Raw genomic sequence first — 49800 nt, 5'->3', positions numbered from 1 at the left:
GCTGAAGCCGGCGCGTGACCCTCGTGCATCGGCGCGCCGGCTTCAGCGCGGCCGATTCGAGCGTCGAGCTGATGCGGCGCGCGGTCGAGGCGGGTGAGATGGACTTCGTCATCGGCGCGATCGCGGCGCTCGAGGTGGAAGACGGCGCGCTGCGTTCCCTGACGCTGAAGCAGATCCATGGCGAGACCCAGCTCGAAGCCGAACACCTGATCGCCTTGTATGGACTCGTCGCGGATCTCGGCCCGATCGCGCAGTGGGGACTGAAGATTCACGGCGGGCGTATCGATGTCGATACCTCGAACTACGAAAGCTCGCGGCCGGGCATCTTCGCCGTCGGCGACATCGCGAACTATCCGAACAAGCAGAAGCTGATCCTGTCAGGCTTTCACGAGGCGTCGCTCGCGCTGCGCAAGGCGTACGCTTACGCGTATCCCGACAAGAAACGCGTGCATGTCCATTCGAGCTACGACACGAAGCTCGCGGAAAAGATCGGCGCGGCCGGCTGACGGCGTGCGCGCAAGCGCTGCAACGTCGAGCCGGACCGGCCATTGGCATCATTTTCCAGTGGGTTGACTCGCGGCGGCCGCGGCGCTCGCGGCCTTGTCTTTCTTCTTCGCCTCATGGTGGCCGATCGCGCAGCCCGCGGCCGCACCCGCCGTCCCATGATGTCCGGCAACGTGGCCGGTCACCCCGCCCACGACCGCGCCTTTGGCGCAGCCTTCCGCCTGCGCGACGGTGGATACGAAGCTCAATGCCGCGGCGAGGGCGCACGGGGCCGCGAAGTTCATGGCGATAGTCGTGAATACCTTTTTCAATTGACACTCCTGTTTTTGCTGTCGAAGGGTAAAACCCGAAAGCCGAAACCGCCGCGCGGCGACGCTTTCAGTGATGACCGGCTAGCAAGCGCGGGGCCCGCCGTTATAAGCTGTGCGCCTTATGAGCCGGCGCGCGGGCGCCCTTCGCGAGGTATCCCGGCCCATGCGTGGGCCGCGCAAGCGTTTGCGCGAAGGCTTCGGCGCCGGCCAGGCGCGAGATTTGCTAAACACAACAATTCCAACTACGTGTCCGCCATGACCCAGCTTGATGCTTCTACTCTCCGCGTCCACGGCGAGCCCGCTCGAGTGCAGGCCGAGGCCGCGCCGTCGGCGCCCGTTAGCGTCGATTACTGGTCGCTCGTGCAGGCGATCTCGGACTACGCGATCTTTCTGCTCGACGCGAAAGGCCACGTCGTGAGTTGGAACGCCGGCGCGCAGAAGCTGAAGGGCTACACGGAAAACGAGATCGTCGGCCAGCATTTCTCGCGCTTCTATACCGAGGAAGCCGTCGCCCGCGGCTGCCCAGGCTACGAGCTGGAACAGGCGGCGCATACCGGCCGCTTCGAGAACGAGGACTGGCGCGTGCGCAAGGACGGCACGACGTTCTGGTCGAACGTCGTGATCACCGCGATACGCAACGAGCAGGGCGAGGTCACCGGCTTCGCGAAGATCACGCGCGACCTGACCGCGCAGCGCGAATATCTCGAAGCGCTGCGCCAGAGCGAGGAGCGCTTCCGTCTGCTCGTCGATAGCGTGAAGGACTACGCAATTTTCATGCTCGATCCGCAAGGCTTCGTCGTCAGCTGGAATTCGGGCGCCGCGCGCATCAAGGGCTATACGCATGACGAAATCGTCGGCCGGCACTTCTCGCAGTTCTATGTGCCCGAGGAGGCCGCGGCCGGCAAGCCCGCGCGCGAGCTCGCGATCGCGCGGCAGATCGGCACCGTCGAAGACGAAGGCTGGCGCGTGCGCAAGGACGGCTCGACGTTCTGGGCCAACGTGATCATCACGGCCGTCTATGACGAATCGCGACGCTTGCGCGGCTTCGCCAAGGTCACGCGCGATCTCACCGAGCGGCGCCGGCGCGAGGAGCTCGAGCGCTCCGGTGAGCGCATGCGCGAATTTCTCGCGACGCTCGCGCACGAACTGCGCAATCCGCTCGCGCCGGTGCGCAACGCGGTCGGCACGATGCAGATGGAAGCCAATCTGAGCCCGGTGGTCGCGCGCGCGCGCGATCTGATCGATCGCCAGGTCACGCACCTGACGCGACTCGTCGACGATCTGCTCGATATCGGCCGCATCATGTCCGACAAGGTCGAACTGCGGATTGCGCGCGTCGATCTCACCGAGCTCGTCACGCGCGCGATCGAAGCGGCGCGGCCGTTTACCGACTCGCGCGAGCAGCGCGTGGTCGCCCAGGTCACCGACGCCCCCGTGAGCATTCGCGGCGACATGACGCGGCTCGTGCAGGTGCTGCAAAACCTGCTGCACAACGCGTCGAAATTTTCGCCGCACGGCAGCGTGATCGAGATGCGTGGACGGGTCGACTTCCGCATGGCGGTGCTCGAAGTGCGCGACGTCGGCTGCGGTATTCCGGTGCGCTCGCTCGACAAGATCTTCGAGTTGTTCGCGCAGGAGAAGGAAGGGCAAAGCTTCGGCGAAGGCGGTCTTGGGATCGGCCTGACGCTGTGCAAGTCGCTCGTCGAGATGCATGGTGGCAGCATCGTCGCGAGCAGCGAAGGACCGGGCCTTGGCAGCACGTTCACGCTGAGTCTGCCGCTCTCGGCGCAGTCCGACACCGCGGAGAGCGGCGCGATCAGCGCCGCGCCCCACGTGCAGCCGCTGCGGGTTCTGCTGATCGACGACAATCGCGATTCGGCCGACAGCCTCGCGATGCTGCTCGAACTGAAGGGCCATGAGGTGCGTATCGCCTACGAGGGCGAGCAGGCGCTGCAGATCGCGCCGCGCTTCTCGCCGCATCTCGCGTTGATCGATCTCGCGATGCCGAAGATGGATGGCTATGCGACGCTCGCGGCGTTGCGCGCGCTGCCCGAGATGGCTCGCACGATGTACGCGGCGATGACGGGCTTCGGTCATGCAAGCGATCTCGATCGCACGCGCAAAGCGGGTTTCCATGCGCACCTGGTGAAGCCGGTCGAGATGGCGGTCCTCGACGCATTGCTCACGAAGGCGGATGGACGACTGAGCGGAAGCGGGGGGACGTAGGCGCTTTTTTGCTGCGCGGCTGCGTCGTCAGCTGGGGCACGATGTTTGCTGCGACTCTGCATACGTTCCGGTCCGCCGCCGCGCGGCGGGCTGCGGATCGAAACGGTGCAGGGGAGGCACGATGCTCGATACGCGCGACCACGCGGCCAGCTTTAAGGCCCAGTCACGGCAGATTTCTAATCAACACGGCGGCCGCGCACCGCCGCTCGACGATTTCCTGCGCGACGCGCGTTTCGATGCGAACGATCCCGCTGCTCTCGGAGTACTGCTCGCTGATCTGATCGAGCGCGGCTACGATCGCGCGCCGACCTTGCCGTTGCCCGGGCATGGCGAGACGCTGGTGCGCTGGCGCGCGCTCGCCGCCGTTGCCGCGCGCGACCTCGGTCTCGTCAAACTGTTCGAAGGCCATACCGATGCGCTCGCGATTCTCGCCGAGCTGAACGGTCCGCTGCCGCCGCCGGCAAGCCGCTGGGGCGTGTGGGCCGCCGAAGCGCCGGATGCACGAGTGCGCGCGGTCAATCAAGGAATCCAGAACGTTTCCGGCGAGGGCGCTCAGGTGCGCCTGTCCGGCACCAAAGCCTGGTGCTCGGGCGCGCAGGCGCTCACCCATGCGCTCGTGACCGCTTGGCGCAATGATGAGCCGGTGCTCGCGGCCGTCGCGCTGGACCAGAGCTCGATCTCGATCGACACATCGAAGTGGCAGGCCGTCGGCATGTGGGCGACCGCGAGCGCCGATGTGACGTTCAACGACACCGTGGCGACGCTCGTCGGCGCGCCGCATGAATATCTGCGGCGCGCGGGCTTCTGGCATGGCGGCGCCGGTATCGCCGGGTGCTGGTACGGTGCGGCCGCGCAGATCGGCCGCACGCTGCGCGACGCGTGCGCCCGGCGCGCGGATGCACATCGGCTGGCTCATCTCGGTGCGACCGATGTCGCATTGCAGTCGGCCGCCGCGGTACTGCGCGAAACCGCCGCGTGGATCGACGCGCGCCCTTCGGATGATGCGCAGACGCGCGTGCTGCGCGCGCGTCTTGCCGTCGAGCAGGCCGCGAGCGCCGTCATCGATCAGGCGACGCGCGCGCTCGGCGCGGGCCCGTTGTGCCGCGACGCGCGCTTCGCGCGAGCGCTCGCCGACCTGCCGGTGTTTCTGCGCCAAAGCCACGCGCAACGCGATCTCGCCGCGCTTGGCGAGCGGCTCGTCGCGTCCGCCGACACGAGCGCCGCGCCGGCATCGGATCACGCGTCGTCGCAAACACTCACGTCGTGGACGCTATGACCTTTGTTCCCCAGCCTTCGGAGGATCGCTGAGATGAGCTCGCCGATGCGGTACTTCGATGAACTTTACCGACGCAGCGATGATCCGTGGCGCTTGCGCGAAGGCTGGTACGAACGCCGCAAGCGTTCGCTGACACTCGCGCTGCTGCCGCGGCCGCGCTATCGCAACGGCTTCGAACCGGGCTGCGCGAACGGCGAGTTGACGGCCGGGCTCGCGACGCGCTGCGACGCGCTGCTCGCCGCCGATTTGCACCCGCGCGCGGTCGCGCTCGCGCGCGAACGCGTGGCGGGCGCATCGAACGTGCGGATCGAACAGCGCAGCGTGCCGTGCGAATGGCCCACCGAGCACGGGCCGTTCGATCTGATCGTGATCAGCGAGTTTGCGTACTATCTCGACGCGGCCGAACTCGAAACGCTGGCCGCGCGCATCGCCGGCTCGCTGACGACCGATGGCACGCTGCTCGCCTGCCACTGGCGCCGGCCGTTCGCCGAAGCGCGCGAATCGGCCGACCGCGCGCACGCGCTATTCGATGCGCGCTGCGGCCTCGCGCGTCTCGCGCATCACGACGAAGCCGACTTGCTGATCGACGTGTGGTCGCGCGACGCACGTTCGGTCGCGCAGCGAGAGGGGCTTCTATGATCGGCGTGATCGTCCCGGCGCATAACGAAGAGGCGTTGATCGCGGGGTGCCTTGCGGCCTTGCTCGAAGCGTCGCGACACCAGGCGCTCGCCGGCGAAGAGGTGCGGATCGTCGTCGCGCTCGACGCGTGCAGCGATTTCAGCGGGGCGATCGCGCGCGCCTACGGCGTGCAGACGCTGACGCTGAAGGCGCGCAACGTCGGGATCGCGCGGGCGCTGGGCGCGTCGCTGCTGCTCGCGCTCGGCGCGCGCTGGCTCGCGTTTACCGATGCCGACAGCCGCGTGTCGCCGTATTGGCTCGCCGCGCAATTAGCGCTCGGCGCCGATGCGGTGTGCGGCTCCATCGCCGTCGACGACTGGAGCGCGCATCCGCACAGCGTGCGCGAATATTTTCGCAAGACCTATGTCGACGCCGACGGACATCGTCACGTGCACGGCGCGAACCTCGGCGTTTCCGCGCAAGCCTATCGGCGCGCGGGCGGCTTTCCGCCGCTCAGGTGCAGCGAGGATGTCGCGCTCGTCGATCGCCTGATCGCGACGGGCGCGCGCATCGCGTGGAGCGCCGCGCCGCGCGTGACCACGAGCGCGCGCACCGCGGCCCGCGCGCGCGGCGGTTTCGGCGATACGCTCATCGGATGGGCGACGGATCGCGCGCTGGCCTGAGCGACGGCGCTGCGTCGCGAGCGGGTCTCGCTCGCAACGATCCGGATACCGGAACATCGGCACGGCAATAAGCCGCGGGGAGGACGAACATGATGGACGCGTTTTTCGTTCTATTCGGCCAGGGCAGGGAGCTCGACCCGTTGCAGATGGGGCTGCGCTCGATCGTCGTGTTCGTGATCGCGATCGTGCTGATTCGCGTATCGGGGCGGCGCTCGTTCGGTCAGCGCACGCCGTTCGATCTGGTCGTCGTGATTCTGCTCGGCGCGATGCTGAGCCGCGCGATTGTCGGGGCGTCGCCGTTCATCGCGACCGTGGTCGCGTCGCTGGTGATCGTCGTATGTCACCGGGTGCTCGCGTGGGCGTTTATACGTTCGCGCCGCTTCGAGCTGTTGGTGTGTGGCGTCGAGCGCGAGGTGTTCAGCGACGGCAAGTTCCACGCGAACGAAATGCACGCGGCGCTCATCACGCGCACCGACATCGAGGAAAGCGTGCGGCAGAAAATCGGCTCGCGCTCGATGGACAACGTGGCCGCCGCGATCCTCGAACGCAATGGCGAGGTGAGCGTGATACGCAAGCGCGAGTGAGCGCCCGAACGCGTGCAGCGCGGGGCGCTTGTTCGGGCGGGCTGTAAGGACTCAACGCGCAGCTCAGCCGCGCCCGCCTCGCGAAATCTCCGAGCCCGCGCCGCGCGGCAAGCGCAGCGTGACCGGAATCGACGCGAACGAGCACAGCCCGACCACCAGAAACGCGGGCCAGAAATCCGACCACGTGATGCTCGGATGCCCATTCAGTGCGCGCGAAATCTGCAGCACGATCCCGCCGACCGTCACGCCGAGACCGAGCGACATCTGCTGCACGACGCTGCCGAGGCTCGTCGCGCGGCCGACGTCGCGGCTCGCAATCTCCGCGTAGGTCAGCGAATTGAGGCTGGTGAACTGCAACGCGGGGAAGAAGCCGCCGAGCAGCACGACGACCCAGATGATCCATGTCGGCGTGTGCGGGAAAAAGAGTCCGCACGCGGCGATCGAAATGCCCGATAGCGCCGCGTTGAACACGAGCACCTGGCGAAAGCCGAAGCGGCGCAGCACGGTGGAGGCGATCGTGCGCATGAACATGCCGCCGAACGCCGACGCGCAGGTGATCAGCCCCGATTGGAACGCGCTCATACCGTGGCCTTCCTGCAGCAGCAGCGGCAGCAGGAACGGCAGCGCGCCGAGGCCGATGCGAAACAGCGAGCCGCCGAGCACGCTCGCCTGGAAAGTCGGCACCTTGAAAAAGCGCAAGTCGAGCAGCGGCAGCGCGACGCGCTGCGCGTACGCGACGTAGATCGCGAGCAGTACCGCGCCGAGCGCGCACATGCCGAACGCGTCGGTATTCGAAATCAGTTCGCCGCCGACCAGCGACAAACCGAGCAGCAGCAGCACCGCGCCCGCCGCCGACAACAGGAAGCCGATCCAGTCGAGCGGGCCGGGGTCCGGTTCGCGCGTATTGGCGATATAGCGATTGGTCAGATAGATGCCGAGAATGCCGATCGGCACGTTGATGAAGAAGATCAGACGCCAGTGCAGATACGTGGTGATGAAGCCGCCGAGCAGCGGACCGGCGGCAGGGCCGAGCATCGCGGGCACGCTCAGATAGTTCATCGCGCGGATGAAGTCGGCTTTTTCCACCACGCGAAAGATGATGATCCGCCCGACCGGCACCATCATCGCGCCGCCGACGCCCTGAATGAAACGCGCAACCGTGAAAGTGGCAAGCGAGTTCGACGCCGCGCACAACAGCGAGCCCGTGACGAAGATGCCGATCGCCGTGCGGAACACCGTGCGGGCGCCGAACTTGTCGGCGAGCCAGCCGCATACCGGGATGAACACACCGAGCCCGAGCACGTAGCTCGTGACCGCGATTTTCAGCGTGACCGGATCGCGGGCGAAATCGCGCGCCATGGCCGGCAACGCGGTGACGATCACATTGGCGTCGACGCTTTCCATGAACATCGCGCACGCGACGATAAGGGGCGCAATCAGAGCTTTCTGAGTCTGGGCGACGGTCATGACGGCGAGGCTGCGGCGAAGCGTCGCAGGCAAAGGGGGCATTATTGCACCTGTACGGTGCGGATTGTTAATACCTGCGCGGCCGATGCTGCCCCTTTACCCTTTCTGTATCCAACACGCGACGGCGGCGTTGCGATGCCGCCAATAATATTGATTTTTGTTGCGCTGCGGCACGAGATGGTTATAATCGGGTTATTGCTTAGGTAGAAACCCTAATAAGGAGCCGCCATGAATACCGCATCGACTGCTGTCCGTTCCACCCCCGCCGCCACTACGTTCTTCGGCAAGCTGCGTGCGCTGGCGCTGCATGCGCTCAACCTGCATCTGCAAAACTGCGCGGTGATCGCCGAAGCGTATCGTCGCCCGCAATAAGCGCGTATTGCGCACGGGCCGCACAGGCCCTGCCAACCGTGTCGATGCCCGCTCAAGTCGCGGGCATTGTGCTTTCTGACCCCACCAGGGGGGTAGCGTTCGGCTCGTCATTCCGCCATCAGTCCCTCCAGAAACCCCCGCTTGGGGCCAGTTCCGGCCCACCATCGCCGTTTCCCTTCCAGATATCGCTCGCGCGCTTTTGCCGCGCGCCGCGCAGGTCAACCGACAGCAAAATTGCTATTGCTGTCAACCTTTTGCACGTTTTGCCGTTATCACTTTGTAATCGTCGCCACAGGCGATACCGCGCGTGACGCACCCGTCGCCGCGACTGCTCTCGCAAGGCCCGCATTGACCATGTTCCACCGACTTCAACACAGCTTCGAGCGCCTGCGCGCGCTGCTCGGCCGTGCAGCGAAAGTGCTTGGCAGCCGGGGACTTCTGTCGCCCGTGCTCGCGCTCGTTATTTGCGGGCTGCTGCTGGTCGTGCTGCAGCATCTGTCGGAGGCGGTGAATTACCGTTCGGTGATACGCGAATTGCGCGAGCTGTCGCCGCGCGAGTGGATCGGCGCGCTCGGCGCGACCGCGCTTAGCTACGTCGCGCTGGTCGGGCGCGACGCGGTCGGCCTGCGCTATCTCGGCGCGAGCGTGCCGCGCGCGGCGCTGTGGGTCGGCGCGACGGCCGGCTCGGCGCTCGGCAATGCGACCGGTTTCGGCGCGCTGACGGGCGGAGCGGTGCGCGCGCGCGTGTACGGCGTCGCGAACATCACGCCCGCGCAGATCGGCCGCATGACGGTGTTCACGAGCGTGTCGCTCGCACTCGCCCTGGTATTGATGACCGCACTGGGCATGGTCGGTATGGCCGGACAGCTCGCGCCGATGCTGCATCTGTCGCCAGTCGCGCTGCGCTGGAGCGGCGCTGCGCTACTGATCGCGCTGGCGCTCGCCGCCGCCGCGTGCCGCCGCGAAACCCGGCCGATCCGCACGCGCTGGCAGTGGCTCTCGTTCGATATTCCCGCGCGCCGTGATCTGCTCGCGCAGGTCGCGCTGGCGGTGCTCGACGTGGTCGCCGCGGGTCTCGCGCTGTGGGCCTTGCTGCCGCATGCGAACGTGAGCTTCATCGGCTTCATCACCGTCTACGCGGCCGCGATGCTGCTCGGCCTGATCGGCCATACGCCTGGCGGGGTCGGCGTGTTCGAGGCCGCAATGGTGTTCACGCTGAGCGGCAGCGTGCCGATGCATCAGATGGTCGCCGCGCTGCTCGCGTATCGCGCGATCTATTTCGGCGTGCCGCTGATCGTCTCCGCGGCGCTGCTCGCGGGCTTCGAGAGGCGCGCGCTGAAGAACCGTCTGTCGATGCTGCAGGCGGAGCGCGTGTCGGAACTCGCGCCGCTGTTTCTGAGCCTCGTCACGTTCGTGGTCGGCGGCATGCTGGTCATCTCGAGTGCGACGCCGGCGTTCTGGCAGCGCATTCATATGCTGCGCAACGTGGTGCCGCTGTGGGTGCTCGAAAGCTCGGCGATGCTGTGCAGCGTGGTCGGCGTGCTGCTGCTGTTCGTTGCGCGTGGGCTGCTGCGGCGGCTCGATGCGGCATGGTGGATGACGCTCGCGCTCGCGTTGCTGAGCCTTGCGCTGTCGCTGACCAAGGGTCTCGCATTCGTCGAAGCCGGTGTGCTCGGCATGCTGATCGTGCTGCTGCTCGCGACGCGCAAGCGCTTCAACCGTCATTCGTCGCTGTTCGCCGAGCGTTTCACGGCCGGCTGGCTCGTGTCGATCGCGATGGTGCTGATGTTCGCGACGTGGGTCATGCTGTTCGCTTTCCGTGACGTGCCGTACACGCGCGACCTGTGGTGGCAATTCGCGTTCGACGAGCGCGCGCCGCGCGCGCTGCGCGCGACGCTCGCCGCGAGCGTGTTCGCCGCGACCTTCTCGTTCTGGCAATTGCTGCGTCCGGCGCCGGGCCGCTTCGTGAAGCCGGCGCCCGAAGATCTGCTCGACGCCGCGCGCATCGTGCGCGCGCAGGAACGCAGCGATGCCGGTCTCGCGTTGATGGGCGACAAGAGCTTCCTGTTTTCGGAATCGCGAGAGGCGTTCCTGATGTACGCGAAATACGGCCGCACGTGGGCCGCGTTGCATGATCCGGTGGGGCCGCGCGAAGAGTGGGCGGGCCTCATCAAGAAGTTCGTCGCCCTCGCGCATGCGCACGGCGGTCGCGCCGCGTTCTACCAGGTGCGTGCGAATGCACTGCCGCTGTATCTCGACGCCGGCCTCACGTTGATGAAGCTCGGCGAGGAAGCGCACGTCGTGCTCGACGACTTCGATCTAAAGGGCTCGCACCGCGCGCATCTGCGCTATGCGCTCAAGCGCGGCGAGCGCGACGGCTTTAGCGTCGAAGTGATCGATCAGGCGCGTGTGCCGGCGTCGCTCGAAACGCTGCGCGGCATTTCCGACGGCTGGCTCGGCAGCCACGATGCGCGCGAGAAGAGTTTCTCGGTCGCCGCTTTCCACGACGAATACCTCGCCGCGCAGTCGGTGATGCTGGTGCGCCAGAACGGGGAACCGGTCGCGTTCGTGACCTTCATGACGACCGATATGAATACCGAGGCGACAGTCGGCGTGATGCGTCACGTCGAAAGCGCGTCGCCGTACGCGATGGAATATCTGTTCACGCAGCTTGCGCTGCATCTGAAGCAGGCGGGCTTCCGCTCGCTCAGTCTCGGCATTGCACCGCTCTCCGGCGTGCAGCCGACTCCGCTCGCGTCGCGCTGGCATCGGCTGGCCGGCATCGTGTGGCGCTTCGGCGGCCGCTTCTATAACTTCCGCGGACTGCGTGCTTTCAAGAGCAAGTTCCAGCCGCACTGGGAGCCGCGCTATCTCGCGGCATCCGGTTCGGGCGTGTTCTTCACGCTCGCGGACCTGTCGCTGCTGGCAGGAGGCCGGCGTTCATGACATTGCATCCGTTGTTCCGGCTCGCCGTCGCGGCGAGCGTTCTGAGCTGCGGCGCGCTCGCGCACGCGGCCACCACCACCGTGCCGGGCGGCCGCTATGGCGACGTGCGCGTCACGCAGCCCGAGGGCCCGCTGCGCGGCTTCGTCGTCCTGTATTCGCAGGCGAGCGGCTGGAGCGCGGCCGATCAGCAGAGCGCCGATGCGCTCGCGAAAGCGGGCGCGATGACGGTTGGCGTCGATATCGCGCGCTACGAGGCCAACCTTGCCGCGAAAAAGGAAACCTGCCATCAACTGGTGGGCGATGCCGAGGCGCTCAGCCATCAACTCGAACGGCAATCGCAGTCGAGCCGCTACTTCGCGCCGATCGTCGCGGGTACGGGGCAGGGCGCAACGCTGGCGATGCACGTGCTCGAGCAGGCGCCGTCCAATACGATCGCGGGCGCGGTGTCGGTCGACGCCGACCGCACGCTCGACGCGCGCTTTCAACCGTGTCCGCCCGACCCGACCGTGATCCGCGATAAGGTGCCGGGCTTCGTCGAAAAGGCGAGCACGGGCAACGCCGATCGCGCGCGTCTCGTCGCTTTGCTGACCCCGCATCTGCAGCCGGTCTCGACGAGTGCCGACGACGTGTCCGACCTGCCGCTGATCGAGTTGCCGGCCGCGCATCCGAACGGCCTGATGGCGATCGTAATTTCCGGCGATGGCGGCTGGCGCGATCTCGACAAGACGATCGCGCAGGCGCTGCAGAAAGATGGCGTGTCGGTGGTCGGCTGGGACAGCCTGCGTTATTTCTGGAGCGAGAAGCCGCCCGCGCAAACGAGCCGCGATCTCGCGCGCGTGATGCAAACCTATGGCGAGCGCTGGCACGCGCAGCACATTGCGCTGATCGGCTATTCGTTTGGCGCCGACGTGATGCCGTTCGCGTATAACCGTCTGCCGCAGGCGCAGCGCGATAAGGTGTCGCTGATGTCGCTGCTCGGCTTCGCGCCCGACGCCGACTTCCAGATCCGCGTCGGCGGCTGGCTCGGCATGCCCGCGAGCGACAAGGCGCTGAACGTGCGACCCGAGTTGACGCATGTGCCGCCGTCGATCGTTCAATGCTTCTATGGCGAGAGCGAGACCGACACGCTGTGTCCGGCGCTCGACAAGAGCGGTGTCGAAGTCATCCGCACCTCCGGCGATCATCACTTCGGCGGCGATTACAACGTGCTGGAGCGACGCATTCTCGTGGCATTCAAGAAGCAGAGCGGCGTGCGCGATTGATTGCTGCGGTGGGCGTATCAGCGGGGCGCGCTTGACGGCGCGCCCTTTTTTTGGGTCCGTTCTGGCCGGAACCGTGGTCCGCGGAGATTGACAAAGCCTGCCAAGTCGACGAAGATCGCCCGCATGAACTGCCTCGACATCCGTATTGCGCTGATTATTAGCATCATTCATCGAATGGTGGGTTAGCGCGCGTCGACTTGCAGTGACACATAACCCGCCAAACGAGGCGGGTTTTTTTATGTCCGCTTTCAGGTTCATTTTCTACCTGCCTCCTGGTGAACATGCTGCGGTCGCCATCGTTTGATGTCGATCTCGGTCGATTCGTTGTTGCATCGATATTGCCACCCAGGAGCTTGCCGTGCTGTTAACCGAACTAGAACAGGCCGCCGCAGCAGCCGCGCGCGTCGCGCCGTCTCACGACTACCTGAAAAAGACCCTGACCGCGCGCGTCTACGACGTGGCGCGCGAGACCGAACTCGAACGCGCGCCGATCCTGTCGGCGCGGCTGCGCAATCCGGTCTATCTGAAGCGCGAGGACAACCAGCCGGTGTTCTCGTTCAAGCTGCGCGGCGCGTACAACAAGATGGCGCACATTCCGGCCGAAGCGCTCAGTCGCGGCGTGATCACCGCGTCGGCGGGCAATCATGCGCAGGGCGTCGCGTTGTCGGCCGCACGCATGGGCGTGAAGGCGATCATCGTCGTGCCGGTGACGACGCCGCAGGTCAAGGTCGACGCCATCCGCACGCATGGCGGGCCGACCGTCGAGGTCGTGCAGTTCGGCGAATCGTATAGCGATGCCTATGGTCACGCGGTCAAGCTGCAGGAAGATCGCGGCCTGACCTTCGTGCATCCGTTCGATGATCCATACGTGATCGCCGGCCAGGGCACCGTCGCGATGGAAATTTTGAGCCAGCACCAGGGGCCGATTCACGCGATCTTCGTGCCGATCGGCGGCGGCGGTCTCGCGGCCGGTGTCGCGGCATACGTGAAATCGGTGCGTCCGGAGATCAAGGTGATCGGCGTGCAGACCGATGATTCGTGCGCGATGGCCGCGTCGCTGAAGGCGGGCGAGCGCGTGACGCTGAACGAAGTGGGACTGTTCTCCGACGGCACCGCGGTGAAGCTCGTCGGCGAGGAAACCTTCCGTCTGTGCAGCGAATATCTCGACGAAGTGCTGCTCGTGAACACCGATGCGCTGTGCGCGGCGATCAAGGACGTGTTCCAGGACACGCGCAGCGTGCTCGAACCGGCGGGTTCATTGGCGGTGGCGGGCGCGAAGCAGTACGCCGAACGGGAAGGCATCGAGAACCAGACGCTGATCGCGATCACGTCGGGCGCGAACATGAACTTCGACCGCATGCGCTTCGTCGCCGAACGCGCGGAAGTGGGCGAAGCACGTGAAGCCGTTTTCGCGGTGACGATCCCCGAAGAGCGCGGCAGCTTCAAGCGCTTCTGCGAGCTGGTCGGCACGCGCAGCGTCACCGAATTCAACTACCGGATCGCCGACGCGAACTCGGCGCATATCTTCGTCGGCGTGCAGATCCGCAATCGCAGCGAACCGGCGCAGATCGCCGGCGCATTCGAAGCGCACGGCTTCGCGACCGTCGATCTGACCTTCGACGAACTGTCGAAGCAGCACATCCGCTATATGGTTGGCGGCCGTTCGCCGCTCGCGCGCGACGAACGTCTGTTCCGCTTCGAGTTTCCCGAGCGTCCGGGTGCGCTGATGAAATTCCTGTCGTCGATGGCGCCGAACTGGAACATCAGCCTGTTCCACTATCGCAACCAGGGCGCGGACTACAGCTCGATTCTGGTCGGCATTCAGGTACCCGAGAGCGACCATGCAGCGTTCGAGCGCTTCATCGAAACGCTCGGCTATCCGTGCTGGGAAGAAACGAAAAATCCTGTCTACCGACTGTTTCTCGGCTAGTCGAAGCTCATTTAGCGGATCGGGGTTTACCTGAGTGGACGCCACGCCGGCAAAACGAGCCGGGTGTGGTCCAAATCGCCGGAAAGCCCCACCAGTCTTGCGTTTTCGGCCGATACAGCGACGCTGCACCGGCTCCTCTCTCACACCTTCTATCGCCTGACGCGATACGGCCTATCCGCCATATCGCATTGCGGGATAGGCGTCACGATCGTCACACTGGGCGCAAATTTCATCCCCGCATTCAGGAGACATCTATGCGCACCCAAGTTGGCATCATCGGTGCTGGCCCTGCTGGTCTGTTTCTTTCCCATCTGCTTCATCTGCGCGGTATCGACTCGGTCGTGCTCGAAACGCGCACCCGCGATCAGATCGAATCGACGATTCGCGCCGGCGTGCTCGAGCAGGGCACGATGGACCTGCTGACGCAGACCGGTGTCGGCGAACGCATGAAAGCCGAAGGCGCGCTGCATCACGGTTTCGAACTCGCGTTCGACGGCAAGCGCCGCCGCATCGATCTGACCGACCTCACCGGTCAGGCGATCACGGTTTATGCCCAGCACGAAGTGATCAAGGATCTCGTCGCGGCGCGCGTCGCCGCGGGCGCCGAACTGCGTTTCGGCGTGTCGGATACGTCGGTGCACGGCATCGATACCGATAAGCCGTCGATCCGCTATCGCCACGAAAGCGCGGAGCACGAACTGCAATGCGACTTCGTGATCGGCTGCGACGGCTCGCAAGGCGTGTCGCGTCAGGCGATTCCGCAGGCGCTGCGCAAGGATTTCGAGCGCGTCTATCCGTTTGGCTGGTTCGGTATTCTGTGCGAAGGCCCGCCGTCGTCGGACGAACTGATCTACGCGCGCCACGAGCGCGGCTTTGCGCTGATCAGCACGCGCTCGCCGAACGTGCAGCGCATGTATTTCCAGTGCGATCCGAAGGACTCGGTCGACAATTGGTCCGACGATCGCATCTGGGCGGAACTGCATGCACGCGCCGATTCGGATGAAGGCCACAAGATCATCGACGGCAAGATCTTCCAGAAGAATATCGTCGGTATGCGCAGCTTCGTATCGACGACGATGCAGTACGGCCGCCTGTTCCTCGCTGGCGACGCCGCGCATATCGTGCCGCCGACCGGCGCGAAGGGCCTGAACCTCGCGGTCGCCGACGTGAACGTGCTCAGCAAGGCGCTCGACGCGTTCTACAAGGAAAACCGCACGGATTTGCTCGACCGTTATAGCGAAACCGCGCTTAAGCGCATCTGGCGCGCCGAGCACTTCTCGTACTGGATGACCAGCATGCTGCATCGTATCGAAGGCGCTTCGGCGTTCGAGCAGCAGTTGCAGATTGCCGAGTTGGAGTACGTGACGACGTCGCGCACGGCCGCGACGGTACTGGCGGAGAACTACGTCGGCGCCGCCGGCGCGCAGATGCAGGCGCATCTGTAAATGCCACTGCAAGCACCGCGCGGTCATCGGGATCGCTAATTGATCGACAGATCCCGATGCGCGGCCGCCTGAAACTCCTTGGGCGTGACACCGGTCTGCTTGCGGAAATAGCGGCTGAAATAGGCCGCATCTTCGAAACCGAGCGCATGCGCGATCTGTTTGATACTCGAACCCGAGTACACCAGATCGCGTTGCGCCTCGCGTATCAACTGGTCGTTGACGAGCGACAGCGGCGAATGGCCAAGTTCCTCACGACAGATACGGCCCAGCTGCGCCGCGGTCACCCCCAATTTTCCCGCGTAAAAATCGATTGGCAGATGCTCGCGCACATGGGCGGCGATCAGTTCGCGTAGCCGTTTGATCTGCGCGGCGCGCCGGTCATTGACGCTCGCACCCGCGCTTAACGCGGCATCGGTCAAACGTGCGACCTGCACAAAAAGTGCAATCATCAGCGACATGCCCGCGGCGATATGGCCGCGCGCGCTGCCGCGAAATTCCTGCTCCAGCAAACCGAACAACGGCATCAACGTGCGCTCGCCGATGGCGGGCCGCACGGGAATCAGCGCGGGCCGTTGCAGCACCGGCATGAGGCCCGGCGACACCGCTTTCGAAATCGACTCCAACGCGCGCTGCGCGGCGGTGATCACGAGCCCGTCGATCTCCGGCGAAAACACGAAACCATGCACCGTTTGTGCTGGAAGCAGGATCAGGCATGGCGCTTCGATCGTGAGCTTTTCGCTTTCGATCAGCACGTAGCCCGAACCGCTGCGGATATAGAGAATCTGTAGCAACGCATCGTGCCGGTGCGCGGAGATATGCCAGTCGTTGGGACGGCTGCGCTCGACGATCCATTCGAAATTGAACGCGTCGTACCACGGCGGCCGCGCGGACTCTCCATACAGATCGTAGTTAGGGATATGTCTCATGCAGTGTCGTCTCCTATGTTCGAATTGTCCTGCGATGCGCTGCCTTTGTCCAATTTCGTCCCGAAGGGCGTGGCTATACTTTTTTCCATCGAAGACGCGGCCGAATGCCGTCCGCGCGGCATGGCCGAGTTCATCGACGTCTTGGACCGGCTCGCGATGCCGATCCCGAGAAGCGCACGCCGATGACGCGCCTTGCGCATTCCGAAGTAATCGCCAACGCGATCGCCTTTCTCGCGTCGGACGCAGCCAGCCATGTCACGGGCACGGTGCTGAGCGTCGATGGCGATCAGGCAATTCGAACAACAAGAAAAAACCTCTTCATCTCAAGGAGACATAGCAATGACCAGGCAGAAAGGAGTCCGCACATGAGCCGCTCCGAACGCAGTGTAGATGTGCAGTCCTTTATCGACGGACAGCGCTTTTCGCCGTTCCAGTGGACGATTCTGGTGCTGTGCTTTCTGGTCGTCGCAGCCGATGGTTTCGACACCGCGGCGATCGGCTTTATCGCGCCGTCGCTCGTGCAGCAGTGGGGCATCGCGCGCAGCGCGCTCGGCCCGGTGATGAGCGCGGCGCTGGTGGGCCTCGGCATCGGCGCGCTCGCAGCCGGCCCGTTCGCGGACCGGATCGGACGCAAGACGGTGCTGGTGCTGTCGGTGTTCTTCTTCGGGCTGTGGAGTCTCGCGGCGGCCCGCGCCACGTCGATCGAATCGTTGACCGTGCTGCGCTTTTTCACCGGCCTCGGACTCGGCGCGGCGATGCCCAACGCAGTCACGCTGATGTCCGAGTACGCACCCGCGAGGATCCGAGCGGTCGCGGTCAATGCGATGTTCTGCGGTTTTTCGGGCGGGCTCGCGCTCGGTGGCTTCGCATCCGCCTGGCTGATTCCGCATTTCGGCTGGCCGAGCGTGCTGGTCGCGGGCGGCATCGGCCCGATCGTGCTGAGCGTGCTGCTGATCCTGCTCTTGCCGGAATCGGCGCAATTCCTCGCGGTGCGCAAGCGGGCCGATCAACGGATCGCGCGAATCCTGCAACGCATCGCGCCGCACGACCGCTTCGACGGATGCCGCTTCTTCGCGGTCGACGTGCGCCGCAATAGCGGCGAGTCGCGCTCGCAGTGGGCGCTCGCGATCATCCTGTCGGCGCGCTACCGTTTCGGCACGCTGATGCTGTGGCTCGCCTATTTCATGGGGCTGCTGATTTACTACCTGCTGACCAACTGGCTGCCGACGCTGTTCAAGGACACGGGCTTCTCCGGTGAAAAGGCGGCGTTGATGACGTCGCTGTTTCCGCTTGGCGGCATCCTCGGCAATCTGTGCGTCGGCTGGGTGATGGATCGCTTCGCCGGGCATCGGGTGATCGCGTTCACGTATGTGCTCGTTGGCGCGCTCGTGCTGCTGGTCGGGCGGGGCGTCGGCCATCAGGTCTGGCTCGGCACGCTGATCTTCCTAACCGGCACGGTCGCGACCAGCGCGGTCACGTCGATGTCGGCGCTCGCGGCGAGCTTCTACCCGACCCGGGCGCGTGCGACGGGCGTGGCGTGGATGCTGGGAATCGGCCGGGTCGGCGGCGTGGCGGGCGCGCTCGTCGGCGCGGCGTTGATGGGGCTCGGCTGGCAGTTCGGCGCTGTGTTCAGCCTGCTCGCGGTGCCGGCCGTGATCGCGGCGGGCGGGGTGGTGCTGATGATGCGGCGCGAGCCGCTCGATCGCGCATCGGTCGATGACAACGTCGGCGCCATAGCGATCGAGTGAAGTGCGGCGGCGGGCGTGCCGCTATGCTCGAACAACCCGCAGACCTTAGGTCGCGCGCAGCAACGCCATTTCGTTGTGCAGTAGCGCGAGCAATTCGTCGTCGGTCGGCCGCGTGCCCCAGTGGCGCGCGCCGGCCACCGACGCGATCGCTATCCACGAATGCGGTGGAAACCATTCGCGCACCAGCGTGCCGTCCTGGCGCAGGCACAGCTGGCCGGTCAGCTCGCTGTATTCGGCGCAGATGTGCGCACCGTCGACCTGTGCGCTTACTCGTCTCGGATCATTGCGTAGCACGTCGTCGCTCCTGTCAAAGGGGTGGCGCGAATGCAAGCGCGGCATGGTGGCGCGATTAACGCCACCTGGCTTCCATCAATGGTCATGCCCGTGACCGTGCCAGCCGTTGTCGTGCCAGTCGCGATGCGGGCCGCGTGCATCGCGCCATTCGTCGTGGTGACGTTCCCACTCGCGACGCTCCCAATAGCGACGACCATCGTAGTAACGATCACCGTACCAGCCCGGCGCGATCACGACCGCAGGCGGCGGAGGCGCATACACGGGCGCGGGCTGCACATAGACCGGCGGGGGCGGCGGAGCCTCAACGACGGCGGGCGCGACTGCGATGCCCGGCACCCCGATATTCACGCCGACATCGACGTGCGCGAAAGCGGCCGTCGATGCGCCGATCGCGAGACCCGCGACGACGCTCAACGATACCCAGCGGTTGCGTGAAAGACTCATGATTGTTCTCTGTTGTGTGGATGTCTGTGATGGAGTGGCGAGCCGGACGCGCACCTACTGCGCGTGATGGCCCGATCAATAGCGTTCGTAGTAGTGGTCGTGATGCGGATGATCGCCGCCAGGGACGACGATGCAGCCGCTCAACGCGCCGCCGAGCGTGGCGGCAAGAATGACCAGTGCGAGGATTTTTTTCATGATGTTGCTCCCTGAAATCTGTGCTGCGAGTGCCTGTCGTGCGAAGCGTTCTATCTGAATCGCTTTCGTTTGAACCGAACTCTACTGAGCGGCGCGATTACCGATGTGTTTGTGTGTAACAGGACGTGTCGATTGGAGGTCGCATTGACATGGGCATGCGAGTGCGATGAACGGGGAGGGGAAGCGCCTGCGGTTAGATGTCGAAATGCCACGCGATGGTCAGGCGTGCGGGCAAACCCTTGAAGAGGCTATGAAAAAAACCGCATTCAATGGCAGGCGATGCATGGATGCGAAGCGAAGGTTCGGCGCATCGATTGCTGAAAAAAGAAGCGAATGGAATTTCGCCTTATCTATGCCGCGCAGATACATTCGGTTGCAGACTGATCATCGGGCTCGCCATGCGTTCGTGCGAGCACGATGAAATGACGCTACACCGGTAGCGTCATCAGCCTGTCTTATGCTGCGGTGGAGTGGATAAAAAGCATCGCGCACGCAGCGCGCGCGTGCGCAACTTATTGCGCGGCCGCGGGCTCCTGGGCGGTCGCTTCGCGATAGCCGAGCCGCGTCGAAATCGCGAGGCCGGCTTCCTTGAGCAGCGCGACGTAATGCTGCTTCGTATCGGCGCCGCAACGCATCGTCGGAAAGGAAATCGACAGACCGGCGATCACGCGGCCGAAGCGGTCGAAGACCGGCACCGCGATGCATTGCAGGCCTTCTTCCTGCTCCTCGTTGTCCTCGCCGTAGCCCTGCTCGCGTACGTGCGGCAGGATGCTCAGCACCGCTTCGGCACAGGTCAAGGTTTTTTGCGTCGACTTGCGAAATTCGATGTGCGAGAGCACCTCACGCGCATCGGCCGGGTCCATCCATGCGAGCAGCACCTTGCCGATCGCCGTGCTATGCAACGGATTGCGCCGGCCGATTCGCGACTGCATGCGCAGCCCGTAGTCGGCATCGATCTTGTGGATGTAGATGATCGCGTCGTCGTCGAATGCGCCGAGGTGTACCGCTTCGCGCGTCATCTGGCCGATACGGCGCATTTCGACGTCGGCCTCGCGTACCAGATCGACGCTTTCGAGCGCTTTCGCGCCGAGCTCGAACAGGCGGATCGTCAGCCGATAGCGCTCGGTTTCGACTTCCTGGGTCACGTAGCCGAGCGCCTTCAGCGTTTGAATCACGCGATGCACGGTCGTCTTCGACATGCCGAGCCGTTGCGACAGCTCGCTGATGCCGATCTGCCCGGTGTCGCCGATCGCGCCGAGAATCGCGAACACGCGCCCGATCGACGATGCCGATTCGCCTCGCTCACCGCTGTCCGCGTCGAGCGCCTTGTCGAGCGCTTTGTCGCGCGCAGTGCCTTTGTGTATTCCCGTTGCCGCCATGTCCGTCATTCCCTGTCTGTGCCAAGCCGCGCCGCTGCCGCATCGAGCCGATGCTCACCCGGCGCGAGAGCATAGCGCGTCGCATGCGCTGGTGGCGAGCTTGTGCTGTCGCTAGCGCGCGAGCCAGCCGCCATCCACCGCCAGTGTATGCCCATGCACGTAGTCCGACGCCGACGAGGCGAGAAAAACCACGGGCCCCGCGGGATCCTCGGGCACGCCCCAGCGGCCGGCCGGAATGCGCCCGAGAATTTCTTCGTTGCGCTGCGCGTCGTCGCGCAACGCGGCGGTGTTCGCGGTCGCCATATAGCCGGGCGCGATCGCGTTCACGTTGATGCGACGCGCGGCCCATTCGTTGGCGAGCAGCCGGGTGAGACCGAGCACACCGCTTTTCGACGCGGTGTACGACGCGACGCGGATGCCGCCCTGGAACGACAGCATCGACGCGACGTTGATGATCTTGCCGCCGCGTTGCTGCCGCACGAACTGACGCGCCGCGGCCTGCGACAGAAAGAACAGGCTCTTCAGGTTCACGTCCATCACCGCGTCCCAGTCGTCTTCGCCGAACTCGAGCGCATCTTCGCGGCGGATGATGCCCGCGTTGTTGACGAGCACGTCGAGGCGGCCGAACGCTTCCACCGCGGCGCGCACGATGTCGTCGACCGATGAGCTCGACGCGAGATCGGCGCGCACGTCGGCGAAGCGGCGTCCGAGCGCCTCGATGCGCGCGGCGGTCGTGCCCGCGTCCGCGCGACTGACGCCGACGATGTCGCAGCCGGCCGCGGCGAGCGCGACGGCCATGCCGGCGCCGAGGCCGGTGTTGCTGCCGGTCACGATGGCGACCTTGCCGCTCAGATCGAAAGTATTCATTGTGGTCGGGCTCATGTTCGCTCAGCGCAGTTCGCGAACCGCGAGATGATCCATGTCGCCGAACATCTGGTTCTCGCCGACCATGCCCCAGATGAACGTGTACGCGCGCGTGCCGACACCCGAATGAATCGACCAGCTCGGCGAGATCACCGCCTGCTCGTTGCGCACGACGATATGCCGTGTTTCGTGCGGCTCGCCCATCATGTGGAAGACGGCGGCGTCGTCGGCGACGTTGAAGTAGAAATACACCTCCATGCGGCGCTCGTGCGTGTGGCAGGGCATCGTGTTCCACAGGCTGCCCGGTTCGAGCTTCGTCATGCCCATCGACAGCTGACAGGTCGGCAGCACGTCGGGCACGATGAACTTGTAGATGGTGCGGCGGTTGCTCGTGGCCGCGTCGCCCAGGGTTTCGGGCGAGGCCTGATCGAGCGAGATCGTGCGGGTCGGATAGCTGGTGTGCGCGGGCGCGCAGTTCAGGTAGAACTTAGCCGGCTGGCTGGCGTCGGCGCTGCCGAATGCGACCGCCTGCGCGCCTTTGCCGATATAGATCGCCTCTTCGCGGCGCACTGTGTAACGCGTGCCGTCGACGTCGACCCAGCCGTCGCCGCCGATGTTGATCGCGCCGAGTTCACGCCGCTCGAGCAGATAGTTGACGCCGATCGCCTTGCCGAGCGAGCCCGGTACTTCGACCGCGCGCTCGACCGGCCACACGCCTCCGACGATGATCCGGTCGATGTGGCTATACGTGAGCTTCAACGCATCGCGCTCGAAGATCTGCTCGACCAGAAACTCGCGCCGCAGCCCGGTAGTGTCGAGCGTTTTCGCGTATTCGCTGTTGATGGCCTGTCTCACGTCCATTGAATTGTTCTCCTGACGGTATGCGGGGTGCGGTGCCGCCTCGTGCCGAGACTGTAACGCAGAATCGCGATTTCGGAACGCTGGTCCGAAAATGTTTCGGCGAGCGATCGCAGCTGACAACACGTGGCGCGAACGGCCGGGTAAACGATAGTCGGCCTTATTAAATAAAGCGGAACGGCGTTCCTTTCATGGTGCTATATTGCGCCGGACAGGGAGAGCCCGGCATAGACCGGGACACCAACACGGGTCATCGATCCGATAACGGGACGTCACCGTCCATGGAGGAGGCATGAAAATCAAGAAGGCCATCGACCGCATTCCAGGCGGTCTGATGCTGGTGCCGCTGCTGCTCGGCGCCTGTGTGCACACGTTCGCGCCCGGCGCGGGCAAATATTTCGGCTCTTTCACCAACGGCCTGATTACCGGTACCGTGCCGATTCTGGCGGTATGGTTCTTCTGCATGGGCGCAACGATCGACCTGCGCGCAACCGGCACCGTGCTGCGCAAGTCGGGCACGCTGCTCGCAACCAAGATGCTGGTCGCGTGGATCGTCACGTTGATCGCGGCGCGCTTCATTCCGATCGACGGCATCAAGACCGGGCTCTTCGCGGGGCTGTCGTTGCTCGCGATCACGACCTCGATGGACATGACCAACGGCGGTCTCTACGCTGCCGTGATGCAACAGTACGGCACGAAGGAAGAGGCGGGCGCGTTCGTGCTGATGTCGGTCGAATCGGGGCCGCTGATCAGCATGATCATTCTGGGCGCCACGGGCGTGGCGTTCTTCGAGCCGCGGCTGTTCGTCGGCGCGGTGCTGCCGTTTCTGATCGGCTTTGCGCTCGGCAACTTCGATAGCGAGCTGCGCGAGCTGTTCGGCCGCTGCGTGCATCCGCTGATTCCGTTTTTCGGCTTTGCGCTCGGCAACGGCATCGATCTGAACGTGATCGTCACGAGCGGTTTGCCGGGTATCGTGCTGGGGCTCGGCGTGATCGTCGTAACCGGCGTGCCGCTGATTCTCGCCGATCGCTGGATCGCCGGCGGCAATGGGGCGGCGGGGCTCGCCGCGTCGTCGACGGCGGGGGCCGCGGTCGCGAATCCGGCGATCATCGCCGACATGATTCCGAGCTTCAAACCGCTGGTGCCGGCCGCAACCGCGATGGTCGCCACCGCTTGCCTCGTCACCGCGATTCTGGTGCCGATCCTCACGGCGCTGTGGGTGCGCCGGCATCAACCGCGCGGCACACTGCGCGAGGAGTTCGCCACGGTGACGCAGGCGGCGCCGCTCAACGAGTAGCGCGATGCAGCTGTGTGAATGAGTCAGTAGCAGGAAGCTGGCGCGCCCCTCAGCGCGCCAGCTTCGTTTCGAGCATCGCTTTCACCTCGAGCCATTCGTCGTCGATGATGCTAAAGCGCACCGAGTTGCGCTTGCGTCCATCGGGCATGATCCGCTCGTGCCGCACGATGCCTTCCTGTTTCGCGCCGATGCGCAGGATCGCCGCGCGCGATCTGTCGTTGAGCTCGTCGGTCGTGAATTGCACGCGCACGCTGCGCATCACGTCGAATGCGTGGCACAGCAGCAGATACTTCGCCTCGGTGTTCACGACCGAGCGCTGCGCCGAGGCGGCGAGCCACGTATGGCCGATTTCCAGCTTGCGGTTCGCGCGATCGATCTTCCAGAACCGCGTGCTGCCGACGATGCGGCCGGCGCCGTCATTCCCGTCTTCCTCGTCACGCCGCACGATCACGAACGGCATCACCTTGGCCGCAGCGCGGCCGGCGAGCGCCCTGGCAATATAGGCATCGATCGTCGCCGGGCCCGGCACGACGGTCAGCTTCATGTCCCACAGTTGCCCGTCGGCGGCGGCGTCGACGAGCGCCTGCGCGTGGTTCTCGCGCAGCGGCCGCAGCTCGACGAACGAGCCGCTCAGCGTGGGTTGCATCGATTCGGCGGAGATATCGTTCATGGCAATAAAAAAGGTCCGCGAGCGGAACACTCGTGGACCTGGCAGATCGGTTGATCCAGGCTAGGGAACGACGCGACCGGCGAACCCGCGGCGCCGTTCCTCTAGCGCGTGATTAGCTTGATTAAACCGACATCACCGTGACAGCCTTGGTGACGAGGTAGGCTTCCATCGCCTCCGGGCCGCCTTCCGAGCCGTAGCCGGAATCCTTGACGCCGCCGAACGGCATTTCCGGCGTCGGCGTGGCAGGCTGGTTGATCCACAGCATGCCGACTTCCATGCGCTGCGACAGCAGATGCACGTTGGCGAACGACTTCGTATACGCGTAACCGGCGAGGCCGTACGGCAGACGGTTCGCTTCGGCGATCGCTTCTTCGAGCTTGTCGAAGCCGCGGATCGCGGCGACCGGGCCGAACGGCTCGTTGTTGAACACGTCGGCTTCGAGCGGCACGTCGGTCAGCACGGTGGCCGCGAAGAAGTTGCCTTCGGTACCGACGCGCTCGCCGCCCGTCGCGACCTTCGCGCCGGTCTTGCGGGCGTCGTCGACGACCTTGGCCATCGCGCTCAGACGGCGCGCGTTGGCGAGCGGCCCGAGCGTCGTGCCTTCGGCGAGACCGTCGCCGAGCTTCAGGCTTTCAGCGTGCTTGACGAGCGCGTTGGCGAACTCTTCGCGGATGCTGTTGTGCACGAGGAAGCGCGTCGGCGAGATGCAGACCTGACCCGCGTTGCGGAACTTCGCGGCGCCGGCTGCCTTGACCGCGAGCGCGACGTCGGCGTCTTCCGCGACGATCACCGGCGCGTGGCCGCCGAGTTCCATCGTCGCGCGCTTCATGTGCGAACCGGCCAGCGCCGCGAGCTGCTTGCCGACCGGCGTCGAGCCGGTGAACGTGACCTTGCGGATCACCGGATGCGGGATCAGGTAGCTCGAGATTTCGGCCGGATCGCCGAACACGAGGCCGACCGTGCCGGGCGGCACGCCGGCTTCGACGAATGCCTGCAGCAGGGCCGCCGGCGACGCCGGGGTTTCTTCCGGCGCCTTCACGAGGAACGAGCAGCCGCAGGCGAGCGACGCCGACAGCTTGCGCACGACCTGGTTGACCGGGAAATTCCACGGCGTGAACGCGGCGACCGGGCCGATCGGCTCCTTCAGCACTTGCGACTGCGCGGCGAGGTTGCGCGACGGCACGATGCGGCCATACACGCGGCGGCCTTCATCCGCGAACCATTCGATGATGTCAGCGGCGGCCAGCACTTCGACGCGCGCCTCGGCGAACGGCTTGCCCTGTTCCTGCGTCATCAGGCGGCCGACATCGGCGGCGCGCTCGCGCACGAGAGCCGCAGCCTTGCGCATGATGGTGGCGCGTTCGTTGGCCGGCACCTTGCGCCAGGCTTCGAAGCCGCGCTGCGCGGCTTCGAGCGCGCGGTCCAGATCGGGGATGCCGGCATGCGCGACCTTGCCGATGGCCTGGCCGGTCGCGGGGTTGATCACGTCGAGGGTCTTGCCGCTGGCGGCGTCGCACCATTCGCCGTTGATCAGAAGACGGGTATCGGTATAGCTCGAGATGGCCATGCTGGGTTCCTGTGAGAGGGAAAACAACAGGCCGCGCGGTTGTGCGGCACGAGGCGACACACCTACGCGGCCATGAATGAATTGCCGATACCATTTATCTTATCTGATTGCGGGCAATCGCACCGGACGCGGCTCTCGGGCGCCTGCTCGTGGCATGCGGCTTGCTGAGGCTTGGCACCGGAGCGACTTTGCGGGTCTCGCCGGGGCGCGGCGTCAGCGCTGCGTGAATCCCATTCAACCGCTACTACAGCGCATCACGAGGACATCGCCATGCCAACCGGAACAGTGAAATGGTTCAACGACGCGAAGGGCTTCGGCTTCATTACCCCCGATGACGGCGGCGAAGATCTGTTCGCGCATTTTTCGGAGATTCGATCCGAAGGTTTCAAGTCGTTGCAAGAAAATCAGAAAGTCAGCTTCGAAATCAAGCAGGGGCCGAAAGGCAAGCAGGCGGCAGATATAAAGCCCGTGTGACGCCGGCCTCGCGGCTCATCCGCATGCGAGGTAACGATGGATAAGGACGCCGCCTACGCGGAGATCGAGCGCAATGGCGGCGCCGCCTATGCGAAAACCTTCGCCGCGCGCTATCCCGACGAACCGCTTACACCGTTCTGTCATCGCTATCTGTTCGAACGGGCGCAGCGCGATGAAGCCGAGCACGACGCGGCCGCGGCCACGCACGACGACGAGCGCGGTTTTGCGCTGAGGTCGCTCGCGCGCATGGAAGCGTCGTCGCATATCGCGCAGGCGGCGGCGAGCGCATCGCGTGACGCGGCAGCCGCCGCGCACACTTCGGCGCGCGCGGCGCGGCGCTCGGCCTTCTGGACCATGATCGCCGCGCTCGCGTCGGCGACGGGCGTAGTGGTAAACGCGGCCCTCAATCTCGGCTGGCTCGAATGGGCAAGGCATCTTGCGCGATAAGCGACGCGTCTGGCCGAACGTCCGCGCGCGTGAATGTGATGTGAATCGGAGGCGCCGGTGGGCTAGCGCGCAAACCACGCGACAACCTATGCATTTACCACACCGAAACGACATCCATGCGACACGGTTACACGAGCGCGTCGATTGCACAAATCGACCTATCGGAGCATGCCGCGGGCGGTCCGAACGCAGTATTATTCTTCAGGTTTCCTTCAGCTTTGCTCCGTACTATTTGCGCCACTGCCCGTGGCCTTTCCGGACCGCGGCCGCCGCTACGTGCGGGTCGAGCACAGGCTTTCACGACCTGCATTCGGGCAATGGAACAGATAGATTCCTGACTGAAAACTGAAAGCGCCTATAAAGGCTTGCTGGAGCATCCATGAAAACTCTGTTCTTGCAGGCGCCGTCGTACGACGGCTTCGATGGTGGTGCGGGTTCGCGCTATCAGGCCAAGCGTGAAGTTCGCTCGTTCTGGTATCCGACGTGGCTCGCACAACCCGCCGCACTCGTTCCCGACAGCCGCGTGCTCGACGCAACGGCAGACGGCCTGTCCGTCGAAGCCGTGCTCGACATCGCTTCGCAATACGAGCTGGTGGTGATCCACACCAGCACGCCATCCTTCCCGACCGACGCACTGTTCGCCCAGGACCTCAAGAAGCGCAAGCCGTCGCTGCTGATCGGCATGGTCGGCGCGAAGGTCGCGGTCGATCCGCATAATTCGCTGATCGCGACCGAGGCCATCGACTTCGTTTGCCGCGAGGAATTCGACTACACCTGCAAGGAAATCTCCGAGGGCAAGCCGTTCTCGCAGATCCTGGGCCTGAGCTACCGCGCCCCCGACGGTTCGATCGAACACAACGAAGCGCGCCCGATCCTCGAGAACATGGACGAGCTGCCCTTCGTCGCGCCGATCTACAAGCGCGATCTGACCATCAAGAACTACTTCAACGGCTATCTGAAGCATCCGTACGTGTCGCTGTACACCGGCCGCGGCTGCCGCTCGAAGTGCACGTTCTGCCTGTGGCCGCAAACGGTCGGCGGCCATCGCTATCGGGTGCGTTCGGTCGAGAACGTGCTCGAGGAAGTGAAGTGGATTCGCGACAACATGCCCGAAGTCAAGGAGATCATGTTCGACGACGACACGTTCACCGACTTCAAGCCGCGCGCCGAAGAAATTGCGCGAGGCATGGGCAAGCTGGGCGTCACGTGGTCGTGCAACGCGAAGGCCAACGTGCCTTACTCGACGCTGAAGATCATGAAGGAAAACGGCCTGCGCCTGCTGCTGGTCGGCTACGAGTCCGGCGACGACCAGATCCTGCTGAACGTCAAGAAGGGCCTGCGTACGGACATCGCGCGACGCTTCGCGCAGGACTGCCGCACGCTCGGCATCAAGGTGCACGGCACCTTCATTATCGGCTTGCCGGGCGAGACGCAGGAAACGATCCAGAAGACCATCGAGTACGCGAAAGAGATCAATCCGCTGACCATTCAGGTGTCGCTCGCCGCGCCTTATCCGGGCACTCGGCTCTATAACCAGGCGGTCGAGAGCGGCTGGCTCGCGGAGAACAAGGTGATCAATCTCGTCAGCAAGCAGGGCGTGCAGCTGGCGGCGATCGGCTACCCGCATCTGTCGCGCGACGAGATGTACCACCAGCTCGAGAACTTCTATAAGCGCTTTTATTTCCGGCCGTCGAAGATCTGGGAGATCCTGCGCGAAATGCTGACGAGCTGGGACATGATGAAACGGCGCCTGCGCGAAGGCGTCGAATTTTTCCGCTTCCTGCGCGCGCACGAGGCGTGAGCGCCGTACACATCGCCGCCGTCACGCTCGCGTACGCGTGCGCGGCGGCGACTGTTGTCGGCATCGGCTACACCGTGCTCGCGAGCGCGCTGATCGGGCGCTTCTTCGCGAGGGCGGTGGCCGTTCCCTCCAGCTTTCCACCCATTACGGTTATCAAACCGTTGCACGGCAACGAGTGGGCGCTGCTCGATAATCTGTCGAGCTTCTGCGCCCAGGATTATCCGGGGCCCGTGCAATTCCTGTTCGGCGTGCACGACTCCGCCGACCCCGCGCTGCAAACCGTCGACGAACTGCGGCGCCTGCATCCGCAGGCGGACATCACCGTTGTCACCGATGCGCGTCTGTACGGACCGAACCGCAAGATCAGCAACATCCTCAACATGCTGCCGCAGGCGCGCCACGACGTGCTCGTGTTCGCCGATAGCGACGTGTGCGTCGGCCCCGACTATCTGCGCAACGTGATCGGCGAATTGCAGAAGCCGGGCGTCGGGCTCGTCACCTGCGCGTATCGCGGCCAGCCCGATCCGGGTTTCTGGCCGCGGCTGTCGGCGATCGCCACCAACTACCAGTTCTTGCCGGGCGTCGTCACCGGACTCGCGCTCGGGCTCGCGCGGCCGTGCTTCGGCCAGACCATCGCGATGCGGCGCGATACCTACGAGCGGATCGGCGGCTTCAAGCCGTTCGTGCGGCATCTGGCCGAAGACTACGAAATCGGCGCGGCGGTGCGCGCGGCGGGCGAGCAGGTCACGATTCCGCCGTTCGCGATCGCGCATGCCTGTGTCGAAGCGAGCGCCGCGCAACTGGTGACGCACGAACTGCGCTGGAGCCGCACGATCCGCCGCATCGATCCGCTCGGACACTTCGGCACCGCGCTCGTGCATCCGTTGCCGTTCGCGCTGCTCGCGCTCGCGTGCTCGGGCGGCGCGCCGTGGGCGTGGCTGCTCGCGGCAATGACGGTGCTCGCGCGTGTCGCGTTGAAGTGGCGCGCGGATCGGGCGTTGCGTCAGCGCTGCCGCGATCTGTGGCTACTGCCGTTATGGGATATCGTATCGTTTGCGATTTTCGTCGCGAGCTTCCGCTCGTCGCGGGTGACCTGGCGGGGCTTCAGCTTCAAGGTCGACGGCGACGGGCTGCTGTCGGCGGCACAGGACGAATGACGAACGAACGGCAGATTGGGCGGGCAATGAGCGAAGAAGTATCGAGCAGGCGAAACGGCACCGCCCTGGAGACGCACGGCAGCGGCCCGGCGGCTCAGGCGGCACAGGCGGCTCAGGCGCCTCAGGCGGCGGCGCACTCGGCAACCCATACGGCCACCCATGCCGCGGCACGCGGCGTGCGGCGCATCAGGTCAATCGAGGTCGCCTGCGAGGTGCGCGCATGATGAAGCATCTGGGCCGCGGGGCCGCGCTCGCGGGTTTGCTGATCTCTTTGTGGCTGGTCTGGCGCGAAGATCCGCGCGCGGTGCTCAGCGCGTTGCGCGCGGCCGGCGCGGGCCTCGTGCTGGCCGCGTTGGCGCACGTGCTGCCGATGGTCGCCAACGCGTGCGACTGGCGCTCGCTGATTCGCGGCGCGAACCGCCCCAGCTTCGGCAGGATGATGCATCTGGTATGGGTGCGCGAATCGGTCAACTCCATGCTGCCGGTCGCGCGGATCGGCGGCGAACTCGTGGCGTTCCGCATGTTCAAGCGCTGGGGCGTCCGGCCATCGACAGCGGTCGCCAGCACCATCGTCGACATGCAATTGACCCTGATCAGTCAGCTGATGTTCACGATGGTCGGCATCGGCTTTCTGTTCGCCAATGCGCAATCGGGCGCGCTGCGGCTCGCCGGGCAGCTCGCGTGGGGCGTGGTCGCGTTGACGCCGCTGCTGTTGCTGTTCGGGCTCGTGCAGCATGCGAATCCGTTCGAGCGCATCACGCGCGTGGCGAACCGGATGACGAGCGGCAAGCTGACCGCGCTGGTCGGCCAGTCCGCGCAGATCGATCAGTCGATCAAGGTGATCTGGCGACGCCGCGCGGTCGTGCTGCGCTATCTGTTCTTCTGGCAGCCGCTGCAATGCGTGCTGACTTCGCTCGAAATCTGGCTCGCGCTGTATTTCCTCGGCGCGCGCGTGACGCTCGTCGAGGCGATCGTGATCGAATCGCTGATCCAGGCGGTCAGCAGCGCCGCGTTCTTCGTGCCGGGCGGTCTTGGCGTGCAGGAGGGCGCTTTCGTACTGATTGGCGGCGCACTCGGACTCGATCCCGCGACCTGTCTCGCGCTCGCCGCCGCGCGGCGCATTCGCGACCTGCTGATGTTCGTGCCGGGCCTGATCGCGTGGCAGTTGTTCGAGGCGTCCGGCAACGCGCGGCCGCATGCCAAGCCACCCGGCGTGGGCGCCGGGCTGGCCAAGCAGCGTTCGGGCGTCGCTGATGCGAACCGCGGCGGCGAGCGGCGCTGAGCGATCGGCTCGCGGTTCCCCGCTTCCCGCTCGCGTCTTTGACGCGCACGCCGCGCGCCGTCAGCGCGGCGCGCGATAGGCCGGAAACGACAACTGCACCGCCAGCCCCTGGCCCCCGATTCCCGCTCCCAGCTGCAGATTCGCGCCGAAATGCTCGGCGATCCGCGCAACGATCGACAAACCGAGCCCGCTGCCGGTCGCCTGATTGCCGGTCGCGCGGAAAAAGCGGTTCGTCAGGCGCGCGAGATCGTCCGGCGCGACGCCGGGGCCGTCATCGCGCACGCTCAGTTGCACGTGCCCGTCGTCATGGCGCACCGCGACTTCGACGTTGCCCCCCGCACGCCCATACTTGATCGCGTTATCGAGCAGATTGTCGAGCAGGATGCCGATCAGCACCGGCTCCGCATCGATCTCGGCGAGCATGTCGCCGACCAGCATCACGTTGATGTGTTTCTGCTGCGCATTACGCCGGTTCGCGAGCAGCGCATCTTTCGCGATCGCGGCCGGCTTCAGCGGTTCGGTGGGCAGCTTCTCCTGCACGTCGAGCCGCGCGAGCAGCAGCAACTGCTCGGCGAGCCGTGCGCTGCGATCGACGCCTTGCACGACGCGCTCCATCGCGAGCCGCTGCAGCCCGATGTCGGGCTCCGCGAGCGCGACCTGCGCCTGCACCTTGATCGCGGCGAGCGGCGACTTCAGTTCGTGCGCGGCATCGGCGGTGAAGGCGCGCTCGAGTTCGAGCGCATGCTGCAGCCGCGCCAGCATCTGGTTGATCGCATCGACGAGCGGGCGCACCTCGATCGGCGTGCGGCCGATCCCGACCGGTTCCATGCGGTTGATGTCGCGAGAACTTAGCGCGGCCGAAAGCACCTTTAGCGGTGCGAGGCTCCAGCCAATGCTGAACCATACGAGCAGCGCGAGCACCGGCAGCGCGATCAGCGTGGGCCGCGCGATGCGGCTCGCGATTTCGCTCACCAGGTCGCTGCGGGTATTGGCCGGCTCGAACACACGCACGCTGTGACCGAGCGCGGTCTCGCGCAACGTGAACGAGTGATACAGCTCGCCGACGAGCATCACGTCTTGCGCGCCGCTCGCGGGCGGCAACGGCAAATCCCACGCGGCGAGCGCGTGCAGTTGCGGGCTGCCTGCCAGCACGACGCCGTCGGCCGTGCGCACCTGGAAAAGCGCATCGCGCGGCAGCGTGTCGTCGTCATCGGAGTTGTTCGCGCCGGCTTCGGCGCTTTTCTCTTCTTCGCGCACGTCGATGCGCGCATTCGCGAGCGTCATAAGATTGGCCGGATCGAGCAGCGCGAGCACTTGCGCGAGTTCGGCGAGGCGCGCTTCCTCCCAAAGGCCGACTTCGCGCGTCGCCTGCCGGTAGCTCGACACGAGCGCGCCACCCCAGACGAGCGCGATGCTCGCGAGCACCAGCAGCACGAGGCGCCGCCGGATCGACGGACCGATCATTCTTTCTCCATCACGTAGCCGATATTGCGCACGGTCTTGATCAGATTTGCGCCGAGCTTCTTGCGCAGGTTCGACACATGCACCTCGATCGCATTGCTTTCGATTTCCTCCTGCCAGCCGTACAGGCTTTCTTCGAGCCGCGAGCGCGACTGCGGAATGCCGAGATTGGTCAGCAGTTGCAGCAGAATCGCCCATTCGCGCGATGTCAGCGGCACGCGCGCCTCGTCGATCTGCACCGTTTGCGCGGCCGGATTCACTGTCAGATTCTGGTAACGAATCAGATCGATACTGCGGCCTTGTGCGCGGCGCAACAGCGCACGGCACCGCGCGACCAGCTCGGTGAGATCGAACGGCTTGCCGAGATAGTCGTCGGCGCCCGCTTCGAGACCGCCGACGCGGTCGACGACCGTGCCTTTCGCGGTCAACACCAGCACCGGCACGTCATTGCCGGCGTCGCGCATGCGTTTGAGCAACTCGGTGCCGCTCACGCGCGGCAGGCCGAGGTCGAGTACCACCAATGCATATTGAGTCGTGTCGAGCGCGAGGCCGGCCTTGTGGCCGTCGCGGGCCCAGTCGACCGTGAAGCCGGCCTGGCGAAGGCCCGCTTCGACACCGCAGCCGATGAGCTCGTCGTCTTCTACGAGGAGTAAGCGCATGAGGCAAATATTCCAAAGTGTGGATTTATTGCATAAGGTCCTGCATTTTTATGCAAGCGACATTGATCCGTCTATACGAACAATCCGCGGTGTTCCGAAGTGTAACCACGCCGTTCGTTAGCCGCTTTATGCCATGCGGATGCTTAAGGTTTCCTTCAGCTTGAATCGATACCATCGACGCGCTATAAAATGGTCGTCGCAGATCGTGATGCATGTGCGAGACCAAGTTGTCGTCAGACCATCGCAATCTGATCGTAAGGACTTCGATGGAGTGACGCGCGAGGCATTCTTTATGCTGGTCGATAGCGTCAATGGACGTATCGACGAGTCCCGCCCAATGCCAGCATCTGGTCAGGCTGCAAGGCCCCGCACGAGGCACGTTATGAAGCGAGTCACCATCGACATGCTACGAGCCCATTTGCTAGTCGCGTCTCTGACCGCCGCAGGCACCGAAGCGCTGCTGTGCATCGCGCTGCCTGTACTGCCGGTCTCCGACGCTTTTTTCGCCTCGGCATCGTTCAGGCTGTTCGCGCTCGCGCTGATCATCGGCGGCGTCGTGATCGCGCGCGAATTCTCCGAGGTCGCGTTCGAGTTCGCGGTGCGGCGCGACTACGCGATTCGCGCTGCTCGCGGCGCATGGCCGGCCGTGATCTCAGCCAACTGTCCACGCCGGTGGCTCGTCGTGCTTCATCTGCGGCTAACGGGGCAACCGTTCGTGCTGGCCGAGCACTGACGGATACGGACGACACACAATGGCGGCCCACGCGTTGATTGCATGTCAATGGCTTCTGTTAGCCGGCTGCGTTAGCGCTTCGATCTACACGGTAGCCGCCGCGCTCGCCATGCCGTTTTTCACCGCGCGGCATAAATCGAACCATCATGGCGGCAGGGCAGTCAATCGCGCGCTCAGCCGTTCGCTAATGGGTTCACCCGATGACCCCTGCGGGCCGTTCGCGCAGGTCGGTGTCAGCGTGCTGAAGCCGCTGTGCGGCGCCGAGCCGCGTCTGTACGAGAATCTGCGAACCTTCTGCGAGCAGCGGCATCAGCATTTTCAGCTGGTGCTCGGCGTCTCGTCGCCGCACGATCCCGCCATCGCGGTGGTGCGCCGTTTGCAGGCCGCCTATCCGAAGTGCGACATCGAGCTCGCTATCGACACGCGCGTACACGGCAGCAATCTGAAAGTCAGCAACCTGATCAACATGGCCGCACGTGCTCGCCACGACGTGATCGTGATCGCCGACAGCGACATCGCGGTCGACTCCGACTATCTCGACAGCGTCGCCGCGCCGCTCGCGGACCCGAGCGTCGGCGTGGTTACGTGCCTGTACGTCGCGCGCGGCGTCGGCGGCTTCTGGCCGCGCGTCGGTGCGCTGTTCATCAACGAGTGGTTCGCGCCGTCGGTGCGAGTCGCGCACGCGATGGGCTCGCGCCGCTTCGGTTTCGGCGCGACCCTCGCGTTGCGGCGCGCGACGCTGGAGCGCATCGGCGGCTTCGAGGCGCTGAAAAACTGCCTCGCCGACGACTACTGGCTCGCCGAGCACGTGCGCGCACTCGGTCTGCAAACGGTGCTGTCGCGCGTGATGGTCGCCACCGACGTGATCGAGCCGACCTTCGCGGCGCTGTGGCAGCGCGAAACGCGCTGGCTGCGCACGATCCGCTCGGTCAATCCGCCGGGTTTCGTGTCGCTGCTGATCACCTTCCCCACGCCGTGGATGTTGACGGGCGCCGGGCTGACCGTGTCGTTCGCATCGTGTGCTCACGCGCCGTTCGCGGCGGTGGTCGCGAGCGCGTCGGCCACCGCGCTTTGCGTTGGCGCGCGCCTGCTGCTGCATTGGCGTGCGGCGCGCCGTGCGCGCACGTTCTGGCGCGATCTGCCGCTGGTGCCGTTGCGCGATACGCTGCTCGCGCTCCAGTGGCTCGTCAGCGCGTTCGGTTCGCACGTCGTGTGGCGCGGCGAGCGCATGCAGCTCGGCACGCCGTCCGCCGAGCGCAGCGGTCGGCTGGACAGCCTCACGTGATGGCGCGCGGCAAGCCGGCCCAGCCGCGCGGACTGATCATCACCGCCGACGATTTTGGCCTGCATCAGCGCGTCAATCTCGCGGTCGAGCGCGCGCACCGCAACGGCGTGCTGCGCGCGACGAGTCTGATGGTCGGCGCGCCGGCCGTCAAAGACGCGGTCGCGCGCGCGCATACGCTCCCGGAACTACGGGTGGGCCTGCATCTGGTGCTGGCCGACGGCGCCGCGCTGGCGCCGCGCGAGCAGGTCGCCGCGCTGCTCGACGAGAACGGCCGCTTCGGCAGCAACATGGTGCGCGACGGTGTGCGCTTCTTCTTTCTGCCGCACGTGCGCCGGCAACTCGCGTACGAAATCCGCGCGCAATTCGAAGCCTTCGCCGCGACCGGCCTCACGCTCGACCACGTGAACACGCACAAGCATTTTCATCTGCATCCGACCGTGCTCGGCCTGATCCTCGACATCGGCCGCGACTACGGCATGACGGCGATGCGTCTGCCGTTCGAAGCGAACGCGCCGCTGTGGCTGCGGCCGTGGATCGAGCACGTGAAGACGCGGCTCGAGCGCGCGGGGATCGCGCACAACGACTACGTGGTCGGCATCGCGGCGAGCGGACGGATGGACGAGGCGACCTGGCTCGCCGCACTCGCGAATCTGCCGCATGGCGTCGGCGAAATCTACTGTCATCCGGCGCTGGCCGGCGACGCGCTGAGCGAGGGCATGCACGACTACCGGCATGCCGACGAGTTGCAGGCGCTGTTGTCGCCAAAGGTGGCCGCCGCGATCCGCGCGCTCGGCGCGCGAGTCGGCGGGTTCGCGGATGTGCTTGCGTAACGTCGCGCTTCGCGAAACGCACAATGCCCGATAACCGCTCGACGCGTCCCCAGAACCCGTAAGCGTTCGTTAAGCTGCCGCGGCCGATAATACCGAGGCCAAAACCGCACGAACGAGGGGAGAGGCCATGCGCCTGCTACTGGTCGAAGACGACGACATGATCGCGGAATCGGTGCTGGGCGCGATGCGCCGCGCCGGCTACGCGATCGACTGGGCCGAGGACGGCCGTGCGGCGGAACTGTCGCTCGATAACGGCGTGTACGACCTCGTGCTGCTCGACCTCGGCCTGCCGAAAAAAGACGGCATCGACGTGCTGAACGCATATCGCCGCAACGGCGGCGCGGCGCCGGTCATCATCCTGACCGCACGCGACGCGATCGACGAACGCATCCGCGGTCTCGACGCCGGCGCCGACGACTACCTGATCAAGCCGTTCGATCTCGACGAACTGGCCGCGCGCATTCGCGCGCTGCTGCGTCGGCGCACCGGCCAGAAGCAGCCGGTCTACAGCCACGGCGAACTGACGCTCGACCCCGCCGCGCATGAAGTCACCAAGGAAGGCGTGCCGCTGGCGCTGGTGCCGCGCGAATTCGCGCTGCTGCAGGCGCTGATCGAAGAGCCGACCCGCGTGTTCACGAAGGCCGAGCTCGAAGAAAAGCTATACGGCTGGGGCGAGGAAGTCGGCAGCAACACGATCGAAGTGCATGTGCACAGTCTGCGGCGCAAGATCGGCGCGGACCAGATCGTGACCGTGCGCGGGGTCGGCTACCGCCTGAAGAGGTGCGGATGAGGTCGATTCGCCGCTGGCTGCTCGGCTGGCTGATCTTCGGCATGGCGGCGGCGTCGATGGTCGCGGCTTTCGCGATCTTCCATACCGCGCGGCGCGAGGCGAGCGAGCTGTTCGACTACGAACTGCGCACCGTCGCGCTGTCGCTGCCGTCGTCGCTGAGCGGCGCGGGCCTGCGCGAGCGTCGCCCCCCCGACCTCGGCGATCTCGCCGACGACCGCATCGTCATCGAGATCTGGGACAAGAGCGGCACGCTCATCTATCACTCCGCGCAGGCGCCGATGTTCGAGCGTCTGGCGCCGGGCTTCCACACGGTGCCGCGCGGTGAGTACCACTGGCGCATCTTCGGCGTCGCGCAGCCAGACCGCTACGTGCAGGTCGCGCAGCCCGTCTCGGTGCGCGAGGACCTCGCGTTGCATCTCGCGCTGCACACGCTGTGGCCGCTCGGCGTGCTGCTGCCGGTGACGATCGCGCTCGTGCTGCTGGTAGTGGCGCGCGGGCTCGCGCCGATCGGCGCGCTGTCGCGCGCGCTCGCGACGCGTTCGATCGATTCGCTCGAACCGCTGCGCCTCGACGGCAACGTGCCGGTCGAAATCCGGCCGCTCGTCGAAGCGCTGAACGATCTGCTGCAACGGCTGCATACGGCGTCGCAGGCGCAGCGCACGTTCATCGCCGATGCCGCGCACGAGCTGCGCTCGCCGCTCGCGGCGCTGAAGCTGCAACTGCAGGCGGCGTCGCGCGATGGCTCGCTGAAGGGCGAGGGGCAGACGCTCGAGCGTGTCGAAAATCGGGTGAACCGGATCATCCACCTCGTGCAGCAACTACTGACGCTCGCGCGCGAAGATGCACAGCCGGTCACGTCGACGGTGCCGGTGAGCTTGCGCCGCATCGGCGAGCAGGCAGTCAGCGATTGTTCGGTGCTCGCGGAGCTGCGCGAGATCGATCTCGGCCTCGAATGCGAACAGGCGCGCACGCCGAACGACGCCTACACCGTGCTCGCCGAGCCGCACAGTATCAGCGTGTTGTTGGGGAATCTGATCAACAACGCGATTCGTCATACGCCGCGGGGCGGCCGTGTCGACGTGGTGCTGCGGCGCACGGGCGAGCAGGTTGGCTTCGAGGTCGTCGACAGCGGCTCAGGAATTCCGGAGGCGGAGCTCGAACGCGTGTTCGACCGTTTCTATCGCGGCGAGGAGTCGAAGGGCGAGGGCAGCGGGCTCGGTCTCGCGATCGTCGCGCGGATCGCCGAGCGGCATCAGCTAGGGTTGTCGCTGCGCAACAACGTCGGCGCGCCGGGCTTGCGGGTGTCGGTCACCGGGCTGCACGCGCCCGCCGCCGATGCGCCCGTCACGGCCGCGAATTAACGATCGTCATTGCGGCTAGCGGTTGTCACAAGCATATAGGCGCACGCTGCTACAATCTCATTTTTACAGATCGACAGATTGGTTGTGCACTATGGGTTTCGAACAACTCGCTGAACTGAAGAAGCAACTGGCCGCGGCGCGAGCCGCCGCCGAGGGCGCCGGCAAGCCCGATCGCAAATCGGCTGCGCGCCCCGCTTCGAAGTCCGCCGGCAAGCCCGCTTCAAATCCTGGGGCACATCCTGGATCTAACGCCGAGCGTGGCGCCAATCCGGGCACGAAACCTGGTGGCCGGCCCGGTGGGAAGCCGGCCGCGAAGGCCGGTGGTCGGCCGGACGGCAAGCCGGGCACGCGACCCGGCCGCCCGCAGCCCGCCCATCACGCCGCACCCGAGGGCGCCGGGCCCGCCAGGACTGCGGCGGCGGACGCCAAGCCGGTGGACCCGGTGGTGCGCTCGATCGGTCGTCTGCAAAAGCGCTTCCCGATCGCTTTCCCGAAGAATCCGGCACCGAAGCTGCCGCTGAAGATCGGCGTTTTCGAAGACCTCGTCGAGCACGCGAAGGAGCTGTCGCTGACCGAAGCCGAACTGCGCGACGCGATCAAGACGTGGTGCCGTGGCGGGCGCTACTGGAAGAGCCTCGTCGAAGGCGCCGCGCGCGTCGATCTGGCGGGTGTCGAAGCCGGCAAGGTGACGGCGCAAGAAGCGGCCGGTGCGCAGCGCCTGCTCGCGCATCGCGCGGCGAAGGGCGCGCAGAAGGCCGCCGCGGCGACGGCAAGCGCGAATGCACAGACGGGTGCCGGTCCATCGTCACCGTCCGAGACGGCGACCGCCGACGAGCCGCAGGCCGAAGCAGCGGTAGCGCCAGTCGCGCAACAGGCGGTTCCGCAAGCGGATGCCGCTGCCGCAGCACCGGAAGCCGTAGCGGCGAATGCCGCCGGCAGCGCGGACACCCCGACGCAAACCAGCGCACAATCCGAATCCCAAGCTTCCACTCCCTCCCAGGCCTAACTCTGGCATCGCCCGTCGCGGCCTCGCTCACGAGGCCATGACGGGTGGCGCAGCCGTCAGCCGGCTGCGCACGAATCCCACATGCTCCCGCAGCACATAAAACGCATCCGCATACGCTAGCGGCATGCGCAGGTGGTTCAGCGCCGCCTCGATCTCGTCCAGTTGCCCCAGTAGCTGTGTGCGCTCCTCGTCGGTTGCGCCGGCGAGCGCGTGCCGCTCGATCGCGATCAGCGAACCGTAATAGCGATAGATGCGTGAGCGCACCCGCCACCGGTACAGCGCCGGAATCACCCGCATCGCGGGCAGCAGCAGCACGGCGACCGGCAACAAAAGGACCAGCGTGCGATCGCCGATGCTCGCGAGCCAGAATGGCAGCGTCCGATACAAAAAGCCCTTGCCGGTCCGGTAATAGCGCTGCGCATCTTCGCTGATCCGGTATTCGTGCTCGACCGGCGTCGGGAACTGGCCGGCGTGCTGCAACAGGCCCGCGGCGCCATGCACTTCCTGCGCCGCTTCGATCAGCAGATCCGAAATCGCCGGATGCAGCGTGCTGCGCGCGACGAGTTCGACCGTCGGGCTGATCAGGTGGACGGTCTCGGGCGGAATGCGCCGCTTCAGATCGAGCACGCCGGGCGGCAGGTCGATCTGGTCGAGAAACGGAAACACGCGCGTATAGGCGCTGGCTTCGTCGAAATTCATCACCGAAATGCCGGGTACGCGCAACAGTCGCAGCATCAGGCCGCGCGTTGCCGAATCGCCGCTCAGCAGCGCCGCGTCGACCTCGCCGGAGACCAGCTGAGTGGCGGCCTGCAGGCCGTCGCTCGGCACCAGCGTCGTCGCGCCGCCGGGCTCGATGCCGTTCGCCGCGAGCAGTTGCAGCGCGAGCAGCCGCGTGCCGCTGCCTTCGCGGCCAATCGCGATCCGCTTGCCTTCGAGCTGCGCCAGTTGCGTGAGCGCCGCGCCACGATAGAACACGACGATCGGCACATAGAACACGCTGCCGAGCGACACCAGCGACGACGTATCCAGCCCTTGGGCCACTCCGCCTTGCACGAACGCGATATCGACGTGCTGCTTCGGATCCAGCAGCCGCTGCAGGTTCTGCACGGAACCATCGGATTCGAGCACGTTCAGGCGGATGCCGTTGCGCGCGAGGATCTTGCGGTACTGGTTCGCGGTGACGACGAACGAGCTGTCGCGCGGACCGGCGCTGATCGTGATCGTGCGCGGCGGCGCCGGATTGGCGATCCATACGATCAGCACGATCGCGAATGCGACCAGCAGCGCCGTGATGAAGTAGGGCAGCAGGTGCTCGCGCCATTCCGCGCGCGTCAGTTCGGCGGGAAAGTGCGGAGGACGCGGACGGTGCGCTTTCATGAAGACTCCGTGCCTGAAGCCGGGAGCAGGCATTGTCGCCCGTGCGGGGCGGCTTTGCCGTGACGGTTCGTTCTATTGACCGGGCGCGCGGCGCTCGACGGAGCCCGCCGGCCGCGGCCGAAGAATAATGACGTACATGGCATAATTTGCCGCAAATCGCGGTCTGGCAGTAGTGGACAACACAACTCGCGGCGTGGCGCAGGGCGCATGTTGAATCGTCGGCATCGGAAGATCGGCAGCTGGCTGGGATTGCTCGCGATCCTGCTGACGACGCTCGCGCCGACGATCTCGCAGACGCTAGCCGCCCACCGCCACGCCGACGCGATGACGGGCGAGCATTGCCGGATGGCGTCGATGGGCGACATGGCGTCGATGCCGGGCATGCGCATGCAGGACGGCACGCCCGAGGCCACCCAGACCACCGCCAACCCGCCCGACAATGCCGACGACAGCGCCGACGCCGGTAATCCCACGGACAAGCACGCGCAGATGTCCGGCGATGCCTGCGGCTATTGCAGCCTGCTCGCGCATCTTCCGTTGATGCCGAGCGTCGGCATGCTGTTCGTCGCCGCAGTGCGCGCGCGCCAGCATACGGCCGCGACGCGCTTTGACAGCGTGCGCCGTGTCGAACCGCTGACCTTCGCGCAGCCCCGCGCACCACCTTCCGCTTCCTGATCCGAATCCCTTACGACGCGATGCGCCGACGTGCATCGCGCTTGCTCGCGCGCGTCCGTCCGACGGCGCGCGCCGGCCTCGTCATCACCGATCAGACAGGATGCACTCATGCACACATCAGCAACGCGCGACGGCCGTCCGCCGCACGCGGCGCCGCTCATCGCGGCTGCCACCTATGCCGCCTACACCGCTTACGCCGCGTGCGGCGTCGTAGGCCTGATCACCGCGCCGTCCATCGCGCAGGCGCACGCGATCGCCGGCAACCGCGTCTTCCCGTCGACGCTCGCGGTCGACGACCCCGGCGTCGGCGACGAAGCCAATTTCGAGTACGGCCATCAGCGCGTGCCCGGCGACAACGGCGACCAGAGCATCAACACGTTCAGCTTCGAATACGACAAGCTGATCACGCCGCGCCTGGCGGTGTCGATCGACGGCGCGTACGTGATGCAGAACAACCCGCGCGCGGCCGGCTTCAACAACTTCGGCGTCGGCCTCAAGTACCTGCTGTACGTGAACGAGCCGCACGAACTGATGACGTCGATCGGCGTCACAGCGGAGCTCGGCGGCACCGGCAGCCGAGCGATCGCCGACAACTTCTCGACGATCTCGCCGACCGTCTACATCGGCAAGGGCATGGGCGATCTGCCAGATTCGCTCGCGTATCTGCGCCCGGTCGCGATCACGGCCGAGGCGGCCCCCGCGCTCACCACCGGCGCGGGTCAGCCGAACGCGTTCAACTACGGCTTCACCGTCCAGTACAGCCTGCCGTATCTGCAGCAGCACGTGCACGACGCGGGTCTGCCGCAGCCGTTCGCGAACCTGATCCCGCTCGTCGAGATTCCACTGTCGCGCAGCCAGGGGCAGACGACCGGCACGGTCAATCCGGGTTTTATCTGGATCAATCGCTATGGACAGTTCGGCGTCGAGGCGCAGATTCCGATCAACCACGCGAGCGGCTCGCACGTCGGCATTCTGGTGCAGGCGCATCTGTTCTTCGACGACATTGCGCCGACTACGCTCGGCAAGCCACTGTTTCCATGAGCAGCACAGGAGAAAAACGATGATGAACAGCTTCGAATATCACGCGATGCGCGTGGCGGCACTGATCGCCGGCTTGACGCTCGCGAGCGCGGCGCTCGCGCATGTGTTTCCGCAAAAGCAGGAGCCGGGCGCGGGCGCATCGGTGGCCGCGCCCGCGCAGGTCAAGTTGACCTTCGACGGGCCGCTCGAACCGGCGTTCAGCTCGCTGAGCGTGACCGATGCGAGCGGCAAGCAGGTCGGCACACGGAAGTCATCGGTGGATGCGCAGCAGCCCGCGGTGATGACGCTGCCGCTGCCGACGCTCGCGGCCGGACACTACACCGTGCATTGGATCGCGGTGGCGCCGGACGGGCATCGAACGCATGGGGACTATGGCTTCGATGTGAAGTAGGGCGGCACGATGCGCCGTGCTCGCGCAAGCGGCGCTCAAACCCGCTTGAACAACTGCCGCGCGAGCGAGCACATCAGCATCGTCGCGGGCGATTCGTCCTGCAGGCGCCGGCTCATGATGATCGGCGACGCGGCGCTTGCCGACGGAATCGGCCGGTACGCGACGCCATGCGCGCGCAAGCCCTCGACGCTTTCCGGCACCAGACATACGCCGACCTGCGCGGCGACCAGACCGAGCGCGGTTTGCAACTCGCGTACTTCGTGAATCGCCTTCGGCTCCAGCGCCTGATCGTGCATCGCCGAGATCTGCTGGTCCGCATAGCTCGGCCGCGGCGTGCTCGGATAGACGATCAGCGTTTCCTCGGCGAGCGCGGCGAGCGTCAGCGGCTTCTTCTGCCGCGCGAGCGGATGGTCCTGCGGCAACGCGGCGATCATCCGTTCCTCGACCAGCACTTCGCGCGCGAGTTGCGCATCGTCGAAGCGCAGCCGGCCGAAGCCGACGTCGATGCGGCCGCCTTTGAGCGCGGCCAACTGCTCGATCGTGAACATCTCTATCAGCGATAGCTCGATATGCGGCGCGGCCTCGCGAAACGAGCGGATGACCGCGGGCAGCGCGCCATATAGCGTAGACGGCACGAAGCCAATCACGATGCGCTCCGCGAGTTGCGCGAGCCGGCGCGTGAGCGGCGCGAGCTCGTCGGCCTCATCGATCAGACGTTTCGCCTGGGTGTAGAAAATGCGGCCGGCTTCGGTGAGCCGCAACGGCCGCGAGCCTCGCTCGAACAGCGGCAGGCCGACGTCTTCCTCGATCTGCTGGATCTGCCGCGACAGCGGCGGCTGCGTCATATGCAGACGATTGGCCGCCCGCGTGATGTTCATCTCCTCGGCGACCGCGATGAAGTAGCGAAGTTGGCGAAATTCCATGCATGCCTCAGAGGTGTGATGCGTCGGCGATCGGATTGGTGTTGGAATGCCGCGGGCTGAGTGTCCGTTTACTGCTCTGTGCTCCCGCAGGAGCGCTCCGCGAAGGCAACGAATGATAGCAACAGCACCGTCAGATTCCGGCCAGATGGCGCACGAGCGCCTTTTCCGCGCGCGGCAACGCATTCAGCTCGCGCATGCAGATCAGCAGGCGCCGTGTCGCCCATGGATCTCTGAGCTCGATCGTGCGCAGACGCGGCGTGCCGCGATAGCGCCTCGCCGCGGTGGCCGGCACGATGCCGATGCCCGCGCCCTGTTCGACCATGCGCGATCGACAAGCTCGTGCTCGTGACGAGCCGCGACGACGCCGTAGATCGATCAGGTCGAAGCGCATCAGGAGTCGGTGTCGAGTGAGGTCGTCAAGGCAGGTTCGTCGGACATTGTGCCTTAGGCTGAGACTAAGTCACGCTACGTATCTTGCGTATTGTGAAGGCTGGGACGACGCAGCAAAATTGCCGGCATCGTTTCAATGGATGCGGCGCCGATGATCTCTTCGTTCGTCCTACCGTTATGCGCGCCGTTGCGCCTGCCGGTGCCGCGCGGCACAGGCGTGTTCGTCGTGCCGGCAGTACTCTATCTGTAGGGGCTCGAGGACTTTTCGGCGCGGGTTCTTTATCTGTCCGCCTGGCGTCGCCGTTCAATCAACGGCGCGCGCGTTCGTTTATGACGTCAGGGCAGCGGATAGCGGAGGAGGGGGATCATGTGGCCCATTATTCTCGATACGCTCGGTGCGCTCGCGGTGCTTGCGAGCGTGGCGGCGCAGATCGCGCTGCTGCGCAAGCATTGAAATAAAGGCGCAGCGAATAAATCGCGTATCGCCCGAAATCTTCGTAAGCCCCCCGTAAACAGATTCAACCGAATCCGCTTCGAATCGATTGTTCGTCGGAAGCGGCGTGTCAATTCGCCTCGAGCCGCTTTATCCGATCTCGCGCGATGCCTAAATTTACGACTTGTGACAGCGCCACTGCATTCCAGCTTTTAGCGGCGTGGACCTCGCGACTTCTCGCGAGGCATGCCGGCGCGAACCATTGAAAGGACACGATGATGAGCAAGCTCACAGGCAAGGTAGCGGTTGTAACGGGTGCATCGAAAGGCATCGGTGCGGCGATCGCGAAGGCATTGGCGGCGCAAGGCGCGTCGGTCGTGGTGAACTATGCGTCGAGCCGCGCGGGCGCCGACAAGGTCGTCGCCGATATCACCGCGGCGGGCGGCAAGGCGGTCGCGGTTGGCGGCGACGTGTCGAAGGCCGCGGACGCGAAGGGCATCATCGATACGGCGATCGAAACCTATGGCCGGCTCGACGTTCTCGTCAACAACTCGGGGGTCTATGAATTCGCGACGCTCGAAGAAATCACCGAAGCGCATTTTCATAAGCACTTCGATGTGAACGTGCTGGGTCTGCTGCTGGTGACGCAGGCGGCGGCCAAACATCTGGGCGAAGGCGGCAGCATCGTCAACGTGAGCTCGGTCGTGACCCGCATCACACCGGCGACCACCGCGGTCTATTCGGGGACCAAGGGCGCGGTCGATGCGATCACCGGCGTGCTCGCGAAGGAACTCGGTCCGCGCAAGATCCGCGTGAATTCGGTGAATCCGGGCATGGTCGAGACCGAAGGTACGCACACCGCCGGGGTGATCGGCTCGGACTTCGAAACGTGGGCGATCAGCACGACGCCGCTCGGCCGTATCGGCCAGCCCGACGATATCGCCGATGTCGTCACGTTCCTGGCTTCGGACGACTCGCGCTGGTTGACGGGCGAGAGCCTGATCGCGAGCGGCGGCTCGCGCTGAGTCCGACGGGTTGCCAACGCTTCTGGCAACCCGCTTTTCAAATTGAGCGCGATAACGGATGGCGCGGCCGGTAGCACGACGGCCGCGCCGCTCGTTGCAGCGACGGCGCGCGAGCTACGCGCGTTGAACCTCGCCGACCGAGAACTCGGTTTCCGCTCCCGGCAATTCCACCGCGAAAAACGCGTCGAGCAGATTCGAACCCGGCCGCTCGGCGAGCCGCGTCAGCGATTCGATCATCTGCACGCGGCAGTCGACCAGCGGCACCATCCGGATGCGCCGCGACTCGTTGAACTCGGCGCGCGCGATCACGCCGACCCCGATTCCCTGCGCGACCGCTTCCTCGAGCGCCTCGCGGCCATCCACGTACATGACCGGTTCGACCTGCAACGACTCGCGCACGAGCTCGATTTCGAGCAGTTGTTGGGTGACCGATTGCGGCTCGCGGAAGATCATTGGCTGTTCGACGAGCTCCGCGTAACTGAGGCGGCGCTTCTTCGCGGCCGGATAGCTGGCCGGCACCATCGCGACCAGCGGATTGCGCCGCAACACGCGCGATTGCAAACGGCTATGCACCTGCGGCGCGGCCGTAATCGCCGCGTCGACCGCGCTCGACAGCACACGCTGCATGCACTCGGCCGCATTGGCGATCGACAGCGTGACGACGATGCCCGGATGCCGCTGGCGAAACGCGCCGATCAGCGCGACGGCGAGATCGGGCGCATCGGCCGCGAGCGATAGCGAACCCGACTCGAGTCCGCCCGCCGATTCGAGCAGCTGGCGCGCGTCGCGCTCGCAGCTGAGCATATGCCGCGTCACGCTGAACAGGCGCAGCCCGAGTTCGGTCGTCTCCACGCCGCGCGGCCCGCGCTCGAACAGCTTGACGCCGTAATCCTGTTCGAGCCGCCGCACATGATCCGACACGGCCGGCTGCGTCAACGACAACGCCTGTGCCGCTTTCGAAAAGCCGCCATGCTCAGCGACCGCATGAAACGCCCGCAATTGCGCGTACTGCACGTGTGCCTCGCCGATAAGTTTTTGCGATACCTGCATCGATTATATCGATTTTACCGATGCACGGCGTTTCGATATCGTGTGAGGTATCGACATAGCGATATCGGAGTACCCGACATGGAAAGCGCGATCGGCGGCTCGGCGGCGGCATTGAGCGTTGCGGCCGCGGCAACATCGGTCACCGGTGGCACGACATCCTGTGCGGCCCCGGCTGGCGGCGAGCCTTACCTGCTGACACCGGGTCCGCTGACCACGGCACTCTCGACGAAACAGGCGATGCTGCGCGACTGGGGCTCATGGGACGGCGACTTCCGCGCGATGACCGCTCAGTTGCGCGCGAGCCTGCTCGAAATCGCCGGCGACACCGCCGGCGACTACGACTGCGTGCCGCTGCAGGGCAGCGGCAGCTACTGCGTCGAAGCGATGCTCGGCAGCCTGATTCCGCGCGACGGCCATGCGCTCGTGCTCGCGAACGGCGCTTATGGCAAGCGCGCGGCGACCACGCTCGGCTACCTCGGCCGCGCCTGCACGCTGCTCGACAAGGGCGACTACCTGCCGCCGCGCGGTGTCGAAGTGGAGCGCATGCTGGCCGCCGATCCGTCGATCACGCACGTGGTCGCGATCCATTGCGAAACGAGCTCCGGCATCCTCAATCCGCTCGAAGAGATTGCCGCCGCGGTCGCGAAGCACGGCCGCAAGCTGCTGATCGATTCGATGAGCGCCTTCGGCGCGGTGCCGCTCGACGTGCGGCAGATCGCGTGCGAGGCGTTCGTGTCGTCGGCGAACAAGTGCATCGAGGGCGTGCCGGGTTTCGGCTTCGTGATCGCGCGCAAGAGCGCGCTCTGCGAAGGGAAGGGCCGCAGCCATTCGCTCGCGCTCGATCTCTACGATCAATGGGACGTGATGAATCGCACCGGCCAGTGGCGCTTCACGCCACCCACGCATACGGTGGCCGCGTTCCTCGAGGCGCTGCGGCTTTTCAGGCTCGAGGGCGGCCAGCCGGCGCGGCTCGCGCGCTATGCGAACAATCGCGACGTGCTGGTCGCCGGTATGTACGAGCTCGGCTTCGAGCCATTGCTCAGCGCGCACTGGCGCTCGCCGATCATCGTGACGTTTTTCTCGCCCGCGCATCCGTCGTTCGAATTCGCGCGCTTCTATGAACTGATGAAGGAGCAGGGCTTCATCATCTATCCAGGCAAGCTGACGGTGGTCGACAGTTTCCGCATCGGCTGCATCGGTCTGGTCGACGAGCACGTGATGCGTCGCGTGGTCGAAGCCTGCGCGCAAGCGCTGCGCATGATGGGCGTCACGCATGCGGCGCCGCCGCCCGCCGCGCTCGACGAACGCAAGGCGCTCGCGCAGGCGGCCTGAGCCGCGGCGGCAAACCCCATATTTTAGGATTCCCGGGGATTCAAGCAGATGAAATACGTGAAGGCAGTGATTTTCGATTGGGCCGGCACGGTGGTCGACTACGGTTCACGCGCGCCGATGGGCGCCTTCGTCGAGACCTTCGAGCAGTTCGGCGTGCCGATCACGATCGACGAAGCACGCGGCCCGATGGGTATGGCGAAGCGGCCGCATATCGCGGCGCTGATGGCGCTGCCGCGCGTCGCGCAGGCTTGGGCCGAGCGTCACGGCCATACACCGACCGACGCCGATATCGACGCCGTGTACGACGTGTTCGTGCCGAAGAACATCGCGGTCGCAGCGAGCTATAGCGCGGTGATCCCTGGCGTCGCCGAGGTCGCGAGCGCACTGCGTCACGACGATATCCGCATCGGCACGACCACCGGCTATACCCGCGAGATCATCGACGAAATCGTGCCGGGCGCGGCCGCGCAGGGCTTCTCGCCGGACAGCATCGTCTGCACCGGCGATACGCCGGAAGGGCGGCCGTCGCCATACATGATCTACCGGACGCTGCCGCAACTCGGCGTATGGCGCGCGAAAGAGGCGATCAAGGTCGACGACACCGAGGTCGGCATCGAAGAGGGCATCAACGGCGGCACGTGGGCGGTCGGCGTCGCGGTGAGCGGCAACGCGTTCGGCATGAGCGAGGCCGAGGTGAAGGCGCTGCCGGCCGACGAATTCGCCGCGCGCCGCACCGCCGCGATCGATAGGTTGAAGGCGGCGGGCGCGCATTACGTGATCGACAGCGTCGCGGATCTGATGCCGGTCGTCTACGACATCGACGCGCGGCTCGCGCGCGGCGAGCGGCCTTGAAGCGTCAACCCGATAACGTCACTTGAAGAAGCCGACCGCGAGATCGATGAACTCGCGCACCTTGCGCGGCACGAACTCGCGGCTCGGGTACACCAGCGACACGGCCACGTCGCCATTGAGCACCGCATAGCCGTCGAGCACGCGTACCAGCGTGCCGGCGCGCAATTCGTCCTCGACCATTTCGAGCGGCAGCAGCGCGATGCCCATCGCGCCGAGCGCGGCCTGCTTTTGCATGATCATGCTGTTGACCGTGAACGACGCATCGATCGCGATGCTCTCGCCACTGTCGTCGCCGCCCCCGCTCGCGCTTTCGGCGTCGCCGTCATCCTTGCGGAAAATCCACATCGTGCCGGTCGTGTCGAACGGCGCGGCGATCAGCCGATGCCTCCCCAGCTCGGCCGGCGTTTGCGGACGACCGGCCTGCGCCAGATACGCGGCCGCGGCCACCGGCACCGCGTGCGAGTTGATCAGACGCCGTACCACCAGCGACTCCGAGCGGATCATATGCTCGGTCACGATGCCGACATCGAAGCCGCCTTCGAGCAGATCGACGCGCTTTTCCGTCAGCGTGACGCGCAGGTTCACCTGCGGAAAGCGCGCCTGATATTCGGCGAACAGCGGCGTCAGCCGGAACAGCGAAAAACTGCCGAGCGCGACGATGCGCAGGTCGCCGGCCACTTCGCGCGACGCCGTGGTCGCGCGCGATTCCACTTCCTCCAGTTCCGCCAGCAGCACGCGGCAACCGTCCGCGTATTGCGCCCCGGCCTCGGTGAGCACGACCTTGCGCGTGGTGCGTTGAAACAGCCGAATGCCGAGATGCTGTTCGAGGCTCGACACATGGCGCGTGACGACCGACGTCGACACGTTCAGTTGCGCGGCGGCCTGCGCGAAGCTGCCGACATCGGCGACCTTGACGAAGGCCTGCATGGCCTGAAAAAGATTGATCATCTGAGTGCAAGAAACGTCTTTGTTGTTGCGCACGGCGGGGCCGCGTTCGCGCCCATCCTGAACTAGCGCGCGACCAGCGCGCCATCGCGCGCGACGATGCGGCCGTTGGCGACCACCAGCTTGCGCACCGGCCGCGCGCCGAGCGCCTGCGCGAGCGTGTCGGCGTCGACCAGCACGAGATCGGCGCGCGCGCCCGGCTGCAAACCGTAAG

The 49800-nt window shown here is 65.6% G+C and carries 47 protein-coding genes and 3 pseudogenes; 32 read left to right on the top strand and 18 right to left on the bottom strand.

Translation table 11 applies throughout. The features are described 5' to 3' along the window. Positions 1 to 5: 5 nt before the first annotated feature. Positions 6 to 506 (top strand): annotated as a pseudogene (locus AB3X89_RS32955) (NAD(P)/FAD-dependent oxidoreductase); the annotation flags it as partial. 48 nt (positions 507 to 554) lie between these two features. Here the strand turns inward: AB3X89_RS32955 and AB3X89_RS32950 are convergent. Beyond that, positions 555 to 788: a hypothetical protein gene (locus tag AB3X89_RS32950; protein WP_368587000.1), complete on the bottom strand. Its 234-nt coding sequence runs from the start codon at positions 786 to 788 to the stop codon at positions 555 to 557. Positions 789 to 1070: 282 nt separating this feature from the next. On the opposite strand from AB3X89_RS32950, the gene AB3X89_RS32945 reads away from it, so the two are divergent. From AB3X89_RS32945 to AB3X89_RS32925, 5 genes are all read left to right on the top strand, one after another. Further along, a complete protein-coding gene (locus AB3X89_RS32945) occupies positions 1071 to 3041 on the top strand; it encodes a PAS domain S-box protein (protein WP_368586997.1) in 1971 nt (656 codons plus the stop codon). A 121-nt stretch (positions 3042 to 3162) separates the two neighbouring features. Then, positions 3163 to 4317 carry an acyl-CoA dehydrogenase gene (locus tag AB3X89_RS32940; protein WP_368586996.1) on the top strand — a complete coding sequence of 385 codons (1155 nt, stop codon included), beginning with the start codon at positions 3163 to 3165 and terminating at the stop codon, positions 4315 to 4317. Between the two features lie 33 nt (positions 4318 to 4350). Next, on the top strand, positions 4351 to 4956 hold the full coding sequence (locus tag AB3X89_RS32935; RefSeq protein WP_368586995.1) for an SAM-dependent methyltransferase: 606 nt from the start codon (positions 4351 to 4353) through the stop codon (positions 4954 to 4956). Next, positions 4953 to 5618, top strand: a complete 666-nt coding sequence (locus AB3X89_RS32930) for a glycosyltransferase family 2 protein (protein WP_368586994.1) — start codon at positions 4953 to 4955, stop codon at positions 5616 to 5618. The genes AB3X89_RS32935 and AB3X89_RS32930 overlap by 4 nt, the downstream gene beginning before the upstream one ends. An 89-nt stretch (positions 5619 to 5707) precedes the next feature. Beyond that, entirely contained in the window at positions 5708 to 6202 is a 495-nt protein-coding gene (locus tag AB3X89_RS32925) for a DUF421 domain-containing protein (protein ID WP_368586993.1), read from the top strand. A 63-nt stretch (positions 6203 to 6265) separates the two neighbouring features. Here AB3X89_RS32925 and AB3X89_RS32920 read toward each other — a convergent pair whose 3' ends face one another. Beyond that, the gene (locus tag AB3X89_RS32920; RefSeq protein ID WP_368586992.1) at positions 6266 to 7669 is read right to left on the bottom strand and encodes an MFS transporter; all 1404 of its coding nucleotides are present in this window, start codon (positions 7667 to 7669) and stop codon (positions 6266 to 6268) included. 228 nt (positions 7670 to 7897) lie between these two features. On the opposite strand from AB3X89_RS32920, the gene AB3X89_RS32915 reads away from it, so the two are divergent. From AB3X89_RS32915 to AB3X89_RS32895, 5 genes are all read left to right on the top strand, one after another. Continuing rightward, the gene (locus AB3X89_RS32915) at positions 7898 to 8041 is read left to right on the top strand and encodes a hypothetical protein (protein WP_368586991.1); all 144 of its coding nucleotides are present in this window, start codon (positions 7898 to 7900) and stop codon (positions 8039 to 8041) included. A 354-nt stretch (positions 8042 to 8395) separates the two neighbouring features. Then, positions 8396 to 10987 (top strand): bifunctional lysylphosphatidylglycerol flippase/synthetase MprF, encoded by a 2592-nt coding sequence (gene mprF / locus AB3X89_RS32910; RefSeq protein ID WP_368586990.1) that lies wholly within the window; start codon positions 8396 to 8398, stop codon positions 10985 to 10987. After that, positions 10984 to 12249, top strand: a complete 1266-nt coding sequence (locus AB3X89_RS32905; protein WP_368586989.1) for a virulence factor family protein — start codon at positions 10984 to 10986, stop codon at positions 12247 to 12249. Before mprF ends, AB3X89_RS32905 begins: the two co-directional genes overlap by 4 nt. 358 nt (positions 12250 to 12607) lie before the next feature. Next, positions 12608 to 14179: a threonine ammonia-lyase, biosynthetic gene (gene ilvA / locus AB3X89_RS32900; protein ID WP_368586988.1), complete on the top strand. Its 1572-nt coding sequence runs from the start codon at positions 12608 to 12610 to the stop codon at positions 14177 to 14179. A 254-nt stretch (positions 14180 to 14433) separates the two neighbouring features. Then, on the top strand, positions 14434 to 15624 hold the full coding sequence (locus AB3X89_RS32895; protein ID WP_368586987.1) for a 4-hydroxybenzoate 3-monooxygenase: 1191 nt from the start codon (positions 14434 to 14436) through the stop codon (positions 15622 to 15624). A 35-nt stretch (positions 15625 to 15659) separates the two neighbouring features. Here the strand turns inward: AB3X89_RS32895 and AB3X89_RS32890 are convergent, their stop codons facing one another. After that, entirely contained in the window at positions 15660 to 16550 is an 891-nt protein-coding gene (locus AB3X89_RS32890; RefSeq protein WP_368586986.1) for a helix-turn-helix domain-containing protein, read from the bottom strand. A gap of 15 nt (positions 16551 to 16565) precedes the next feature. Here AB3X89_RS32890 and AB3X89_RS32885 point away from each other — a divergent pair, with 15 nt between their 5' ends. The 3 genes and pseudogenes from AB3X89_RS32885 to AB3X89_RS32875 all read left to right on the top strand — a co-directional run bounded on the left by AB3X89_RS32885 (position 16566) and on the right by AB3X89_RS32875 (position 18298). Continuing rightward, positions 16566 to 16736, top strand: coding sequence for a hypothetical protein (locus AB3X89_RS32885; RefSeq protein WP_368586985.1), 171 nt, complete (start codon positions 16566 to 16568; stop codon positions 16734 to 16736). Beyond that, positions 16733 to 16777, top strand: a pseudogene (locus AB3X89_RS32880) (hypothetical protein); the annotation flags it as partial. The gene AB3X89_RS32885 and the pseudogene AB3X89_RS32880, both read left to right, overlap by 4 nt. A 138-nt stretch (positions 16778 to 16915) precedes the next feature. Continuing rightward, positions 16916 to 18298: an MFS transporter gene (locus AB3X89_RS32875; protein ID WP_368586999.1), complete on the top strand. Its 1383-nt coding sequence runs from the start codon at positions 16916 to 16918 to the stop codon at positions 18296 to 18298. 45 nt (positions 18299 to 18343) lie between these two features. Here the strand turns inward: AB3X89_RS32875 and AB3X89_RS32870 are convergent, their stop codons facing one another. The 5 genes from AB3X89_RS32870 to kduI all read right to left on the bottom strand — a co-directional run bounded on the left by AB3X89_RS32870 (position 18344) and on the right by kduI (position 22335). Beyond that, the gene (locus AB3X89_RS32870; RefSeq protein WP_026228520.1) at positions 18344 to 18592 is read right to left on the bottom strand and encodes a hypothetical protein; all 249 of its coding nucleotides are present in this window, start codon (positions 18590 to 18592) and stop codon (positions 18344 to 18346) included. A gap of 75 nt (positions 18593 to 18667) precedes the next feature. Then, positions 18668 to 19036 (bottom strand): hypothetical protein, encoded by a 369-nt coding sequence (locus AB3X89_RS32865; protein ID WP_368586984.1) that lies wholly within the window; start codon positions 19034 to 19036, stop codon positions 18668 to 18670. A gap of 707 nt (positions 19037 to 19743) precedes the next feature. After that, positions 19744 to 20610 carry a DNA-binding transcriptional regulator KdgR gene (gene kdgR / locus AB3X89_RS32860; RefSeq protein ID WP_368586983.1) on the bottom strand — a complete coding sequence of 289 codons (867 nt, stop codon included), beginning with the start codon at positions 20608 to 20610 and terminating at the stop codon, positions 19744 to 19746. Between the two features lie 111 nt (positions 20611 to 20721). Further along, on the bottom strand, positions 20722 to 21477 hold the full coding sequence (gene kduD, locus AB3X89_RS32855; RefSeq protein ID WP_368586982.1) for a 2-dehydro-3-deoxy-D-gluconate 5-dehydrogenase KduD: 756 nt from the start codon (positions 21475 to 21477) through the stop codon (positions 20722 to 20724). A gap of 21 nt (positions 21478 to 21498) precedes the next feature. Continuing rightward, on the bottom strand, positions 21499 to 22335 hold the full coding sequence (gene kduI / locus AB3X89_RS32850) for a 5-dehydro-4-deoxy-D-glucuronate isomerase (RefSeq protein WP_368586981.1): 837 nt from the start codon (positions 22333 to 22335) through the stop codon (positions 21499 to 21501). Positions 22336 to 22624: 289 nt separating this feature from the next. On the opposite strand from kduI, the gene kdgT reads away from it, so the two are divergent. Further along, positions 22625 to 23629: a 2-keto-3-deoxygluconate transporter gene (gene kdgT, locus AB3X89_RS32845; RefSeq protein ID WP_368586980.1), complete on the top strand. Its 1005-nt coding sequence runs from the start codon at positions 22625 to 22627 to the stop codon at positions 23627 to 23629. Between the two features lie 49 nt (positions 23630 to 23678). On the opposite strand, the gene AB3X89_RS32840 is transcribed toward kdgT, so the two are convergent. Then, a complete protein-coding gene (locus AB3X89_RS32840; protein ID WP_368586979.1) occupies positions 23679 to 24299 on the bottom strand; it encodes a GNAT family N-acetyltransferase in 621 nt (206 codons plus the stop codon). 121 nt (positions 24300 to 24420) lie between these two features. Beyond that, positions 24421 to 25866, bottom strand: coding sequence for an NAD-dependent succinate-semialdehyde dehydrogenase (locus AB3X89_RS32835; protein ID WP_368586978.1), 1446 nt, complete (start codon positions 25864 to 25866; stop codon positions 24421 to 24423). 270 nt (positions 25867 to 26136) lie between these two features. On the opposite strand from AB3X89_RS32835, the gene AB3X89_RS32830 reads away from it, so the two are divergent. The 5 genes from AB3X89_RS32830 (at position 26137) to AB3X89_RS32810 (ending at position 31027) form a co-directional block, all read left to right on the top strand. Further along, positions 26137 to 26340: a cold-shock protein gene (locus tag AB3X89_RS32830; RefSeq protein ID WP_007181784.1), complete on the top strand. Its 204-nt coding sequence runs from the start codon at positions 26137 to 26139 to the stop codon at positions 26338 to 26340. 36 nt (positions 26341 to 26376) lie between these two features. Then, positions 26377 to 26787 (top strand): hypothetical protein, encoded by a 411-nt coding sequence (locus AB3X89_RS32825; RefSeq protein ID WP_368586977.1) that lies wholly within the window; start codon positions 26377 to 26379, stop codon positions 26785 to 26787. Between the two features lie 379 nt (positions 26788 to 27166). Further along, positions 27167 to 28588, top strand: a complete 1422-nt coding sequence (gene hpnJ, locus AB3X89_RS32820) for a hopanoid biosynthesis associated radical SAM protein HpnJ (protein ID WP_368586976.1) — start codon at positions 27167 to 27169, stop codon at positions 28586 to 28588. Next, positions 28585 to 29745, top strand: coding sequence for a bacteriohopanetetrol glucosamine biosynthesis glycosyltransferase HpnI (gene hpnI / locus AB3X89_RS32815; protein ID WP_368586975.1), 1161 nt, complete (start codon positions 28585 to 28587; stop codon positions 29743 to 29745). The genes hpnJ and hpnI (AB3X89_RS32815) overlap by 4 nt, the downstream gene beginning before the upstream one ends. Positions 29746 to 29965: 220 nt before the next feature. Continuing rightward, entirely contained in the window at positions 29966 to 31027 is a 1062-nt protein-coding gene (locus AB3X89_RS32810) for a lysylphosphatidylglycerol synthase domain-containing protein (protein ID WP_368586974.1), read from the top strand. Between the two features lie 60 nt (positions 31028 to 31087). Here the strand turns inward: AB3X89_RS32810 and AB3X89_RS32805 are convergent, their stop codons facing one another. After that, positions 31088 to 32491 (bottom strand): ATP-binding protein, encoded by a 1404-nt coding sequence (locus tag AB3X89_RS32805; protein ID WP_368586973.1) that lies wholly within the window; start codon positions 32489 to 32491, stop codon positions 31088 to 31090. Continuing rightward, positions 32488 to 33147 carry a response regulator gene (locus tag AB3X89_RS32800; RefSeq protein WP_176125991.1) on the bottom strand — a complete coding sequence of 220 codons (660 nt, stop codon included), beginning with the start codon at positions 33145 to 33147 and terminating at the stop codon, positions 32488 to 32490. Before AB3X89_RS32800 ends, AB3X89_RS32805 begins: the two co-directional genes overlap by 4 nt. 382 nt (positions 33148 to 33529) lie before the next feature. Here AB3X89_RS32800 and AB3X89_RS32795 point away from each other — a divergent pair, with 382 nt between their 5' ends. The 6 genes from AB3X89_RS32795 to AB3X89_RS32770 all read left to right on the top strand — a co-directional run bounded on the left by AB3X89_RS32795 (position 33530) and on the right by AB3X89_RS32770 (position 39152). Further along, positions 33530 to 33880, top strand: coding sequence for a hypothetical protein (locus AB3X89_RS32795; RefSeq protein WP_368586972.1), 351 nt, complete (start codon positions 33530 to 33532; stop codon positions 33878 to 33880). Between the two features lie 19 nt (positions 33881 to 33899). Then, positions 33900 to 35165, top strand: a complete 1266-nt coding sequence (gene hpnI / locus AB3X89_RS32790) for a bacteriohopanetetrol glucosamine biosynthesis glycosyltransferase HpnI (protein ID WP_368586971.1) — start codon at positions 33900 to 33902, stop codon at positions 35163 to 35165. Then, complete coding sequence (hpnK, locus tag AB3X89_RS32785) at positions 35165 to 35995, top strand: hopanoid biosynthesis-associated protein HpnK (RefSeq protein WP_368586970.1); 831 nt, start codon at positions 35165 to 35167, stop codon at positions 35993 to 35995. The genes hpnI (AB3X89_RS32790) and hpnK overlap by 1 nt, the downstream gene beginning before the upstream one ends. A gap of 127 nt (positions 35996 to 36122) precedes the next feature. Next, positions 36123 to 36785 carry a response regulator gene (locus tag AB3X89_RS32780; RefSeq protein WP_368586969.1) on the top strand — a complete coding sequence of 221 codons (663 nt, stop codon included), beginning with the start codon at positions 36123 to 36125 and terminating at the stop codon, positions 36783 to 36785. Beyond that, on the top strand, positions 36782 to 38146 hold the full coding sequence (locus AB3X89_RS32775) for an ATP-binding protein (protein WP_368586968.1): 1365 nt from the start codon (positions 36782 to 36784) through the stop codon (positions 38144 to 38146). The genes AB3X89_RS32780 and AB3X89_RS32775 overlap by 4 nt, the downstream gene beginning before the upstream one ends. Positions 38147 to 38237: 91 nt before the next feature. Continuing rightward, complete coding sequence (locus AB3X89_RS32770) at positions 38238 to 39152, top strand: ProQ/FINO family protein (protein ID WP_368586967.1); 915 nt, start codon at positions 38238 to 38240, stop codon at positions 39150 to 39152. 27 nt (positions 39153 to 39179) lie between these two features. Here AB3X89_RS32770 and AB3X89_RS32765 read toward each other — a convergent pair whose 3' ends face one another. After that, a complete protein-coding gene (locus tag AB3X89_RS32765; RefSeq protein WP_368586966.1) occupies positions 39180 to 40529 on the bottom strand; it encodes a TAXI family TRAP transporter solute-binding subunit in 1350 nt (449 codons plus the stop codon). Positions 40530 to 40736: 207 nt separating this feature from the next. On the opposite strand from AB3X89_RS32765, the gene AB3X89_RS32760 reads away from it, so the two are divergent. From AB3X89_RS32760 to AB3X89_RS32750, 3 genes are all read left to right on the top strand, one after another. Continuing rightward, positions 40737 to 41204: a DUF2946 domain-containing protein gene (locus tag AB3X89_RS32760; RefSeq protein WP_368586965.1), complete on the top strand. Its 468-nt coding sequence runs from the start codon at positions 40737 to 40739 to the stop codon at positions 41202 to 41204. Positions 41205 to 41312: 108 nt separating this feature from the next. Continuing rightward, positions 41313 to 42245 carry a hypothetical protein gene (locus AB3X89_RS32755; RefSeq protein WP_368586964.1) on the top strand — a complete coding sequence of 311 codons (933 nt, stop codon included), beginning with the start codon at positions 41313 to 41315 and terminating at the stop codon, positions 42243 to 42245. A 19-nt stretch (positions 42246 to 42264) separates the two neighbouring features. Continuing rightward, complete coding sequence (locus AB3X89_RS32750) at positions 42265 to 42636, top strand: copper resistance protein CopC (RefSeq protein ID WP_368586963.1); 372 nt, start codon at positions 42265 to 42267, stop codon at positions 42634 to 42636. 35 nt (positions 42637 to 42671) lie between these two features. Here the strand turns inward: AB3X89_RS32750 and AB3X89_RS32745 are convergent, their stop codons facing one another. After that, positions 42672 to 43559, bottom strand: coding sequence for a LysR family transcriptional regulator (locus AB3X89_RS32745; RefSeq protein WP_013089555.1), 888 nt, complete (start codon positions 43557 to 43559; stop codon positions 42672 to 42674). 130 nt (positions 43560 to 43689) lie between these two features. Further along, positions 43690 to 43950 carry a LysR substrate-binding domain-containing protein gene (locus AB3X89_RS32740; protein ID WP_368586962.1) on the bottom strand — a complete coding sequence of 87 codons (261 nt, stop codon included), beginning with the start codon at positions 43948 to 43950 and terminating at the stop codon, positions 43690 to 43692. A 710-nt stretch (positions 43951 to 44660) separates the two neighbouring features. Between AB3X89_RS32740 and AB3X89_RS32735 the strand changes: the two genes are divergently transcribed. Beyond that, positions 44661 to 45407: a glucose 1-dehydrogenase gene (locus AB3X89_RS32735; protein WP_368586961.1), complete on the top strand. Its 747-nt coding sequence runs from the start codon at positions 44661 to 44663 to the stop codon at positions 45405 to 45407. 114 nt (positions 45408 to 45521) lie between these two features. Here AB3X89_RS32735 and AB3X89_RS32730 read toward each other — a convergent pair whose 3' ends face one another. Then, complete coding sequence (locus AB3X89_RS32730; protein ID WP_368586998.1) at positions 45522 to 46421, bottom strand: LysR substrate-binding domain-containing protein; 900 nt, start codon at positions 46419 to 46421, stop codon at positions 45522 to 45524. A 114-nt stretch (positions 46422 to 46535) separates the two neighbouring features. On the opposite strand from AB3X89_RS32730, the gene AB3X89_RS32725 reads away from it, so the two are divergent. Both AB3X89_RS32725 and phnX read left to right on the top strand, forming a co-directional pair. After that, the gene (locus tag AB3X89_RS32725; RefSeq protein WP_368586960.1) at positions 46536 to 47789 is read left to right on the top strand and encodes a 2-aminoethylphosphonate--pyruvate transaminase; all 1254 of its coding nucleotides are present in this window, start codon (positions 46536 to 46538) and stop codon (positions 47787 to 47789) included. Between the two features lie 48 nt (positions 47790 to 47837). Further along, a complete protein-coding gene (gene phnX / locus AB3X89_RS32720) occupies positions 47838 to 48641 on the top strand; it encodes a phosphonoacetaldehyde hydrolase (RefSeq protein ID WP_368586959.1) in 804 nt (267 codons plus the stop codon). An 18-nt stretch (positions 48642 to 48659) separates the two neighbouring features. Here the strand turns inward: phnX and AB3X89_RS32715 are convergent, their stop codons facing one another. Together AB3X89_RS32715 and AB3X89_RS32710 are read right to left on the bottom strand one after the other, a co-directional pair. Then, positions 48660 to 49589 carry a LysR family transcriptional regulator gene (locus AB3X89_RS32715; RefSeq protein WP_368586958.1) on the bottom strand — a complete coding sequence of 310 codons (930 nt, stop codon included), beginning with the start codon at positions 49587 to 49589 and terminating at the stop codon, positions 48660 to 48662. Between the two features lie 62 nt (positions 49590 to 49651). After that, positions 49652 to 49800, bottom strand: a pseudogene (locus AB3X89_RS32710) (cytosine deaminase); the annotation flags it as partial.

It is taken from the genome of Paraburkholderia sp. BR14320, assembly GCF_040948665.1.
Lineage (GTDB): Bacteria > Pseudomonadota > Gammaproteobacteria > Burkholderiales > Burkholderiaceae > Paraburkholderia > Paraburkholderia youngii.
This window is presented reverse-complemented; position numbering and strand designations above follow the sequence as displayed.

What these genes read in the sequence shown, in the direction of transcription:
- hpnI (WP_368586971.1), top strand. Translation starts at nt 33,900, where the DNA reads ATGGCGGCCCACGCGTTGATTGCATGTCAATGGCTTCTGTTAGCCGGC.
- hpnK (WP_368586970.1), top strand. Translation starts at nt 35,165, where the DNA reads ATGGCGCGCGGCAAGCCGGCCCAGCCGCGCGGACTGATCATCACCGCC.
- AB3X89_RS32920 (WP_368586992.1), bottom strand. Translation starts at nt 7,669, where the DNA reads ATGACCGTCGCCCAGACTCAGAAAGCTCTGATTGCGCCCCTTATCGTC.
- AB3X89_RS32735 (WP_368586961.1), top strand. Translation starts at nt 44,661, where the DNA reads ATGAGCAAGCTCACAGGCAAGGTAGCGGTTGTAACGGGTGCATCGAAA.
- AB3X89_RS32895 (WP_368586987.1), top strand. Translation starts at nt 14,434, where the DNA reads ATGCGCACCCAAGTTGGCATCATCGGTGCTGGCCCTGCTGGTCTGTTT.
- AB3X89_RS32805 (WP_368586973.1), bottom strand. Translation starts at nt 32,491, where the DNA reads ATGATCGGTCCGTCGATCCGGCGGCGCCTCGTGCTGCTGGTGCTCGCG.
- AB3X89_RS32755 (WP_368586964.1), top strand. Translation starts at nt 41,313, where the DNA reads ATGCACACATCAGCAACGCGCGACGGCCGTCCGCCGCACGCGGCGCCG.
- AB3X89_RS32935 (WP_368586995.1), top strand. Translation starts at nt 4,351, where the DNA reads ATGAGCTCGCCGATGCGGTACTTCGATGAACTTTACCGACGCAGCGAT.
- AB3X89_RS32925 (WP_368586993.1), top strand. Translation starts at nt 5,708, where the DNA reads ATGATGGACGCGTTTTTCGTTCTATTCGGCCAGGGCAGGGAGCTCGAC.
- AB3X89_RS32725 (WP_368586960.1), top strand. Translation starts at nt 46,536, where the DNA reads ATGGAAAGCGCGATCGGCGGCTCGGCGGCGGCATTGAGCGTTGCGGCC.
- mprF (WP_368586990.1), top strand. Translation starts at nt 8,396, where the DNA reads ATGTTCCACCGACTTCAACACAGCTTCGAGCGCCTGCGCGCGCTGCTC.
- AB3X89_RS32765 (WP_368586966.1), bottom strand. Translation starts at nt 40,529, where the DNA reads ATGAAAGCGCACCGTCCGCGTCCTCCGCACTTTCCCGCCGAACTGACG.
- AB3X89_RS32770 (WP_368586967.1), top strand. Translation starts at nt 38,238, where the DNA reads ATGGGTTTCGAACAACTCGCTGAACTGAAGAAGCAACTGGCCGCGGCG.
- AB3X89_RS32915 (WP_368586991.1), top strand. Translation starts at nt 7,898, where the DNA reads ATGAATACCGCATCGACTGCTGTCCGTTCCACCCCCGCCGCCACTACG.
- AB3X89_RS32950 (WP_368587000.1), bottom strand. Translation starts at nt 788, where the DNA reads ATGAACTTCGCGGCCCCGTGCGCCCTCGCCGCGGCATTGAGCTTCGTA.
- AB3X89_RS32760 (WP_368586965.1), top strand. Translation starts at nt 40,737, where the DNA reads ATGTTGAATCGTCGGCATCGGAAGATCGGCAGCTGGCTGGGATTGCTC.
- AB3X89_RS32865 (WP_368586984.1), bottom strand. Translation starts at nt 19,036, where the DNA reads ATGAGTCTTTCACGCAACCGCTGGGTATCGTTGAGCGTCGTCGCGGGT.
- AB3X89_RS32885 (WP_368586985.1), top strand. Translation starts at nt 16,566, where the DNA reads ATGTTCGAATTGTCCTGCGATGCGCTGCCTTTGTCCAATTTCGTCCCG.
- AB3X89_RS32780 (WP_368586969.1), top strand. Translation starts at nt 36,123, where the DNA reads ATGCGCCTGCTACTGGTCGAAGACGACGACATGATCGCGGAATCGGTG.
- hpnJ (WP_368586976.1), top strand. Translation starts at nt 27,167, where the DNA reads ATGAAAACTCTGTTCTTGCAGGCGCCGTCGTACGACGGCTTCGATGGT.
- AB3X89_RS32800 (WP_176125991.1), bottom strand. Translation starts at nt 33,147, where the DNA reads ATGCGCTTACTCCTCGTAGAAGACGACGAGCTCATCGGCTGCGGTGTC.
- AB3X89_RS32775 (WP_368586968.1), top strand. Translation starts at nt 36,782, where the DNA reads ATGAGGTCGATTCGCCGCTGGCTGCTCGGCTGGCTGATCTTCGGCATG.
- kdgR (WP_368586983.1), bottom strand. Translation starts at nt 20,610, where the DNA reads ATGGCGGCAACGGGAATACACAAAGGCACTGCGCGCGACAAAGCGCTC.
- kduD (WP_368586982.1), bottom strand. Translation starts at nt 21,477, where the DNA reads ATGAATACTTTCGATCTGAGCGGCAAGGTCGCCATCGTGACCGGCAGC.
- AB3X89_RS32890 (WP_368586986.1), bottom strand. Translation starts at nt 16,550, where the DNA reads ATGAGACATATCCCTAACTACGATCTGTATGGAGAGTCCGCGCGGCCG.
- kdgT (WP_368586980.1), top strand. Translation starts at nt 22,625, where the DNA reads ATGAAAATCAAGAAGGCCATCGACCGCATTCCAGGCGGTCTGATGCTG.
- AB3X89_RS32750 (WP_368586963.1), top strand. Translation starts at nt 42,265, where the DNA reads ATGATGAACAGCTTCGAATATCACGCGATGCGCGTGGCGGCACTGATC.
- AB3X89_RS32715 (WP_368586958.1), bottom strand. Translation starts at nt 49,589, where the DNA reads ATGATCAATCTTTTTCAGGCCATGCAGGCCTTCGTCAAGGTCGCCGAT.
- phnX (WP_368586959.1), top strand. Translation starts at nt 47,838, where the DNA reads ATGAAATACGTGAAGGCAGTGATTTTCGATTGGGCCGGCACGGTGGTC.
- AB3X89_RS32905 (WP_368586989.1), top strand. Translation starts at nt 10,984, where the DNA reads ATGACATTGCATCCGTTGTTCCGGCTCGCCGTCGCGGCGAGCGTTCTG.
- AB3X89_RS32940 (WP_368586996.1), top strand. Translation starts at nt 3,163, where the DNA reads ATGCTCGATACGCGCGACCACGCGGCCAGCTTTAAGGCCCAGTCACGG.
- AB3X89_RS32835 (WP_368586978.1), bottom strand. Translation starts at nt 25,866, where the DNA reads ATGGCCATCTCGAGCTATACCGATACCCGTCTTCTGATCAACGGCGAA.
- AB3X89_RS32830 (WP_007181784.1), top strand. Translation starts at nt 26,137, where the DNA reads ATGCCAACCGGAACAGTGAAATGGTTCAACGACGCGAAGGGCTTCGGC.
- kduI (WP_368586981.1), bottom strand. Translation starts at nt 22,335, where the DNA reads ATGGACGTGAGACAGGCCATCAACAGCGAATACGCGAAAACGCTCGAC.
- AB3X89_RS32945 (WP_368586997.1), top strand. Translation starts at nt 1,071, where the DNA reads ATGACCCAGCTTGATGCTTCTACTCTCCGCGTCCACGGCGAGCCCGCT.
- AB3X89_RS32840 (WP_368586979.1), bottom strand. Translation starts at nt 24,299, where the DNA reads ATGAACGATATCTCCGCCGAATCGATGCAACCCACGCTGAGCGGCTCG.
- AB3X89_RS32795 (WP_368586972.1), top strand. Translation starts at nt 33,530, where the DNA reads ATGAAGCGAGTCACCATCGACATGCTACGAGCCCATTTGCTAGTCGCG.
- AB3X89_RS32745 (WP_013089555.1), bottom strand. Translation starts at nt 43,559, where the DNA reads ATGGAATTTCGCCAACTTCGCTACTTCATCGCGGTCGCCGAGGAGATG.
- AB3X89_RS32740 (WP_368586962.1), bottom strand. Translation starts at nt 43,950, where the DNA reads ATGCGCTTCGACCTGATCGATCTACGGCGTCGTCGCGGCTCGTCACGA.
- AB3X89_RS32875 (WP_368586999.1), top strand. Translation starts at nt 16,916, where the DNA reads ATGAGCCGCTCCGAACGCAGTGTAGATGTGCAGTCCTTTATCGACGGA.
- AB3X89_RS32825 (WP_368586977.1), top strand. Translation starts at nt 26,377, where the DNA reads ATGGATAAGGACGCCGCCTACGCGGAGATCGAGCGCAATGGCGGCGCC.
- AB3X89_RS32810 (WP_368586974.1), top strand. Translation starts at nt 29,966, where the DNA reads ATGATGAAGCATCTGGGCCGCGGGGCCGCGCTCGCGGGTTTGCTGATC.
- AB3X89_RS32930 (WP_368586994.1), top strand. Translation starts at nt 4,953, where the DNA reads ATGATCGGCGTGATCGTCCCGGCGCATAACGAAGAGGCGTTGATCGCG.